General features: G+C 70.4%; 54 protein-coding genes, 1 tRNA gene and 2 pseudogenes (1 of these 57 running past the window's edge). 25 read left to right on the top strand and 32 right to left on the bottom strand.

The features are described from left to right. On the top strand, positions 1–455 hold the 3' portion of the coding sequence (gene selD / locus AW274_RS24830) for a selenide, water dikinase SelD (protein ID WP_062436758.1). The gene continues 607 nt to the left of window position 1, outside the view; only the last 455 of its 1,062 coding nucleotides appear in the window; its start codon lies off the left edge, out of view; it ends in the stop codon at positions 453–455. Between the two features lie 9 nt (positions 456–464). Next, entirely contained in the window at positions 465–1,862 is a 1,398-nt protein-coding gene (gene selA / locus AW274_RS24825) for an L-seryl-tRNA(Sec) selenium transferase (RefSeq protein WP_063813589.1), read from the top strand. A gap of 305 nt (positions 1,863–2,167) precedes the next feature. Here selA and sigJ read toward each other — a convergent pair whose 3' ends face one another. The 4 genes from sigJ to AW274_RS40565 form a co-directional block, all read right to left on the bottom strand. Next, positions 2,168–3,103, bottom strand: coding sequence for an RNA polymerase sigma factor SigJ (gene sigJ, locus AW274_RS24820; protein ID WP_062436755.1), 936 nt, complete (start codon positions 3,101–3,103; stop codon positions 2,168–2,170). Positions 3,104–3,161: 58 nt separating this feature from the next. Next, positions 3,162–3,935 carry an SDR family oxidoreductase gene (locus AW274_RS24815; RefSeq protein ID WP_198169387.1) on the bottom strand — a complete coding sequence of 258 codons (774 nt, stop codon included), beginning with the start codon at positions 3,933–3,935 and terminating at the stop codon, positions 3,162–3,164. 53 nt (positions 3,936–3,988) lie between these two features. Continuing rightward, positions 3,989–5,746, bottom strand: a complete 1,758-nt coding sequence (gene selB / locus AW274_RS24810; RefSeq protein WP_062436751.1) for a selenocysteine-specific translation elongation factor — start codon at positions 5,744–5,746, stop codon at positions 3,989–3,991. A 44-nt stretch (positions 5,747–5,790) separates the two neighbouring features. Further along, positions 5,791–5,884: transfer RNA gene (locus AW274_RS40565), tRNA-OTHER, on the bottom strand. A 201-nt stretch (positions 5,885–6,085) separates the two neighbouring features. Between AW274_RS40565 and AW274_RS24805 the strand changes: the two genes are divergently transcribed. From AW274_RS24805 to AW274_RS24760, 10 genes are all read left to right on the top strand, one after another. Continuing rightward, positions 6,086–6,529: a hypothetical protein gene (locus AW274_RS24805; protein ID WP_157520702.1), complete on the top strand. Its 444-nt coding sequence runs from the start codon at positions 6,086–6,088 to the stop codon at positions 6,527–6,529. Between the two features lie 52 nt (positions 6,530–6,581). Next, complete coding sequence (locus AW274_RS24800) at positions 6,582–7,313, top strand: DUF6073 family protein (protein WP_062436747.1); 732 nt, start codon at positions 6,582–6,584, stop codon at positions 7,311–7,313. A 12-nt stretch (positions 7,314–7,325) separates the two neighbouring features. After that, entirely contained in the window at positions 7,326–8,042 is a 717-nt protein-coding gene (locus tag AW274_RS24795) for a hypothetical protein (protein ID WP_062436745.1), read from the top strand. Continuing rightward, entirely contained in the window at positions 8,039–9,289 is a 1,251-nt protein-coding gene (locus AW274_RS24790) for an ABC1 kinase family protein (protein ID WP_062436743.1), read from the top strand. The genes AW274_RS24795 and AW274_RS24790 overlap by 4 nt, the downstream gene beginning before the upstream one ends. A gap of 45 nt (positions 9,290–9,334) precedes the next feature. Continuing rightward, positions 9,335–10,648 (top strand): MFS transporter, encoded by a 1,314-nt coding sequence (locus tag AW274_RS24785; RefSeq protein WP_062436742.1) that lies wholly within the window; start codon positions 9,335–9,337, stop codon positions 10,646–10,648. A gap of 65 nt (positions 10,649–10,713) precedes the next feature. Next, positions 10,714–11,925: an acyl-CoA dehydrogenase family protein gene (locus tag AW274_RS24780; protein WP_062436740.1), complete on the top strand. Its 1,212-nt coding sequence runs from the start codon at positions 10,714–10,716 to the stop codon at positions 11,923–11,925. Then, a complete protein-coding gene (phnD, locus tag AW274_RS24775) occupies positions 11,922–12,827 on the top strand; it encodes a phosphate/phosphite/phosphonate ABC transporter substrate-binding protein (protein WP_062436738.1) in 906 nt (301 codons plus the stop codon). Before AW274_RS24780 ends, phnD begins: the two co-directional genes overlap by 4 nt. 11 nt (positions 12,828–12,838) lie before the next feature. After that, positions 12,839–13,576, top strand: a complete 738-nt coding sequence (locus tag AW274_RS24770; protein WP_062436736.1) for an ATP-binding cassette domain-containing protein — start codon at positions 12,839–12,841, stop codon at positions 13,574–13,576. After that, complete coding sequence (phnE, locus tag AW274_RS24765) at positions 13,573–14,448, top strand: phosphonate ABC transporter, permease protein PhnE (protein WP_062436734.1); 876 nt, start codon at positions 13,573–13,575, stop codon at positions 14,446–14,448. Before AW274_RS24770 ends, phnE begins: the two co-directional genes overlap by 4 nt. Continuing rightward, positions 14,445–14,795, top strand: a complete 351-nt coding sequence (locus AW274_RS24760) for a DsrE/DsrF/TusD sulfur relay family protein (RefSeq protein WP_062436733.1) — start codon at positions 14,445–14,447, stop codon at positions 14,793–14,795. The genes phnE and AW274_RS24760 overlap by 4 nt, the downstream gene beginning before the upstream one ends. A gap of 58 nt (positions 14,796–14,853) precedes the next feature. Here AW274_RS24760 and AW274_RS24755 read toward each other — a convergent pair whose 3' ends face one another. From AW274_RS24755 to AW274_RS24745, 3 genes are all read right to left on the bottom strand, one after another. Continuing rightward, complete coding sequence (locus AW274_RS24755) at positions 14,854–16,209, bottom strand: aminotransferase class V-fold PLP-dependent enzyme (protein WP_062436731.1); 1,356 nt, start codon at positions 16,207–16,209, stop codon at positions 14,854–14,856. A gap of 65 nt (positions 16,210–16,274) precedes the next feature. Further along, on the bottom strand, positions 16,275–17,513 hold the full coding sequence (locus AW274_RS24750) for an MFS transporter (RefSeq protein ID WP_062436729.1): 1,239 nt from the start codon (positions 17,511–17,513) through the stop codon (positions 16,275–16,277). Next, the gene (locus AW274_RS24745) at positions 17,510–18,826 is read right to left on the bottom strand and encodes an MBL fold metallo-hydrolase (RefSeq protein WP_232320351.1); all 1,317 of its coding nucleotides are present in this window, start codon (positions 18,824–18,826) and stop codon (positions 17,510–17,512) included. Before AW274_RS24745 ends, AW274_RS24750 begins: the two co-directional genes overlap by 4 nt. Positions 18,827–18,882: 56 nt before the next feature. On the opposite strand from AW274_RS24745, the gene AW274_RS24740 reads away from it, so the two are divergent. The 3 genes from AW274_RS24740 (at position 18,883) to AW274_RS24730 (ending at position 21,059) form a co-directional block, all read left to right on the top strand. Beyond that, positions 18,883–19,542: an ArsR/SmtB family transcription factor gene (locus tag AW274_RS24740; RefSeq protein WP_062436725.1), complete on the top strand. Its 660-nt coding sequence runs from the start codon at positions 18,883–18,885 to the stop codon at positions 19,540–19,542. Further along, positions 19,539–20,654 carry a cysteine desulfurase family protein gene (locus tag AW274_RS24735; protein ID WP_062436723.1) on the top strand — a complete coding sequence of 372 codons (1,116 nt, stop codon included), beginning with the start codon at positions 19,539–19,541 and terminating at the stop codon, positions 20,652–20,654. The genes AW274_RS24740 and AW274_RS24735 overlap by 4 nt, the downstream gene beginning before the upstream one ends. Before the next feature lie 78 nt (positions 20,655–20,732). After that, complete coding sequence (locus tag AW274_RS24730; protein ID WP_062436722.1) at positions 20,733–21,059, top strand: YciI family protein; 327 nt, start codon at positions 20,733–20,735, stop codon at positions 21,057–21,059. Positions 21,060–21,064: 5 nt separating this feature from the next. Here AW274_RS24730 and AW274_RS24725 read toward each other — a convergent pair whose 3' ends face one another. The 8 genes and pseudogenes from AW274_RS24725 to AW274_RS24695 all read right to left on the bottom strand — a co-directional run bounded on the left by AW274_RS24725 (position 21,065) and on the right by AW274_RS24695 (position 26,055). Next, positions 21,065–22,261 (bottom strand): RNA polymerase sigma factor, encoded by a 1,197-nt coding sequence (locus AW274_RS24725; protein WP_062436721.1) that lies wholly within the window; start codon positions 22,259–22,261, stop codon positions 21,065–21,067. Next, entirely contained in the window at positions 22,258–22,599 is a 342-nt protein-coding gene (locus AW274_RS24720) for a YciI family protein (RefSeq protein WP_062436720.1), read from the bottom strand. The genes AW274_RS24725 and AW274_RS24720 overlap by 4 nt, the downstream gene beginning before the upstream one ends. A gap of 31 nt (positions 22,600–22,630) precedes the next feature. Next, a complete protein-coding gene (locus tag AW274_RS24715; protein ID WP_232320349.1) occupies positions 22,631–23,017 on the bottom strand; it encodes a VOC family protein in 387 nt (128 codons plus the stop codon). A gap of 106 nt (positions 23,018–23,123) precedes the next feature. Beyond that, positions 23,124–23,705 (bottom strand): carboxymuconolactone decarboxylase family protein, encoded by a 582-nt coding sequence (locus AW274_RS24710; RefSeq protein WP_062436718.1) that lies wholly within the window; start codon positions 23,703–23,705, stop codon positions 23,124–23,126. Further along, positions 23,695–24,048, bottom strand: coding sequence for a hypothetical protein (locus tag AW274_RS24705; RefSeq protein WP_063813587.1), 354 nt, complete (start codon positions 24,046–24,048; stop codon positions 23,695–23,697). Before AW274_RS24705 ends, AW274_RS24710 begins: the two co-directional genes overlap by 11 nt. 508 nt (positions 24,049–24,556) lie before the next feature. Next, positions 24,557–25,030 (bottom strand): GNAT family N-acetyltransferase, encoded by a 474-nt coding sequence (locus tag AW274_RS41475; protein WP_062437930.1) that lies wholly within the window; start codon positions 25,028–25,030, stop codon positions 24,557–24,559. 21 nt (positions 25,031–25,051) lie between these two features. Next, a pseudogene (locus AW274_RS41470) lies at positions 25,052–25,453 on the bottom strand (arsenate reductase ArsC); the annotation flags it as partial. After that, entirely contained in the window at positions 25,450–26,055 is a 606-nt protein-coding gene (locus AW274_RS24695; protein ID WP_232320347.1) for an aquaporin, read from the bottom strand. The pseudogene AW274_RS41470 and the gene AW274_RS24695, both read right to left, overlap by 4 nt. A gap of 25 nt (positions 26,056–26,080) precedes the next feature. On the opposite strand from AW274_RS24695, the pseudogene AW274_RS24690 reads away from it, so the two are divergent. Beyond that, a pseudogene (locus AW274_RS24690) lies at positions 26,081–26,555 on the top strand (ArsI/CadI family heavy metal resistance metalloenzyme). Here AW274_RS24690 and AW274_RS24685 read toward each other — a convergent pair. After that, complete coding sequence (locus tag AW274_RS24685) at positions 26,545–27,720, bottom strand: cytochrome P450 (protein ID WP_062436715.1); 1,176 nt, start codon at positions 27,718–27,720, stop codon at positions 26,545–26,547. The pseudogene AW274_RS24690 and the gene AW274_RS24685 sit on opposite strands and share 11 nt — an antisense overlap. A 92-nt stretch (positions 27,721–27,812) precedes the next feature. Between AW274_RS24685 and AW274_RS24680 the strand changes: the two genes are divergently transcribed. Then, the gene (locus tag AW274_RS24680) at positions 27,813–28,406 is read left to right on the top strand and encodes a TetR/AcrR family transcriptional regulator (protein WP_062436713.1); all 594 of its coding nucleotides are present in this window, start codon (positions 27,813–27,815) and stop codon (positions 28,404–28,406) included. A gap of 189 nt (positions 28,407–28,595) precedes the next feature. Here AW274_RS24680 and AW274_RS24675 read toward each other — a convergent pair whose 3' ends face one another. The 3 genes from AW274_RS24675 to AW274_RS24665 all read right to left on the bottom strand — a co-directional run bounded on the left by AW274_RS24675 (position 28,596) and on the right by AW274_RS24665 (position 30,850). After that, positions 28,596–29,048, bottom strand: a complete 453-nt coding sequence (locus tag AW274_RS24675; protein ID WP_062436712.1) for a GNAT family N-acetyltransferase — start codon at positions 29,046–29,048, stop codon at positions 28,596–28,598. Beyond that, a complete protein-coding gene (locus tag AW274_RS24670) occupies positions 29,048–29,317 on the bottom strand; it encodes a hypothetical protein (RefSeq protein WP_062436710.1) in 270 nt (89 codons plus the stop codon). The genes AW274_RS24675 and AW274_RS24670 overlap by 1 nt, the downstream gene beginning before the upstream one ends. 177 nt (positions 29,318–29,494) lie before the next feature. Next, a complete protein-coding gene (locus AW274_RS24665) occupies positions 29,495–30,850 on the bottom strand; it encodes an MFS transporter (RefSeq protein ID WP_232320345.1) in 1,356 nt (451 codons plus the stop codon). 92 nt (positions 30,851–30,942) lie between these two features. On the opposite strand from AW274_RS24665, the gene AW274_RS24660 reads away from it, so the two are divergent. Further along, positions 30,943–31,506, top strand: a complete 564-nt coding sequence (locus AW274_RS24660) for a TetR/AcrR family transcriptional regulator (RefSeq protein ID WP_232320343.1) — start codon at positions 30,943–30,945, stop codon at positions 31,504–31,506. A 133-nt stretch (positions 31,507–31,639) separates the two neighbouring features. Here AW274_RS24660 and AW274_RS24655 read toward each other — a convergent pair whose 3' ends face one another. Both AW274_RS24655 and AW274_RS24650 read right to left on the bottom strand, forming a co-directional pair. Then, the gene (locus tag AW274_RS24655; protein ID WP_062436704.1) at positions 31,640–32,065 is read right to left on the bottom strand and encodes a pyridoxamine 5'-phosphate oxidase family protein; all 426 of its coding nucleotides are present in this window, start codon (positions 32,063–32,065) and stop codon (positions 31,640–31,642) included. A gap of 104 nt (positions 32,066–32,169) precedes the next feature. Then, complete coding sequence (locus AW274_RS24650) at positions 32,170–32,658, bottom strand: CBS domain-containing protein (protein WP_062436703.1); 489 nt, start codon at positions 32,656–32,658, stop codon at positions 32,170–32,172. A 521-nt stretch (positions 32,659–33,179) separates the two neighbouring features. Between AW274_RS24650 and AW274_RS40560 the strand changes: the two genes are divergently transcribed. Next, a complete protein-coding gene (locus tag AW274_RS40560; protein WP_157520701.1) occupies positions 33,180–33,788 on the top strand; it encodes a hypothetical protein in 609 nt (202 codons plus the stop codon). A 19-nt stretch (positions 33,789–33,807) separates the two neighbouring features. On the opposite strand, the gene AW274_RS24640 is transcribed toward AW274_RS40560, so the two are convergent. The 7 genes from AW274_RS24640 to AW274_RS24610 all read right to left on the bottom strand — a co-directional run bounded on the left by AW274_RS24640 (position 33,808) and on the right by AW274_RS24610 (position 43,737). Continuing rightward, positions 33,808–34,782: an Acg family FMN-binding oxidoreductase gene (locus tag AW274_RS24640; protein WP_062436700.1), complete on the bottom strand. Its 975-nt coding sequence runs from the start codon at positions 34,780–34,782 to the stop codon at positions 33,808–33,810. Between the two features lie 50 nt (positions 34,783–34,832). Beyond that, the gene (locus tag AW274_RS24635; RefSeq protein WP_062436698.1) at positions 34,833–37,370 is read right to left on the bottom strand and encodes a cation-translocating P-type ATPase; all 2,538 of its coding nucleotides are present in this window, start codon (positions 37,368–37,370) and stop codon (positions 34,833–34,835) included. Positions 37,371–37,395: 25 nt separating this feature from the next. Next, positions 37,396–38,226, bottom strand: coding sequence for a universal stress protein (locus tag AW274_RS24630; RefSeq protein ID WP_062436696.1), 831 nt, complete (start codon positions 38,224–38,226; stop codon positions 37,396–37,398). Between the two features lie 39 nt (positions 38,227–38,265). Then, entirely contained in the window at positions 38,266–40,599 is a 2,334-nt protein-coding gene (locus AW274_RS24625; RefSeq protein ID WP_062436695.1) for a phosphoketolase family protein, read from the bottom strand. A gap of 87 nt (positions 40,600–40,686) precedes the next feature. Then, entirely contained in the window at positions 40,687–41,244 is a 558-nt protein-coding gene (locus AW274_RS24620) for a DoxX family membrane protein (RefSeq protein ID WP_062436693.1), read from the bottom strand. Positions 41,245–41,343: 99 nt separating this feature from the next. After that, positions 41,344–42,342, bottom strand: coding sequence for a cytochrome d ubiquinol oxidase subunit II (cydB, locus tag AW274_RS24615; protein WP_062436691.1), 999 nt, complete (start codon positions 42,340–42,342; stop codon positions 41,344–41,346). Positions 42,343–42,351: 9 nt separating this feature from the next. Then, positions 42,352–43,737 (bottom strand): cytochrome ubiquinol oxidase subunit I, encoded by a 1,386-nt coding sequence (locus tag AW274_RS24610; RefSeq protein ID WP_062436689.1) that lies wholly within the window; start codon positions 43,735–43,737, stop codon positions 42,352–42,354. 107 nt (positions 43,738–43,844) lie between these two features. On the opposite strand from AW274_RS24610, the gene AW274_RS24605 reads away from it, so the two are divergent. Then, complete coding sequence (locus AW274_RS24605) at positions 43,845–44,486, top strand: response regulator transcription factor (RefSeq protein WP_062436687.1); 642 nt, start codon at positions 43,845–43,847, stop codon at positions 44,484–44,486. A gap of 6 nt (positions 44,487–44,492) precedes the next feature. Here the strand turns inward: AW274_RS24605 and AW274_RS24600 are convergent, their stop codons facing one another. Further along, on the bottom strand, positions 44,493–46,145 hold the full coding sequence (locus AW274_RS24600; RefSeq protein ID WP_232320341.1) for a sensor histidine kinase: 1,653 nt from the start codon (positions 46,143–46,145) through the stop codon (positions 44,493–44,495). 180 nt (positions 46,146–46,325) lie between these two features. Between AW274_RS24600 and AW274_RS24595 the strand changes: the two genes are divergently transcribed. Genes AW274_RS24595 through AW274_RS24585 form a run of 3 tightly spaced genes read left to right on the top strand, consistent with a single transcriptional unit; the run spans position 46,326 to position 50,131 of the window. Next, on the top strand, positions 46,326–47,249 hold the full coding sequence (locus tag AW274_RS24595) for an Acg family FMN-binding oxidoreductase (RefSeq protein WP_062436683.1): 924 nt from the start codon (positions 46,326–46,328) through the stop codon (positions 47,247–47,249). Then, positions 47,242–49,839 (top strand): bifunctional acetate--CoA ligase family protein/GNAT family N-acetyltransferase, encoded by a 2,598-nt coding sequence (locus AW274_RS24590; protein WP_062437927.1) that lies wholly within the window; start codon positions 47,242–47,244, stop codon positions 49,837–49,839. The genes AW274_RS24595 and AW274_RS24590 overlap by 8 nt, the downstream gene beginning before the upstream one ends. 25 nt (positions 49,840–49,864) lie before the next feature. Next, complete coding sequence (locus AW274_RS24585) at positions 49,865–50,131, top strand: CBS domain-containing protein (RefSeq protein WP_062436681.1); 267 nt, start codon at positions 49,865–49,867, stop codon at positions 50,129–50,131. Between the two features lie 98 nt (positions 50,132–50,229). Here AW274_RS24585 and AW274_RS24580 read toward each other — a convergent pair whose 3' ends face one another. The 3 genes from AW274_RS24580 to gap form a co-directional block, all read right to left on the bottom strand. Next, complete coding sequence (locus AW274_RS24580) at positions 50,230–50,895, bottom strand: CBS domain-containing protein (protein WP_083974759.1); 666 nt, start codon at positions 50,893–50,895, stop codon at positions 50,230–50,232. Further along, on the bottom strand, positions 50,885–51,772 hold the full coding sequence (locus AW274_RS24575) for a universal stress protein (protein WP_062436679.1): 888 nt from the start codon (positions 51,770–51,772) through the stop codon (positions 50,885–50,887). Before AW274_RS24575 ends, AW274_RS24580 begins: the two co-directional genes overlap by 11 nt. 105 nt (positions 51,773–51,877) lie before the next feature. Further along, positions 51,878–52,873, bottom strand: coding sequence for a type I glyceraldehyde-3-phosphate dehydrogenase (gene gap / locus AW274_RS24570; protein WP_198169447.1), 996 nt, complete (start codon positions 52,871–52,873; stop codon positions 51,878–51,880). Positions 52,874–53,051: 178 nt separating this feature from the next. Between gap and pflB the strand changes: the two genes are divergently transcribed. Beyond that, entirely contained in the window at positions 53,052–55,286 is a 2,235-nt protein-coding gene (gene pflB / locus AW274_RS24565) for a formate C-acetyltransferase (protein WP_062436675.1), read from the top strand. Further along, complete coding sequence (gene pflA / locus AW274_RS24560; protein WP_062436673.1) at positions 55,286–56,017, top strand: pyruvate formate-lyase-activating protein; 732 nt, start codon at positions 55,286–55,288, stop codon at positions 56,015–56,017. Before pflB ends, pflA begins: the two co-directional genes overlap by 1 nt. The last annotated feature ends 30 nt before the right edge of the window (positions 56,018–56,047 follow it).

Below are 56,047 nucleotides of genomic sequence, written 5' to 3'. Positions count from 1 at the left end.
CCGAGGCCGTCGCCTCGATGACGACGCTCAACGCGAACGCCGCCCGCGCCGCGGTGGCCGCCAGAGTGCGGGCCGCGACCGACGTGACCGGGTTCGGGCTGCTCGGGCACCTGCGGCGCATGCTCAGCGCCAGCGGCCTGGCCGCGACGGTCGACGCCGACCGCGTGCCGCTGCTGCCCGACGCGCGTGAGCTGGCGGCCAAGGGTTTCGTGCCCGGCGGGACCAAGGCGAACATGAGTTTCCTGGCCGACTGGGTGGACGTCGCGGTGTCGGTCGACGAGGAGGTCGCGATCCTGCTGCACGACGCGCAGACCTCAGGCGGCCTGCTGCTCGCTGTGCCGCCGTCGGCGGCCGGGCTGGTCGACCGCCTGCGTGAACACGACCGGTCCACGGCCGTCATCGGCCAGGCGGTCGCGGGACGGCCCGGTCACATCTCCGTCCATGCAGGCGCTTGAGGGGTCACGATGATCATGGATTCCGGCCCGGCCGCACCTGTTGAAGTGCCACGCGCTACTCCTCCCGCCGATCCCCGCCGCGCGCTGCCGAAGATTGACGCCGTCCTCTCGCTCCCGCTGATGGGCGAGCTGGCAGCCACATGGGGCCGCCCGCTGGTGACCGAGAAGGTCCGCCTGGTGATCGACGAGGCCCGCTGTGCGGTGGGCGGAGGCGGGACCGTGCCGTCCCCCGACGAGATCGCCGGCAAGGTGGCCGACGCGCTGGCCACGCTGGACGCGGGCCGGGTCAGGGCCGTCATCAACGCCACCGGCGTCGTGCTGCACACCAACCTCGGCCGGGCCCCCTTGTCGGAGGCGGCCCGGGCCGCCGTCAACGCCGCCGCCGGCTACTCCACGGTCGAGTTCGACCTGGCCACCGGCGGCCGAGGCAAACGCGGCGCAACCGTGAACACCCTGCTGCGCGAGCTGAGCGGCGCACCCGGCGCCCTGGCGGTCAACAACGCCGCCGCGGCGCTCTTCCTGGCGCTCGGCGCCTTCGCCCGCGACCGGGAGGTCATCGTCTCGCGCGGCGAACTGGTGGAGATCGGCGGCGAGTTCCGCATCCCGTCCATCATGGAGGCCGCCGGAGCGCGGCTCGTCGAGGTCGGCTCGACCAACCGCACCCACCTGGCCGACTACGTCGACGCCATCACCGACCGCACCGCGATGATCCTCGTGGTGCACCCGTCGAACTACCGCATCGAAGGCTTCACGGCCGCGCCGCCGCTGCCCGCCCTGGTCGCCGCCGCTCACGAGTCGGGCCTCCCGCTCCTGCACGATTTGGGATCGGGCCTGCTCACCGGCGATTTGGGCGACGAGCCGACGCTGCGGGAGAGCATGGCGGCCGGGGCCGACCTGACGGTCTTCTCCGGCGACAAGCTGTTCGGCGGCCCCCAGGCCGGAATCGTCGTCGGCGACGAAACGATGGTGCAGCGGCTGTCCCGGCATCCGATCGCCCGTGCCGTGCGCATCGACAAGCTCACCCTGGCCGCTCTGGAAGCCACGTTGTTGTCCCATCTGGGCGGACGCCGAGGCGAGCTGCCGGTCTGGCGCATGCTCGACGCGCCGATCGAGGAGCTCACCCGCCGGGCCGACCGGCTGGCGCGCTCGATCGGGCGGCGGGCCCGGGTCCGGGACGGCGCGGGCATGGTGGGCGGCGGCAGCCTGCCCGTCGAGCGGCTTCCGTCGGTGCTGGTCGAGCTCAGCTGCGGGCCGTCGGGCGAGACGGCCGTCATGGGGGCGCTGCGCGCCGGAGAGACGCCGGTGATCGTGCGGGCCGAACGGGGACGGGTGCTGGTCGACCTGCGTACGGTGGCGCCCGAGGAGGACGACGTTCTGGAGAAGGCGCTACTGGCGGCGCTGCCGTAACCGAACGGGTTGGTTGGAGATTCGAACGCGCCCGTCCCCCTACCTTCCCGAGCTTCGTGAACGTGCGGTGCGCCTGGTCCCGGAAGTCCGGCCGACCTACCCCACCGAGTAAACCGTGATGAAAGCTATCGCGGCGGGGCTGGGCGTCAGTGTGTCGCCTTCGGGGTCGATATGTGCTCGCGCGCGATCGAACTGATCAAACCGTCCTGGAAAGGCTCGCCGATGGCGCAGCTATCAGCGCTCGCACACCGCCTGCCGAGCATGAAGCCCTCTATTACGCTCAACTCCACTTATCCCAAAGGGGTTCAGAGTGACCAATTCGTCAGCTTTATTGGATTCAGCATCAGCCACACATTCGTGACGCCTTCATCGCTGACGTCAAAGGTAAGTACTCCGTATCGAAGCCCCTCATTTCGAAGAATGTAACCGAGACCGTCAGCCGTGTCGCGTCGCTCGAGACGGAGGGCGGGCTGCTTGCGCATCACTCCCATGAACCACCGGGCCACATGATCCGACCCGCGGATGACCCTGGGTGCGGCGTTGACGAAGCCGCCGCCGTCTACTCGTAGTTCGACGTCTGGAGCCAACACGCGGAGCAGGTCCTCGATGTCCCCTCTGGCGGTCGCGCCGCGGAATGCCCGCACGACCTCATCGTGCTGGCGGGGAGAAACCCGTGCGCGTCTTCCTCGTCGGACGTGGCGGCGTGCGGACGTCGCCAGTTGCCTCGTCGCCGCTGCCGAACGACCTACGACGCCGGCGATCTCGTCGAACGGGACGCCGAACACATCATGCAGGACGAACGTCACTCGCTCTGCCGGGGTCATGGCTTCGAGGACCGTCAGCAATGCCATGCTGACGGCATCGTCGAGGGTGACACGATCGAGCGGATCGGCAGCGAGATCACTGGAGTTCAGCGGCGCGATGGCCGTGCCTGCGAAGAGATCGGCGGGAACCGGCTCCGGCAGCCACTGTCCGACGTACGTCTCCCGTCGCGCCCGCGCGGAACCCAGCAGGTCGAGTGAGATGCGGCTCGCGACTCGAATCAGCCATGCTGCCGGCGTGGCGATTTCGTCGCGTTCCCTGGGCTCAAGGCGGTACCACCTCACATATGTCTCTTGAACGACGTCCTCGGCGTCGGCCAAGGTGCCCATCATGCGAAAGGCCAACGACAGCAGACGATGCCGCTCCGCCATGACCGGATCGAGAGCCGGTGATTTTTCGGCAGGAAGATCTTCCGGCATGGAGCCCTTTCCCGTTGGAGCGCGGCACGCACCTTGCCGCCTTTCTCCACTATCGCATTCAGGCGGTGGGGATCCCCGTAATCGGGTACCGCACGGTGCCCGTCCGGAACGCGCCGCGCGGAACCATGGCGTCGAGGGGCTCCTGCCCGTCCACGGTCACCACCTCACGATCGTCTCCGCGATCGGCCAGGGTGGCGCGGAAGAGGTCGTCGTGGAAGAACCGGTCGGGGCCGGCGATCTCGACCGCGCTTCCCGGTTCCAGCGTCGTGACGGCCTCGGCGAGCAGTTCGACGACTTCCTCCAGCTCGACCGGCTGGATGAACGACCTCGGAGCGAGAACCTTTCCGTCCACGGTGTGCTGGTCGATGAGGACCGGAATGTAGCTCTGGAACTGGGTGGCCCGAATGATGGTGGCGGGGATCGACGCGGATCGCACGGCCTTCTCCTGCGCCACCTTGCCGAGGTAGTAGCCGATCTCAGATGCGTCCCCTTCCCCGACGCCGACGATGGAGAGCACGACGTGGTGACGCACACCTGCCCGCTCGCCCTCCGCGGTCAGGTTGTCGATCGCTCCCTCGAAGAACGAGATCGCCCCCTCCGCGTCGAAGCGGGGGGTGTTGAGGACGTTCACGATGGTGTCGGCTCCGACGAGAGCCTCGGCGAGCCCCTTGCCCGAGATCACGTCGACCCCGTCCTCCAGCCCTCCCGAGACCACCTCGATGCCCTTGGCCTCCAGGTTGTCAGCAAGGCGGGACCCGACACGGCCGCGCCCACCAGCGATGAAAACCTTCATTTCCGCACTCCGTTCCGGGCCGCCGGTCGCTGCCCTCACCAACAGGACGACGCAGGCCGGAAAAGTGTGAGGCGGCGAGTCCGAGAAAACGATCAGTTGGGGCGCATCCGCCGGCTCGTGTTGTCGACCCGCATCGTGTGGCCCCGCTCGTCCAGATACTCCAGCAAGGGGATCACCACGCGGCGGCTGGTGCCCAGGGCGCTGCGGGCCTCGCTCGCGGTGAACGGCTGCGGCAGGTCGCCGAGGATCTCCACCGCTCGCGGCTCGGCCGTCAGGGGGAGGACGACGCCTTCGGCCAGCCGCAGGACGGCCCCGACCTTGTGCGCGGCGATGGCGGCCCGGGAGTCGAGCCCGAGCTGGGCGAGCCGGCCCGCCTCCGGCGCCTGGAACGGCGTCGACTCCAGCTCCCGCTCCAGACGACGCACGGCGGCGGCGATCGCCTCGGGGAGCTTGGGCCGGTCGGCGGGCCGGTGGATCCGCCCTCCCTCGACCCGCAGCGGCGGCCGGACCAGCGCCTCCACGAGCCGCCGGTCGGGGAGCCCGAGCAGCTGCCGGGCCACCTCGACGGGAAGAGTCGGAGCGAGGGGGTTGGCCAGGGCGTGGTCCTTCGTGAGGGCGCTGAGGCGCTGAGACTGGCTGACCCGCCAGCCGAGGTCCACCCGCCAGTCGCCGTCGGCCGTCCGGCCGACCGGGGGGAGGCCCATGAGACCGAAGTCGGCCACCTTCAGATAATGGTGGCGGGCCAGCAGGTGGTGGGCGGTCGGCGGGTCGGGCCACTCGGCCAGTTCGTCGGCCGCCCGCGCCGCCGCGCCCCGGCCGTGGAAAGGCGGCGGCCGAACATCGAGCACGGTCAAGCCGGTCACCCGGCGCGAGCCCGGGTCGCGGAGGATCACCCGGTCGCCGACGTGCATCGGCAACGGATGTTCGAGGGTGAGCCGCGCGGTCGTCTCGCCCAGGCGGCGGATCCGGACGCTCACCGACGCCGAGCCGACGTGCAGCAGCGACTCGCGCGGTAGCAGGTCGGAGGTCCCGGCCCGCAGCCGCACGTCGAGGGTGTCGGTGTCGCTCCACCGGCCGGGGGTGATCAGGGCCATCCCGCGCCGGCACTCGTCCAGGTCGACGCCTTTGAGGTTGAGGGCGACCCGGGCCACGCCGGTCACCGTCTCGACCTTCCGCTTCAGCGACTCCATGCCGCGGATCTTCACGATCCGTCCTGACGGGCTGAGCTGGAGTTCGTCTCCGGCGTTCACGGTCCCGGCCGGCAGGGTGCCGGTGACGACGGTGCCCATGCCCTTGATGGTGAACGCGCGGTCGATCCACAACCGGACCGGCGCCGCGTCGTCGGGGGCGGGCAGCGATGCCACCAGCGAGTCGAGAGCGGTCACCAGGTCGTCGATACCTTCGCCGGTGATGCTGCTGACGGCCACGGCGGGCACGTCGGCCAAGGAGGAGTCGGCCAGCTCCAGCCGTGCCTCCTCGATGGCCAGTTCGGCGTCGCCTCGGTCCGACCGGGTCACCACCAGCAGTCCGTGGTGTACGCCGAGCGCGTCGATCACGGCCAGGTGCTCGGCCGACTGCGGCATCCACCCCTCGTCGGCGGCGACCACGATGAGTACGGCGGGCACCGGGCCGATGCCGGCCATCATGTTGGTCACGAACCGCTCGTGGCCGGGAACGTCGACGAAGGCGAGCGAGCGTCCCGAGGGCATGGTGCGCCAGGCGAACCCCAGGTCGATCGTCAGGCCCCGCCGGCGTTCCTCGGCCCAGCGGTCGGGCTCCATTCCGGTGAGAGCGCGGACGAGGGTCGACTTGCCGTGGTCGACGTGACCGGCGGTCGCCACTACGTGCATGCGCGCCACTCCTCACCCTGAAGAATCCCGCGGTGGTGCGAAAAGCGGAGGCGAACGGGAATCGAACCCGCCGGCGACGCCGAACGCCGCCCCATCGGTTTTGTAGACCGGGAGGGCCACCAGGCACCCAACGCCTCCATGAAGTAACTAACGATATTGGAGCGCGTGCCGTCAACCGCGTCCTCAAAGGTTTCCGCTGGTAGGCGCGCTGAACAGGCTATTCAAAGGGTGGTTTGTTCTTTGGAACGCTCGGACATATCCGGAGCTTGACTATATGAATTTAAAGTAATCAACTGAGGATCGACGTTCAGACCTACCGAGCCCTGGTTGGGAGACGACATGACCATCGCTGACAGTCCGCTGCCGACGACTTCGCCGGACGTCGGTCCTCTGCTCAAGGAGTACCGCGAGGTGTTCGTCCCCGCCGCGGTGGACTACCTCGAGCGGCGCATCAGCGCCAACGAGCTCCGCGAACTCTGGAAGCCGCACTACTACGGGACCTTCCACCAGTACGACGTGACGGTGGAGCGCGCCTGGCGGGAGCAGAGCGGATCGACCGGACTGCTGGAGTCCGGCGGCCCGCCCGCCGACCCCCGGCACGAGACGCCGCTGGCCCACTTCCCGGTGAGCGTCGCCTACAACAACCTCGATCGGCTGATCGAGGTGCTCGCGGTCGAGCTTGGCGACCAGACGGTCGACAAGTCCCGCCTCCGCGAGCGGACCGTGGACTTCGCGCATGTCATCGATTCGCTCGACGCCCTGATGGCGTCCCTCGACAACTGACGAGGGGCGGCACGGGGCCACCCATCATCGCTCTCACTCGAAAGGTTGAACTGTGAGCGAACCACAGGGAATCCTCAGACAACTCCTGGAGAGGGGCGTCGCGGCGGACATCGACCCCGCGACCCTCTCTCCGGCGGAGGTCGTCCGGGGCCACGACTCCGCGTGGGGAGGGCCGGGGAACCTCTACCCCATCCGCCCTTACACGCTGACGCCGTCGGCTCTGGAGACGTTCATCGTCCGCGAGCGCATCCACGTGCGCATCGACGGTCTCGGTGAGGACATCGTCGACCTCCACGGCATGGCGATCTACCGTCGCCACGACCCGCACGCCGCCGGCGAGCTGAACTGGGCCAGCGCCACGATCACGGCCCAGTTCCTGTCGCTTCAGGTGACGGGGCACAGCGAGCTCTTCGGCCAGGTCAAGGTGTCGAACACGCCTGGCAAGTCGGAAGGGGCGCGGGTCAAGCCGAGTCCGACCCCGGACGATGGGACACCGATGCCCATCAAGGACTGTATCACCATGATCTATCCTCGGTTCGAGGTAGAGCAGCTCGGCACGACCGTCGACACGGGCGACCAGGTGGTCCGTCTGGAGTCGCGGGTCGCGATGGTCCCCCCGATCGGGGACGTGTCGCGAACGAACAAGCACTACGCGCTGTACGACAGCGAAGGCCGTCAGGTCGGTGAGCTTCTGGCCGCCGACATCGAGATCGGGAACCTCCTGCACCACGTCCCGATCGCCAGCGCGGTGATCCCCGCCGAGCTGGCACGACTGCTGGCGTAGGCACTCTCAGCGATGGATGACGTGCGTGTTGCCGGGCCGGCTCGGGCGAATTTCCGCGCGGGCCGGCTCGCGTCCTATGCCTTCGGTGTCGAGGCCGCCATCGGCAACAACCCGATGCGGTACCTGTTCGCGCGCCGCTTCTCCGCCCTGCCGGAACGCGCGGTGACCGCGATCTTCGTGATCAAACCCGATGTGCTGTTCGGCACCTACGTCTGGATGGAGGAGGAGCGCGACGCCGGTGAGTGCCGGATCAGCACCTACCTGCCGACCATGCGCAGGCCCATCCAGGTCGTCGACCGGCTGGCCTTCGACTGCCTGCCCCTCACCGACATCGGCTACGTCGACCTGATGGCGTGGCCTCATCCCGTGCTTCAGCTCTCCGGCTCCGGAGCGCCGGGCACGGGCACCCGCGTCTACCGAGGTCCGGCCCGACTGGACGCCCTGGTGGTGCGGGAGTGCTTCGTGCCCGGGACCGGCGTGGTCGTCGACCGGGTCGTGGAGCAGCGCGGGGAAGCGATCCGCCGGTGGGAGGCCCTGGAGCTGGGCGGCCCGGCCGAGGACTGGCTGCCCCGTCGGGTGCGGGTGTCGCGGCTCGACAGCGGCCACCGGACCGACTTCACCCGCAGCGGCCCGGCCGTGCCGCTGGCCTGCGAGGACTTCGACGACAGCCCCGAAACACTGCGTGAGGCGGTCGAGAACGCCCTGGCCGGGGCGGAGGCGCGGCGATGACGGTCGCCATCCGCCTCGTCCAGGTGGGTTTCCACGTGCTGATCGGGCTGGCCCTGGTCGCCTGGCGGCGGCCGACCAGGGCCGCCGAGGTCGCCCGGCTGCTCGAACGGCTCGGCGGCGCCTTCCTCAAGGCGGGCCAGCTGCTGGCGACCCGGGTCGACGTCGTGGGGGAGACCCTGGCCGCCGAGCTCGGCCGCCTGCACGACAAGGTCGAGCCGATGCCGTCGAGGCACGCCCTGCTCGCCGCCCGGCAGGCCTTCGCGGATCCGCCGTCGGAGATGCTCGCGGCCCTGGCCCGGCCGCCCATCGCCAGCGGGTCGATCGCGTGCGTCTACCGGATGACGTGGCAGGGCCGTGACCTCGCGGTCAAGGTCAGGCGGCCGGACGTGATCCGCCGCTTCGCCGCCGACACCGCGATCGTCTCGGGCTTCGCCCGGCTCGCCGCGCGTGTTCCCCGCCTGGCCCGGCTGCCGATGACCGACATCGTCGGCCAGTTGGGTGAGGCACTGCGAGGTCAGCTCGACTTCGCGCAGGAGACGCGGTACCTCCATCGGCTGCGCGCCGACCTCGCGGACGTGGACGGCGTGGTCGTCCCCGAGCCCGTCGACGAACTGACCGCCGGCGGCGTCATCACGATGACGTTCGCCGAAGGGCTGACCAAGGAGCCCGGCGACCCCGAATCGACGGAACGCGGCGTGACCACGCTGGTTCGCGCTGTTTATCACATGCTGTTCGTGCGCGGATTCATTCACGTCGACCTGCACCAGGGAAACGCCTACATCCGTCCCGGCGGCGAGGTCGTCATCCTCGACGCCGGATTCATGTTCCCGCTCAGCGAAATGGCGCGGACCAGCTTCACGCGATTCTTCGGCGGCATGATCAAGGGCGACGGTGAGTTCTGCGCGCGCATTCTGCTGGCCAGCGCGCGCGGCGTGGCCGAGGGCGCCGACGTGGCCGGGTTCCAGCGTGAGGTCGCCGACCTGGTGAATCGCAGTTCCGGGGCGGTCGCGCAGGACTTCGAGCTGGGGCCGTTCGCGGTCCGGCTCTTCGACCTGCAGCGCGGCCACGCCGTTTTCGCCGAACCCGAATTCGTGTTCCCGCTGCTGTGCCTGCTGGCCCTGGAGGGAACGGTGCGGCGGCTTCATCCGCTGATGGATTTCCAGATCGAGGCGGCTCCCTACGTGATGCAAGGCCTCCTTACGGGGGCCTTGACAGCGTCGGAAGCCCCGGAGAATATGACTATATAATTCTAAAGTATTCAAAGAATGTTTTGAATGCTTCCGGGAGTGCGCATGTTCAGTGCGGTCGCCGTTCTCTGTCTCTCCGCGTTCGTCGTGATGATCGACTCCACCGTCGTCCAGGTGATGGTCCCCGCTCTGACCGTCTCCTTCGGCGCCGGGCTCGACGACGTGCTGTGGGTCTTCAACGGGTTCGTCATCGCCTACGCCGCCCTCCTCATCACCGCCGGACGGCTCGGCGGGACGCACGGTCCGCGCCGCCTGCTGATCGCGGGCCTGGTCGTGTTCGCCCTGGCGTCTCTCGCCGGCGGGCTGGCGACGGCGCTGCCGCAACTGGTCGCCGCCCGGGTGGCGCAGGGCGTCGGCGGGGCGATGATCGTGCCGCAGACGCTCACCCTGATCGCCGCCGTCTTCCCTGCGGAAAGACGTGGCGCCGCGCTCGGCCTGGTCAGCGCGACGATGGCCCTGGCCGCCGTGCTCGGGCCGGTCGGCGGCGGCCTGATCGTCACGACCTGGGGCTGGCGGTGGGTCTTCCTGATCAACGTGCCTCTCTGCCTGGCCGCCCTGGTGCTGGCCCTGCGCCGGCTGCCCACGGGTGCCACAACCGCCCGGAGTGAGCTGGACTGGGGCGGCGTCGTCCTCATCGGCACCGGACTGGCCGTCGCCTCCTACGCGCTGCTCACCCCCGGGCGGCTGCTCTGGCTCGTGCCCGCCGCCGTGCTCGTCACCGCCTTCGCCCTGCGGCAGCGGGGTCACCGGGCGCCGCTGATGCCGCCCCAGGTGTTCCACGACCGCGCTTTCCTGGTCGCCGGATGGGTGGGCGCCGCCCAGTTCGGCGTGCTCGCGGGCCTGATGCTCCTGGTCTCCGTACGCGTCCAGGGAGAACTCGGCGGCGATGCGATCGACACCGGGCTGGCGCTGCTGCCCATGGCGGTGGCGGCGGGGTTCGCCTCTCCGGTCGCCGGGTGGCTCAGCGACCGGATCGGCGGCGGGCCGATCATGGCCGCCGGAATGTTCGCGCTCGGCGCCGGCGCGATCGGGTTCGCGCTGTCCACGTCGGGCTTGGCCGTGGCGGCGCTGGCGGTGGCCGGTCTGGGCGTGGGGCTGGTCATGGCGCCGGCCAGCACTGAGGCCATTCGGTGGCTCGCCCCCGACCTGGTGCCCGCCGCATCGGGGGTGCTCAACACCGCCCGCCAGGCCGCCTCCCTGCTCGGTGTCGCCGTGATCGGCGGCATCGCGCAGCGGGGGGCCGGCGCCCTCACCATCGCGGCCGCCGCGCTCACCGCGGTGGCCGTCCTGTCCGGCTTCATCGCTCTGTTCCTGCTGTCCCGGCACGTCAGTGACGACGCGCTCACGAACCGTCCATGACTCCGGGCGACGGCACCCCGCCGCCGCATCCGGCCATCTCATCGAGTCTCGAGGAGATATCACCCATGCGTCAGCTCCTGACGGAACGCGAACAGTCGTTCCTCGCCCTCGCCGACAAGGTCCTCCCGGCCCTCAGCGAGCGCGCGGCGCGCCACGACCGGGACAACACCTTCCCCGCCGACAACTACGACGACCTGCGTGCGGGCGGCCTGCTCCGGCTCACCGTGCCCGAGGAACTCGGCGGCCTCGGCGCCGGTCAGGGCGAACTGCTGCGCGTCCTGGAACGTTTGGCCACCGCCGACGGGGCCACCGCCCTGTCGTACGCCATGCACGCCGCCCCCCTCGGATCGTGGGCACACACCTGGCGGCGCACCGGCGCGCCCCCGCTGGAGCAGGTCCTGCGGATCGCGGGCCAGGACGGCCTGGTGCTGGCCGCGATCGCCAGCGAACCCGGCATCCCGGCCCTGTTCATGGACGCCAAGACCCGTGCCACCAAGGTCGACGGCGGCTTCCAACTGCACGGCCGCAAGATCTTCGGCACCAACAGCGCCATCGCCACAATGTGGGCCGCCACCGCCCGCTGGGACGAGGCCCCCGGCGGGCCGCAGGTGCTGATCGTGATGATCGACCCGAGCATGCCCGGCGTGACGATCGAGCAGACCTGGGACACGCTCGGCATGCGGGCCACCCGCAGCGACGACATCGTGTTCGACGGCATGTTCGTGCCCGACATGGCCGTGCTCCAGTCGATCCCGGTCGGCCACTTCGACGTGCAGGTGCTCGACATGATCCTGTCGTGGACCACGCCCAGCTTCGGCGCGGTCTACACCGGCCTGGCCGTCGCCGCCCTCGACTTCGCAGTCGACCTGGCCCGCCGCAACGGCCTGGAGCGTGACACCCGCGTCCAAGATGCCGTCGCCGACGCCGAGATCGCCATCGAGACCAGCAGGGCCCTGCTCCAGCGGCACGCCGCAGACGTCATGAGCGGCGCGCTGGTCTCCCAGTTGCCCGTACAGGAAGGGCTGGCCCGCTGCGCGCTGGTCAAGAACGTGTGCACCAACAACGCGGCGGCCGTTCTGACCCGGCTGATCGACGTCGTCGGCGGCGCCGCCTACCGGCGCGGTTCGGCTTATGAGCGCATCTGGCGGGACGTGCAGGCGGGCCTGTTCATGCCCATCAACAACCGCACCGGCCGTGAGCTGATCGGCGCCAGCACCCTCGGCGTCGAACTCGCCCCGGTCGCGCCGTTCGTGATCCCCGGTGGTGAGGGGCGATGACCCGGAGACTCATCGCCGCGTTCGCCGTCCTCTTGCTGACCGCCGTCGGATGCGGATCCGGCGGCCACGCGGGCCACGGCCAGGGCACGCTGCGGGTCGGCGTGGTGCCGAACATCTCCCCGGAGAAGCAGCGCGCCCAGTACGAACCGCTGCGTGCCTACCTGGCCGGGAAGCTCGGCACCGAGGTCGAGCTGTTCGTGGCCACCAACTACGCCGGAGTGGTCGCCGCGCTCACGGCCGGCCGCCTCGACGTCGCCTACCTCGGCGGGCTGACCTACGTCCAGGCCGAGGCGCAGACGAAGATCGTGCCGCTGGTCACCGAGGTCGATCAGGAGACCGGCACGCCCGAATACCTCTCGGCCATCGTGGTGAAGGCCGACTCGGCGTACCAGACGACCAAGGAGGTCGTCGACGCCGGCGGCGCGTTCGCGTTCGGCGACATCAGCTCGACATCGGGCAGCCTCTACCCCCGCATCATGATCACCGCGGCGGGCGCCCGGTGCGAGACCGGCGACCTGATGGCCTGCCCGCCGCTCAAGGCGGTCACCTTCACCGGCGGGCACGACGCCACCGCGCAGGCGGTCGCCAAGGGCGACGTCGAGGCCGGAGGCATCGAACTGCGCATCCTGCACCGCCTGGAGAAACAGGGGAGCGTCCCGACTGGCGCCCTGCGGGTCGTCGAGACCCGCAACGTCATGGGTTACCCCTGGGTGGCCCACCCCGACCTGCCGGAGGCGACCCGCACCGCCGTCACCGACGCCTTCCTCGCGATCGACCAGCCCCAACTGCTCGACCTGATGCGGGCCAAGAAGTTCGCGCCCGTGACCGCGGCGGACTACGACGAGGTGCGCACGCAGGCCGCGACCCTCGGGCTGCTGACCCCCAAGCAAGGCCAGCCATGACGGGACAGCCCATGGAAGTGCACGTCGGCGGGGTCACAGTGGCGTTCGCCGGCCGCACCGTCCTGTCCGGTGTGCATCTCAAGGTCGGGCCAGGGGAGCGGGTCGCGCTGCTCGGTCCATCGGGAGCGGGCAAGACCACGCTGCTCCGTGTCATCATCGGCGCGGTCCGCCCCGCCGAAGGCGAGGTCTCCATCGATGGCGCCGACCCCTTCGGGCGTCGCGCCGACGTCACCCGGCTCCGACGCGGGATCGGGTGTGTACGCCAGCGCGACGACCTGATCGTCGGGCTCACCGCCCGTACCAACATCCTCGCGGGGGTCGCCCATGCCTGGCGGCCCACCGACTGGGCCGTGGTGCTGGCCGGCGGAGTGCCTTCGCGGTTCGCCGCGCGGCTTTCGGAACTGGCCGCCATCCACGACATCACCGCTCTGCTGCGCACCCGCGTCGAGCGCCTCTCCGGCGGGGAGAGGCAGCGCGTCGCGCTGGCCCGCGCCCTGTTCACCGCCCCCGGCCTGCTGCTCGCCGACGAGTGCACCTCGGGGCTCGACCCGGTCCGTGCGGCCGTCGCCCTCGACCACCTGACCGGCAGCGGCGCCACCCTGATCGCCACCACCCACGACCTGGATGTGGCCCGCCGCTTCGACCGCGTCGTCGCGTTGCGCGACGGGCAGGTCGTGCACGACGGCGACCCGCCCGACGCCGGTCGGCTGGAGCGGATCTACGGCGCGCCCGCGGAGCTGATGTCATGACCCTCCAGCAGGAACGCGTGCGCACCACTCCACCGCCGCCCGAGCCCCGCCGCGGTCCCCGCGTCGTGGTCACGCTGCTCGCTCTGGGCGTCATCGGCTGGTCGGTCGCCGGGACCGGGATCGGTCTCGCCTCCCTGATCGAGGGCCGCGAGGGCGCCGCGCAGATCGTCAGCGGGCTGTTCCCGCCCGACCTGGACGCCGACCTGCTCGGCCGGGTCGTGACGGCGGCCGTGGAGACCGTGCAGATCTCGGTCGCGGCGCTGGTGATCGGCGTGCTCATCGGCCTGCCGCTGGCGGTGCTGATGGCCGGGAACGTGCAGGCGCCGCGCTGGTTGTCCGCCGGCGCCCGGACCGTCGCGACCACCCTGCGCAGCGTGCACGAACTGCTCTGGGCGCTGCTGTTCGTCGCCACGGTCGGGCTCGGCCCGGCGGCCGGGGTGTACGCCATCGCCCTGCACTCGGCGGGGGTGCTGGCCAAACTCTGCTCCGAGCAGTTGGAGGCCGTCGACCCCGGCCCGGTCGAGGCGATGCGGCTGACCGGCGGCTCCCGGACCACGACGGCGCTGCTCGGCATAGTGCCGCAGGCCCGTGCGGTGATCGCCTCCCAGATCCTCTACCAGTGGGAGTGCAACATCCGCAGCTCGGTGGTCATCGGTTTCGTCGGCGCGGGCGGCATCGGGCAGGCCCTCGGCATCGCCCTGCACCTGTTCCGCTACCAGGAACTGGCCACGCTCATGGCCTCGGTGGTGATCCTCGTCATCGCCGTGGACCGGATCTCGAAGATTTTCCGGGGGCGCCTCGGGGCGGCCTCCGAACGTACGGGCGGCGGCCTGCCGTCCGCGATTCGATCCCTCTGGAGGAGCCCGCGATGAAGCTTCTTTTCGTCCTGCACGACGCCCCCTACGGCAGTGAGCGCACCTACAACGGCATCCGCTGGGCCCGGCAGATGCTGGAGGACGACGGCAACGAGGTCAAGGTCTTCATGTTCGGTGACGCCGTCTCGGCGGTGATGTCCGGGCAGAAGACCCCCGACGGCTACTACAACGTGGGCAACATGATCCGCGGCCTGGTGTCCAAGAACGCCGAGGTCGGCTCGTGCGGCACCTGCCTGGACGCCCGCGGCATCAACGAGGACAGCGTCGCGCGCGGCACCCACCGCTCCTCGATGAAGGAACTGGCCACCTGGACGATGTGGGCCGACCGCACGATCAACGTCTGACCTCCCCGGAAAGACGGAACCGGCCGGGCGCCCAGGGCCCGGCCGGTTCCTTTCGTCCTCAGGCCAGCGCCGCCATCGCGGAGATCGCCTGGTCGACCTCCTGCGCCGTGGTCACCATGCTCGGCCCGAACCGCACATAGCTCTCCCGGTACGGCGTCGCCGCCGCCGCGACCTGATGCTCCTTGACCAGGCGTTCCACCACGGCCTCCGGGTGCATCCCCTGGACAGCGCAGCAGATCACCCCCGACGACACCTCGGCCGACCGGGGCGTGACCAGCCGGACGTGCCGCAGCCCGGCGAGCCCGGCCTTGAGCTGATCGGCCTGGGTCCTGATCTGCTCGGCCACCCGGGCGGGGCCGATGGCCTGGTGGAACTCCACGGCCGCCGGCAGCGCCCACCGGTGCTCGAAGGTGTGATAGCCGCCGGGCGTGGCCAGGTCGCCGGGCGCGCCACCGGGCGGCTGGCCGGTGAACCAGCCCTGGAAGGCCGGCATCGAGAAGCTCGGGATGATCTGCCGGTGCCGCCGCCACGCCGCCGGGGTGCCCCACACGAACCCGGTGCCGCGCGGCCCGAACAGCCACTTGTGGGTGGAGGTGACGAAGAAGTCGGCGCCGACGTCCTTCACGGTGGCGGCCTCGGCGGCGAAACCGTGCACCCCGTCGACGCACAGCAGGACTCGCTCGGGCTCCCGCCGGCCGGCGTTGATCGTCGCGAGCATGTCGGCGACCTGCCTGATCGGGACCTTGACGCCGGTGATCGAGTGCACCCAGGTCATCGCGAGCACCCGCGTCCTGGGGGTGATCACGGCCTTCAGCTTGGCCACCATCTGGTCGGCCCGCGCCTGGGCGGGGTCGTCGTAGAGGCGGATGGTGCGGACCTTGGCGCCGGTCGCGGTGGCGCGTAAGCGCACCGCCTCGTAGGTGGAGTAGAACTCGTGGGCGGTGGTCACGATCTCGTCGCCCTCCTTGAGCACCAGACCCCCGTACATGAGGCCGATGCCCATGGTCGCGCTGTCGGTGAGGGCGATCTCGTCGGGGCGGGTGCCGATGTACGTGGCCAGGGCCTGGCGGGCCCGGGAGCTGAACTCGAAGTCGGCCATGCCCATGCCGAACTCGATCGGGTTGCTGTCGAGTCCCTGCCGGAACCCGGTGATCGCGGCGGTCACCGGGGCCGGATGGGAGGACAGCATGAAGGCCGAGAAGTGCGCCAGGCTCGGCGTCAGCGGGAACTGCGCCCGGACGGACTTCCAGTCGCGTGGGTCGAACTTCGGAGCCGGAGGGGGCGACGGGGCTCCTCCGGCTCCGGCCGCGCCGGCGTTCGCGGTCGTGCACGCGCCGGTCAGCAGCCCGCCACCCGCCAGGGCGGCGCCCAGGAGGAGGGAGCGGCGGTGAACGGTCTTCGCGGGGTCGGTCATGACGCCTCCTGCACAGGGCAGAGCGAGCTATAGATTTCTCAAGCGTAACACCGTGCTATATGAATCTAAAGCAACGTTCTATCCGGCGTTTGACCAGGTCGCGTCTCCTTCATCCGCACCGCCACGACCAGGCCGGACAGGGCTGTCACCACGGCCGTGGCGGCCACCGCGGCGTGCACGCCGAAGCGGTCGGCGACGACCCCGGCGAGCACCGCGCCCACGGCGAACCCGAAGTCGCGCCACCACCGGTAGACCCCCACCGCGCGCGCCCGCCACGAGGGATGGGCGACGTCGGCGACGGCCGCCAGCAACGTCGGGTAGACCATCGCGGTGCCCGCGCCGATGAGAGCGGCACCGATCGCCCACGGGACGAAGCCGTCCGCGGCGGCGACCCACGCCAGCGCGGCGCCCTGAAGCAGCATCCCTCCGGTGATGAGGCGTTTGCGGCCCCACCGGTCAGAAAGCGCGCCCGCCGCGATCTGGCCCAGCCCCCACACGGCCGGGAGCACGGCCGTCAGGATCCCGATCTCGGCCAGAGTCAGCCCCTCGACCGCGAACAGCACCGGGAACAGGCCCCACGCCACGCCGTCGTTGAGGTTGTTCACCAGGCCGGCCTGGCTGACCGCCGACAACGAGCGATCGCGGAAACTCGTCGTCACGAAGATCTCGCGGGCCGAACGCCGATCGTGACCGCGCGTCTCCAGGGACACGAATCCGCGCGTCTCCCTGACCAAGACCACGGAGAGCCCGAGCCCGATCACCGCGTAGGCCAGGCCGAGCAGGAAGGGCGCGGGCCGCAGCCCGTACGCCTCCGCCAGATAGCCGGTGACCAGGGCCGTGACCGCCACGGCGAGATAGCCGGCCGACTCGTTGAAGCCCATCGCCAGGCCGCGACGCTCCGGCCCGACCAGGTCGATCTTCATGATGACCGTGGTCGACCACGTCAGCCCCTGGTTGACCCCGAGCAGCACGTTCGCCGCGATGACCCAGCCCCATTCCGGCGCCCAGATGATCAGAAGCGGCACCGGGAGCCCGACCAGCCAGCCCGCGACCAGAACCGGCCTGCGGCCGTAGCGGTCGCAGAGGGAGCCCGCGAAGAGGTTGGCGGCCGCTTTGGACAGGCCGAAGGCCAGGATGTACGTCAGCACGGCCGTGTAGGCGCTCAGGGAGAACACCTGCTCGGCCAGCAACGGGAGAACGGTGCGCTCCTGGCCGAGCATGCCGCCGACCAGCGCGTTGACGACGACGAGCAGAGTGAACTGAGGGAGGTTCGCGCGCAGGCCGAGGCGAGGCCCACCTGTCATCGGCCGCGCTCCAGGGTCAGACCGGTCAGCCGCGACCAGTCACCCGGCCCACCCGACAGGATGCGCACGTTCCGGTGGCCACCCCGCATCAGCAGGCTGGCGGCCGTCGCGGCACGCTCACCGTGGCCGCACATCACCACGAGGGGTTCACCGCCCGGCGGCAGCGACTCGATCCGGCCGAGTTCCACGTTGCGCGCCCCCGGCAGGTGACCGGTCTCGAACTCCGACTCCTGCCGCACGTCGATCACCTGGTCGCCGCCCACTTCGGCGGGCCCGATCACGTCGACCGTCGCCTGCCGCTCTCCGGCCACCTCGCCCAGAATGGTGTCGTATCCGACCTTGAGCGCCTGCCACACGATCTCGTCGGCGTCCTGCGCCGCGTCGCGCACGAACGCCACCGGGGTTCCGGCGGGCACCGTCCAGCCCAGCCAGGTCGCGAACTGACCGCGCAGCGGGATGGAGACCGATCCCGGCACGTGCCCGCGCGCGAAGTCGAGCACCGGTCGCACGTCGACCACGACCCCGCCCGCACGGGCCACGGTCGCGAGGTCGACGAGGCCCAGCGACGGCCGTCCGGCCACCACGGCCGGGCCCGTCCGATTCACCTCGGGCAGGTCGGCGAAGTAGGAGGGATGTGAGCCCAGCCCGGCGAGCAGGCGTTCGGTGAAGGCGGCTGGATCGGGTGAGCGGAGTAAGGCGTTGGCCTGCTTCTCGGCTCCGATCGTGGAGGTGCGCTCGGCTCCGGGAGGCGCCGAGCAGAAGGAGCCCGCCCCGTGGGTGGGCCAGACGTGGGTCTCGTCGGGCAGTGTGGTGAGGCGGCGCAACGAGGCGTACTGGGCGTGCGCGAGTTCGATCGTCCGGTCGGGATCGACGAGGTCGGTCCGTGCGGCAGAGCCGACGATCAGGGAACCTCCGGTGAAGACGCCGAGTGGCCGGTCGCCGTCGAGGAGCACGTACACGATGTGTTCCAGCGTGTGCCCCGGCGTGGTCAGAACCCGGAGCGTCAGCCCGCCGAGGTCGACCTCCTCCTCGTCGTGCAGACCCACATGGGGAAACTCGCGTCCCCCCTCGGCCGAGGCGAGGATCGTCGCCCCGTCGTCGGCGGCGAGCTGGCGGGCTCCCGACAGGAAGTCGGCGTGCAGGTGGGTCTCCGCCGCGTAGGCGATCTTCAGCCCCCGGCGTTCGGCGGCGGCCCTGAGCCGCCGAAGGTCACGTGAGGCGTCGACGGCCAGAGCGCGGCCGTCGCCCAGGTCGGTGAGGTAGGCGGTGTTGCCGAGCCCTTCGTCCACGAGCGGGATGATGTTCGTGTCCACTGTGCTACCTCCCAGACGGCTGTTACGATATTCCATAAGTATTTGGAGGATTATAGATGAGCGATCGCGAACGCAAGCTGCTGCTGTACGAACAGTTCGCGCGTATGGGCAAGGCCCTGGCCAACCCTCTGCGACTGGAACTGATCGACGTGCTGGCCCAGGGGGAGCGCAGCGTCGACGATTTGGCCACCTCCTGCGGGTGGAAGCTCAGCAACACCTCTGCCCAGCTCAAGGTGTTGCAGCACGCCGGGTTGCTGAAGACGAGACGGTCCGGAGTCAAGATCTTCTATCGGCTGGCCGACCCGTCGGTGCACGACTTCGTCGAGACCCTGAAGGCCCTGGCGACCGAGACCTTGCCTGACGCCGAGAAGGCGGCCCGCGACTACCTGGGCGACGTCTCCGTCCTGGAGCCGGTCGGGCGCGGCGAACTGACCGAGCTGATCGCCCGGGGCGAGGTGGTCGTGGTCGACGTGCGCCCCGCCGAGGAGTACGCCGCCGGTCACATCGCGGGCGCGCTGTCCATCCCGCACGACCAGGTCGCCGCCCGCCTGGCCGAACTTCCGAAGACCAGTCTCATCGTGGCCTACTGCCGCGGCCGGTTCTGCGTGATGGCGCCGGAGGCCGTGCGCCTGCTGCGGGCCGCGGGATTCGACGCGCGCCTCCTGGTCGACGGCTGGCCGCAGTGGCACGCCGAGGGACTGCCGATCGCCTCATGAGACCGCCGGGCCTCCGCGACGACGTCGTCTACCTCGACCACAACGCCACCACCCCGGTCGACCCCCGGGTGGTGGAAGCGGCCCGGCCGTACCTCGAGACGCACTTCGGCAACCCCTCGACCACGGGCGCCTACGCCGAGGAGCCCCGCCGCGCCCTCCATGAGGCCCGCGTCCACGTGGCGGAGCTGGTCGATGCCGACCCCAGCGAGATCGTCTTCACCAGCGGCGGCTCGGAATCCGACGCGCTCGCGCTGCGCGGCCCGGCCCTCGCGCCGGGCGATCACCTGGTCACCCAGGTCACCGAGCACCCGGCGGTACTGCGCACCTGCGCCGCCCTCGAACGCGCCGGCGTCCGGATCACCCTGCTGTCCGTCGACGGCTTCGGGCGGGTCGATCCGGCCGAGTTGCGCCGGGCCCTCACCCCGCGGACCCGCCTGGTGTCGGTCATGCTCGCCAACGGCGAGACCGGCACCGTCCAGCCGGTCGCCGAACTGGCCGCGATCGCCCGCGAGCACGGCGCCCTGTTCCACACCGACGCCGCCCAGGCCGTCGGCAAGATTCCCGTGTCGGTCACCGACCTGGGCGTCGACCTGCTCACGATCGCCGGCCACAAGCTCTACGCCCCGAAAGGCATCGGTGCCCTGTACGTCCGCCACGGCGTCCCCCTCGAACCATTGATCCCGGGCGGCGGACAGGAGGACGGCCGCCGGTCGGGGACCGAGAACGTCGCCTTCGCCGTGGCCCTCGGCGAAGCCGCCCGCCTGGCGGACGAGAGTCTCGGCGTCGAAGCCGCCCGGATCACCGAACTCCGCGACCGCCTGCACGACCGGCTCGGCGAGGTCCGGCTGAACGGCCATCCCGACCACCGCCTGCCCGGCACCCTCAACGTCAGCCTGCCGGGTGTCATCGGCCGCGACCTGCTCGCCGGTCTGCCCGGTCTGGTGGCGGCGACCGGATCGGCCTGCCACACCGGAGATCCGGAGCCGTCCGGAGTGCTCACCGCGATGGGTCTCGACCGCGCCCGTGCGCTGGCCGCGATCCGGCTGTCACTCGGCCGCTGGACGACCGAAGCGGACGTCGACCGCGCCGCCGCCCTGCTCACCCAGCGATGAAGAGAATTCTCCGCCGATGTCGTATCTGATCGGTTCCCGATCGTCTTCCCCATGAAGGCCGACAGAGGAGGACATGTCATGAAGTACGTCCTGATGTTCTTCGAAACCGAGTCCTACGTCAGAGAGATGCGGGAGAAGGGCGCCACGGAGCAGGATGTGGCCTACGAGGCGGTCGGACGCTGGTTAGCCGAGCACGCCGAAAAGGTCACCCATCAGACCCATCTGAAGCACCCCGACACCGCCACCACCATCCGGCTCGACGCGATCGTCGACGGCGCGGTCGGCGACGGCCCAGAGACGTTCAGCGGCTACATCGAGGTGGAGGTCGCCGACCTCGACGAGGCCCTGCGGCTGGCCAGATCCTGGCCTGCCTGCCCGATCGTGGAGATCCGTCCGGCCGCGTGAGCCCGTCAGTTCCAGCTCAACCGCTCTTCCAGAAGCGCCTGCTGGGCGGGGTTGGCGGTCAGCGCCAGCGCCCGCTCGTCGCACTCCCTGGCTTCCGCGTCGCGGCCCAGCGCCCGCAGCAGGTCGGCGCGGGTGGCGTGCAGGAGCGCGTGGTTCTCCAGGTCGAGCCCCTTGAGCTCGTCCAGTGCGGCCTCGGGGCTCACGGCATATCGCACGGCGATGGCCCGATGGAGGCGGGTGATCGGCGAGGGCGCCAGGTGCAGCAGCATGTCGTACAGGACCACGATCTGCACCCAGTCGGTGCTCTCGAAGCTCGCGGCCTCGGCATGGCAGGCCGCGATCGCCGCCTGGAGTTGGTAAGGGCCAGGTCGCCGGTGCGCGCGGGCGGCGCGCACCAGCAGGGTGGTGGCCGCGCCGATCGCCTCGTGGTCCCACAGGCCACGATCCTGGTCGGCCAGCAGCACGAGCTGCTCCCGGTCGTCGAACCGGGCGGCGCCACGCGCCCGGTGCAGCCGGATGAGCGCCAGCAATCCCGCCACCTCGGGCTCGTCGGGCATGAGCCCGGCCAGCAGGCTGGCCAGCCACTCGGCGTCGTCGACGAGATCGCGGGCGTGCGCGCGGGCCCCGCCGCTGGACAGGTAGCCCTCGTTGAACAGCAGGTAGATGACCGCGAGGGCGCCGTCGAGCCGCTCGGGCAGGTCGTCGGCATCGGGGACGCGGTAGGGAATGCCCGCTTCCGTGATCTTCCGCTTGGCCCGGGTCAGCCGCTGGGCGACCGTCGTCTCCGGCAGCAGGAACGCCGCGGCGATCTGGGCGGTGCTCAGCCCGCAGACCACCCGCAGCGTCAGCGCGACCCGGGCTTCACGCGACAGCGCAGGGTGGCAGCAGGTGAAGATCAGCCGCAGCCGGTCGTCTTTCCTGGCCGGCTCGACCCAGGTGAGCTGGGCCAGCTTGGCGCGGTAGTTGGTCTCCCGCCGCATGACGTCGAGCCCGCGCCTGCGGGCGACGGTGAACAACCACGCGTCGGGCCGGTCGGGCACCCCTTCGACCGGCCAGCGCCGCAGTGCGGTCTCGACCGCGTCCTGGACGAGGTCCTCGGCGGCCGAGAAGTCGCCGAGCAGCGAGACCAGGGACGCGGCCAGCCGGCCCGCGTGGTCACGCACCACACGGGCCAGCGCCTGCTCCGAATCTGGTTCTGTCACGAGACGGGACGGATCTCCACGATCGGGCAGGCCGGCCACGACCTGGCCATCTTGAGCGCCTCGTCGAGGTCGGCCACCTCGACCTCGACGAACCCGGTGACGACCTCTTTTCCCTCCACGAACGGCCCGTCGGTCACCATCGGCTCCTCGCCGCGCCGCAGCCGCATGGTGGTCGCGGTGTGCACCGGCGCCAGATGGGTGTGGTGAGTGATCTTGCTCCCGTTTTCGGCGAACCAGCGGCCGACCGCCGCGTAGGCGTTCTCGCGGTCCAGGTCGCCCATCGCCTCCAGTTCCTTGGCGAACTCTTCGGTCTCCACGAACATCAGGACGTACTTCACCTTCGGTTCCCCCCTTACCTTGGTCGCCTGGTCAGGCCGGCAGCGTCGCGTAGAGATCGACGCCGTTGCCGTCGGGGTCGGCGATGGTGGCGTATCGATGACCCCAGAAGGCGTCGAACGGCTCGGCCAGTCCCTTGTATCCGGCTGCGGTCAGCTCCGCGTAGGCGGCGTCGACCTCGGCCGGAGTGTCGAACTGGAAGCACAGCAGGGTGCGCGGGCCGCCTTCCGGCGCTTTCCAGCCGGGCAGGAACGGGGTGCGGAACGCCTCGGTGTCGAGCATGAGGTGCATCCCGTTGGGCAGGTCGCAGCCGGCGTGCTCGGGGGAGCCGGGGTCGAGCTTGAAGTCGAGCCCGAGCCGCGCGTAGAACGCGACGGACGCCTCCATGTCGGAGACCACGATGTCGATCGTGTTCAACATCGGTTTCATGATGTGCCCTCTTCCTCCACTGAGTGGGTCCCTTCGGGTAAGCCTCACCTGAGAGACGATCGGGCACCGTCTCACCACGACACTTGCGCCGACTGTTTTATCGGTAGCCCCGTTTGAGGAGGTATCCGGCTCCGGCGTCGAAGCCCTCCGGTGTGAGCATCTCGAAGCCGAAGGCGTCGGCGAGCCGGTTGGTGACGGTGAAGGCGGCGCAGACCGCCAGAGCATCCCTGACCTGGTCGGGTGTGGCGCCGGCGGCCAAGACGGCCCGCATGTCCGCGGAGCTGACCGTGCCCTCACGGGTCAACGTGCCGAGCATGCGCAGCGTCGCCCGCAACGGCTCCTCGATCGGGGCCGAGTCCACGTCGGCCAATGCCGCCGCGACCCGGGGTGCGTCCTGCGATGCCCGCCGGGCGGTCGCCGAGTGCGCCGCGACGCAGAACGCCGACTCGTTGACTTTCGACACATAGGCGGCCATCAGCTCCCGGTCGGCCACTGACCACGCGGAAGGTCCGCGCATCGCCTGGTGGGTGAACTCCTTGGCGCGGGCGCCGTAGAAGTCGGGCCGGTAGAAGGTCACCTTGGCGGCGTCGGGCAGCGGCCGGCCGGTCAGCAGCCGGATGAGCGCGAAGAGCAGCTTCGTGCCGGGACGGTATCCGTGGTTGAGCACATCAAGCCTCATGGTCCGGCCTCCCTCCGGCGATCGCCTCGGTCAGGGCGGTCAGCCCGGCCTCATACAACCGGGCCGACCGACCGACAGCGGCGCAGATCACCAGCTCGAAGAGCTGGTCCTCGGTGCATCCCGAGGCCTTGGCGACGGCCAGGTCCCCATCGGTCACCTCCGCCGGCCGGTCGACGACCTTGCTGATCAGCGCGTTCAGCGGCGGCGGGAGGCCGTCATCGCGGAAAGCCTGTGCCCGCTGCTGCGCGGAGGCCTCACCCGGCCCGTTCAGTACGCCGTCCACCAGCGCTCGATGCGCTGCGTGCTTGCTGTCCTCAACCGGCACGGTCGTCTCCTTGTTCATGACGGCAGGAATCTGCCCTCAGATATAGGACGATTGGCGCACCCCCGAACACGACACTTTTGGAGCATCCGCTATAAATCGGGCGGCCTGTGTTCCGTCGTGAGGAGGCAGCGGCCGGACCGGCAATCGTCTAGGGCTTGACCTGCGGATTCTCGCACTTTCACCAGCTCGGCGCGTCGAGGTCAGCGGGAGATCAGAAGCGCATAAGTCAGCGCGAGCCCCAGCAGGAAGGTCAGCGCGCGTTCGCCCGCCCGGTGTGCCAGGGCCGTCCCGAGTAACGCCGAACAGGGTGACCCCCGTGAAGGCACCCAGCGCCGCAGCCGGCACGCAGGCGGCGATGACGACGAGCAGGTCGGTGGACATCGCGCTGGATCCACGGTCCCGGGCTGCGACGGATCTCCGGAGGGCCAGCGGGGTGGAGACGGCGTTGAAGACGAGGATCGAACCGGGGCGCTCTTCGACCTCGGTCGGTTGACGCGGAGGAGCTTCTCGACGTCGTCATGCCCATTCAGGTGATGACCGGGCTGCGGCGCTCGACCAGCACGACGTCGCGCCAGACGCCGTGGTGGCGGCCGATGCGCTCACGGCGGCCGATCACGCGGAATCCCGCGCGTTCGTGCAGTGTCAGGCTGGCGATGTTCTCCGGGAAGATGCCGGATTGAATCGTCCAGATGCCCGCCGCCTCCGTGGAGGAGACGAGCGCGGACAGCAGGGCGGTACCGACGCCGCGGCCTCGGGCCCGCGGGTGCACGTACACCGAATGTTCGACGACCCCGGCGTAGGCGCACCGGTCGGATATCCCGCTTGCCGCCACCCAGCCCAGAACCTGGCCGGTCGCGTCGAGGGCGACGTGGCGATGGCCGGGCAGCTTGCCCGCGTCGAAGTCCGTCCAGGTGGGAGCGAGCGTCTCGAAGGTGGCCTGACCCTCGTCGATACCGAGCCGGTAGATCTCCAGCGCCTGTCCGGCGTGCTCGGCGGTCATGGCGGTGATCGTCACGCGCTGCGGGAGGAGCTCGCCGATCAGCACGCGGACGCGGGCCTCGATCTCGTCGCGGATGGGCCGCACAGCAGCCACGCCCTGCCCGGCGGGGTCGGCCAGCCGCCAGTCCTCGTAGCGCTTGCCCGGGAAGACCGGGCAGGCGTCCCCGCAGCCCATGGTGACGACCACGTCGCCGGCCCGGACGGCGTCGGCCGTGAGGAGCTTGGGGATCTCGGCGGAGATGTCGACGCCCGCTTCCCTCATCGCCTCGACGACGGCGGGGTTCACCTGGTCGGCGGGGGCGGATCCGGCAGAGCGGACCTCGATCCGGCCACCGGAAAGGTGCGCGAGGAAGGCGGCGGCCATCTGGGAGCGGCCCGCGTTGTGCACGCAGACGAACAACACCGACGGAACAGCAGTGTTCACGGGCTTCCTTGATTGACGAGTGCGGATGCGGTGACGGCGGCCTGGGGGAACAGGAGCGCGGCCAAGCCCATGACCTGGGCGGCGATGAACGGTGCCACCCAGCTGGGCGCGATTCCCGCGTAGGTGTCGGTGAATGTCCGGCCGATGATGACGGCCGGGTTGGCGTAGCTGGTGGAGGAGGTGAACCAGTACGCGGCGCCTATGTAGGAGGCCACCGCCGGTGCGGCCAGTCCGCTCCGGCCGGTTCGGGCCAGACCGGTGATGAGCAGAAGCAGGCCGGCGGTGGCGACCGTCTCGGCCAGCCACAGATGGACGCCTGACCGCTCTTGTGATGACCACTCCACGGGCGGCAGCCCGAACGTCGTGTTGGCCAGCATCGCGCCAGCGATCGCACCGGTGATCTGGCCGCCCATATAGCCGGCCGTCTCCGCCGGGGACCGGCGGTCATGCCACCGGGTGACCACCGGGTTGAAGGCGCCCGAGACCGGCCCGAGCAGGACGATCAGTACACCCAGTCCGAAGTCGGTAGCCAGGGAGTTGGCTGGCAGTGCCACACCGCCATCCGCGCTGAGCCGGTCGGCCTGGATGCCCGAACCCACCACGACGGCGACCAGGACCGCCGTGCCGATGGCCTCGGCGGCCAGACGCCGCCGCGTCGCCGACCTCGAGGGCTCGGTCGCCTTCTACACCCGGCTGTTCGGCGTCGAACCGGCCAAGCGCCGTCCCGGCTACGCCAACTTCGCCGTGACCGAACCCCCGCTCAAGCTGGTCCTGCTCGAAGGGGGAACCCGGCCGCGAGACCGTCATGGACCACCTCGGGGTCGAGGTCGAGACGGGAGAGGAGGTCACGGCCGCCACCGAGCGGCTGGCGACGGCCGGACTGGCCACCTTCCCCGAGAACGACACCTCCTGCTGCTACGCCGTACAGGACAAGGTGTGGGTCCGCGGCCCCGGCGCCGAGCCTTGGGAGGTGTACGTGGTCAAGGCCGACGCCGACACCCTCGACAAGTCCACCGCGTCCTCGGACGGTGCGGCATGCGTCTGCGGGCCTGCCCCCGAACAGAACGCGCCGTGCTGCGCGGAACGCGAAGTCACCAGTTGACGGGCAGCGAGGTCAGTCCGCCGGTGAGGGTCTTCGGGTCGAAGGTCATCTCCTCCAAGGGGCGGCCGAGCCGCATTGCAGGGAACCGCTTGACGAGCTGGCCGAAGACCACGCTCAGCTCGATGCGGGCCAGGGGCGCGCCGATGCAGTAGCGCGCGCCGTGGCCGAAGCTGAGGTGCGGCGCGACTGAGCCGTCGGGGTCGAAACGTTCGGGTTCGGTGTACGCGGCGGGGTCGTGGTTGGCCGCGCCCGTGTCCAGCAGGACGAGGTCACCGGTCCGTACGCGCACGCCTTCCACGTCGAGGTCGGTGCGGGCGTAGCGCACCAGGCCGCCGCCGCCCAGGCCGAAGCCGCGCAGGATCTCCTCCACGGTGGCGTCGATGCGGGCGGGGTCGGCGGCCAGCGCCTCCCATTGGCCGGGGGTGGACATCAGCCACAGAGTGCCCATGCCGATCGCGGTGACCGTGGTCTCGTGACCCGCGAACAGCAGGGACATGCCCAGCATGGCGGCCTCGTCGTCGTCGCCCCCGTCAGCGGCGGCCAGGCGGGAGATCACGTCGGCGTCCGGGTCGCCTTCGGCGCGTTTGCGGGCGACCAGGTCCCGGCCGTACCGGAACAGATCGGACAGACCCCGCTCCGAGCGGGCGCGGTCGGTGACGTCGGCGGCGGCCTGGCTCCAGGCGCGGAACCGGTCACGGTCGCCGTAGGGCACGCCGAGGAGTTCGCAGATGACGGCGATCGGCAGCGGCAGGGCCAGCGCGGTGTGCAGGTCGGCGGGGGAGCCGGCCGCCTCCATCTCGTCGAGCAGCGCCGTGGTGAGTTCCTCGATGCGGGGACGCAGGGCGCGCATGCGCTTGGGGGAGAAGTGCAGCTGCAGGAGGGCGCGCATGCGGCGGTGGTCGGCCTGCTCGGTGTCGAAGTTCCCGAACGGGCCGCCGAACAGCGCCGATTCCCCGCTGCGGGAGGCGTGTTCGGGCTGCGGATGGGCGCGGCCGAGGCGGTCGTCGGCGAGCAGGCGGCGTACCTCCTCATAACCGGTGACGAGCCAGGCCGGGTCGCCCACGGCCGTGGTCACCGGGTGGACCGGGCCCTGTTCCTGGAGTTCGCCCAGCTCAGGCGGGCGGCGGAGTGGGCCCGCCGATTTTTCGAACGGCAGCGTGGACATGTGGGCCCCCTGATAAGTAGACGATGATTTGTATACTCCAGCGTCTAATAATCTAACTTGTATACTTTGGGGGATACAAGAGGAGTGTCCGAATGGTCGACCAAGCGCCCCCGATCCGGCGGTTGCGGCGCGCGGAGCGGCGCGAGCAGATCCTCGACGCGGCCACGCGCGCATTCGCCCGCACGGGGTTCGCCGACACCGGCCTGGACGACGTCGCCGCCGAGGCGGAACTGACGCGGGCCATGCTCTACCGGCACTTCGAGTCCAAGGCCGACCTCTACCGGGCCGTGCTCGACCGGTCCTGCGCCCGCCTGATCGAGGCCACCGGCCTCGGCAACTACGACGACCGCGCGATCCCCGCCCTGGTCGAGGCCGCGAGCGCCGACCCGGACGGGTTCCGGCTGTTGTTCCGCCATGCCGCCCGCGAGCGCGAGTTCCGCGAGCTCATGGACTTCATGGCCGTCGCCTCCCGAGAAGTCGCGCATCGCAACCTTGCCCGGGTCATTCCGCCGGGCCCGTGGCTGGAGTGGGCCGCCGACCTGATTCCGTCACTCACCGTCGAGGCGGTCATCGCCTGGCTCGACGCCGGGCAGCCCGACCCCGACCAGGCGGCCGACCGCATCGCCACGGTGGTGCACGGCGTCATCGCCGCGGCGGGGGCACCCTCGCAACCGACCGCGCCCTGATCCGGCCCACCCTCCACGAACTGCCCATGGTCACCTGGGCGATCCATGTGCCGGCACATCCGATGATCGCCAAGGAGACACCAACCGCGAGGAACGGAGGCCGACCGGCCAGCCCTCGCAGACCCAGGCCACCTGAATCAACCCCACCGCCGCGGGGAGAACTCGCCGAGGCGAGGCGACATCGCTGGATCAGCGCGGCTGCCAGCGGCAGATCTGCTTGGCGACGAGTCGTGCGCCTATGCGTTCGTAGAACCGTTGCGCCGCCACGTTGGCCTCGGCCACTTCCCACCGGATGACCTTGCCCTTCGCCACGTCGGCCACGGCGTGCATCAGGCGTTCTCCGATGCCATGACCGCGTTCCGCGTCGGCGACGAACAGGTCGTCCAGCGCGAAATACTCCTCACCGGACCAGAAACTCGTGCGCTCCAGCCACGAGACATAGCCGATGGCCTGGCCCCGATGTTCGGCGATCAGGTATGCGATCTCCGGTCGGGCGAGCATCCGCTCAAGGTCGGTGACGCTGACGGTGACGGCTTCGCCTTGGTTCTGGTGTACGGCCAGAGCCACGATCAGCCCGCGCACGATGCCGGCGTCATCGACCCCCGCACGGCGAATCGTGACAGCGGTGATGTCTGCTCTCATCACGAGAGAGTGTCCTTTCTGTTGGATGTGCCGATGTGCTCGTAGCCTCGCTCGAGTTCGCGCAAGCCGGGCATCTCGCCACCGTGGATGGACGCGGGATCGCCGTAGTCGCCACCGCCGAAACGCACCGTCCCCTCGGCCAGGTGGCTGCGGATGAGACGACGGTCTGCAATCCGCCGGACGGCGACTTGGTGAACCGGTGTGGTGCTTTCCAGGTCGAATGGCATCACCTGCCGGTCGGTCGCGGTGGTCGTGACGGCGGCCACCACCCCCGAGAGGAGAAGGCGCCTACGTCTCATCGATGGCCTCCGTGACATCTCGTCCGTCGTCTGGTGCCGGGCTTCGCCGGGCCCAGCCCTCCAAACTGGTGAAGGCCAGGGAAGGTCACGATCATCAGACATGGTTCGACGTACACGCTTAGTTGCATGGAGCAACCGGCTGCGGGCTCAGGCGGCCACCGATCGCCTTGACGGAACGATGAGGAGGGCGAGCACCGCCGACACGGCGCCGGCGACCGCGGCGAACGTGAACGCCTGGGTGAAACCCACGTCGGTGCCTCCGGCGAGGCTCACGGCGGCGATGCTGGAGACCACCGCGACGCCGAGCGAGGCGCCGAACTCGTGGAAGGTGCTCAGCAGCCCGGAGGCCAGCCCCGCCTCGTGGTGGGCCACGTGCGAAAGCGCGGTCGTCGATGACGCGACGAATGCGGCGCCGATGCCCGCCGCGCCGGCGCTGACTCCCAGGACCACCGGTGCCGGCCCCGGGAGGAACGCCGGAACTGCGATTCCGGCCGCGGCGACCAGCATGCTCGCCACGGCGATCGGCCGGGCGCCGACGCTGCCGATGAGCCGTCCGGCGGCCTGGGCGCCGATGATCGTGGCCACGGCGACCGGCAGGAACAGCAGGCCGGTCTGCAGGGCGCCGTACCCTTCGTGGTGCTGCAGGTAGAACGAGCCGAGGAAGAACACCGAGATCATCAACGCGGTGGCGACCATGATGAGGAAGACGCCGGAGACGACCGGCCGCCGGGTGAGGATGCTCAGATCCATCAGAGGTGACCGGCTGGTGCGCTGGACGGCGACGAACACCGCGTACAGGATGACCGCCCCGGCCAGCAGGCCGAGCGTCCCCGCCGACATCCAGCCACGGTCACCGGCGCTGATCAGCGCATAGATCGCGATGCCCGTGCCGGCGGTGACCAGCAGTGCTCCCGGTACGTCCAGGCGCACCCCCTGACCGGCCCCCAGTCCGGCCGGCAGACTCCGGGCGAGCGCGACCAGTACGACAGCTCCGATCGGCACGTTGACGTAGAAGACCCACTGCCATCCCGGCCCGCCGGTCAGCACGCCTCCGAGCAGGACGCCGATCGCCGAACCGGCGCCGCCGAGGGCCGACCAGATGCCCAGCGCCTTGTTCAGGTCCTCACCGTGAAACGTCCGCGTCACCACCGACAGCGCGGCTGGGGACAGCAGGGCCGCGCCGAGCCCTTGGGCGATCCGGCCGCCGATGAGCATCGGCGCGTTCTGCGCCAGGCCGGTGACCAGCGAGGCGATCGTGAACAGTAACAGCCCGGCGAGCACCACCCGCCGGGCGCCGACGAGGTCGGCCAGCCTGCCTCCCAGCAGCATGAACCCGCCGAACATCAGCGTGTACGCGCTCACCACCCACGTCAGCGCGTCGCGCGCCAGCCCGAGGTCGTCGCCGATGTGCGGCAGCGCGATCGCCACCACGGTGACGTCGAGGATGAGCATGAACTGCGCGACGCCCAGCAGGGCCAGCAGGCGCCATCGTCCTTCGGACACGGCGGTACCCCCGTAAATTGAACACCAGTGTTTGAGTTGCTGCCCGGTAGGCTAACTCGTACAGTGGTGTACGACAAGGAGTGGATGTGGCCGTGAAGCGAGCGGACGCCCAGCGCAGCATCGCCGCGATCCTCCAGGCGGCGGTCGACGCGCTGAGCCGTGATCCCGACGCCAGCGTCAGCGAGATCGCGAAGGTCGCGGGGGTCGGCCGGGTCACCGTCTACGGTCACTTCCCGAACCGGGCCGACCTGGTCGACGCCGCCCTCGCCCACGCCATCGAACAAGCCCATCCCGGCCTCGACGACGTCGACCTCACCGGCGACCCCGGCGCCGCCCTCACCCGGCTGATCGAGTCGAGCTGGCAACTGGTCGACCGGTCGAGGTCGCTGCTGATCGCGGCCCAGAACGTCCTGCCGCCGAGCCGAATCCTCGACCTCCACGCGGCACCGGCTGAGCGGGTGAGGAAGCTCGTCGAACGAGGCCGCGACGAGGGCGCCTTCCGGACCGACCTGCCGACCGAGTGGCTGGTCGGCGTCCTGCACAGCGTCATGCACCACGCCGCCGACGAACTCAACGCCGGACGGCTGGAGTCGGGCCAGGCGGCGGGCTATATCGCCGTCACCGTGCTGGCAGCATTCAGCCCGATCTCCGGCTGACTTCCACCAGCCACATGGCCGATGAGGTGGCTTGCAATATCAGCGGAAGCGGTCAAGAGATCCTCGCCGAAGAGCCGGGCCCGTGAGCACGTCGGCGGGGCCGGCGACAGCAACCGGCCCCGCCGAATCATGATCAGAGCCGGCTGATCCGCCGGCCGGTGACACGTTGCGGGGCGATGCGGATGAAGTGGTCGCGGTCATCTCCCGCCCAGGAATCCACATTCGCCTCGATGTCGCGTTCCGGCACGTGGTGGGCAGGGCCCTGGATCAGAACGCTCCAGCCCTCGTGGTTGATCTCGTCGATGTGGTCGACCTGGAAGGCGATTTTGATGTCCACACCATCGATGCCGGACCGCAGGCTCTCGTCCATGGTTCCGCCCTGACGAACGCGGAAGACGATTTCACCGCTCAGCAAACGGTAATTCACCGGGAAAACGGTGGGGCCCGGCGCGCCGCCGAAGGCCACTCGGCCGATGCCGTCAGTGCCGATCAGCCGCAGGCACTCCTTTTCGCTCAACACTTCCAGCGCGTCGGCGTCCAGACTCTGCTTGCCGTTCATCGTTTACTCCTTCTCTGCGGCCAGAAAGGCGTGCAGCCTGTGGCGGTCCCTTTGGTCAGGGGTGACGGCGGTGCGTCGAGGGCGGACTTCTGCTTTCCTCGGCGTCAATGACGGGGAGCCGGGGAGAGCACGGGCTGCAGTCGAAACAGCGCCGGATGCACCTCTCCGGGCTCGTGCTGCGCCTCAGGGCTGATCCGCCCGGCGACCGCGCGCAGCACGTCGACCGCCGTGATGACGCCGACCACTCGGCCGTGCTCGTCCACCACGGGAACGGCGTCGCGGGCGGAGTCGAGCATCGTCTCCGCCACGGCACCGAGCGGTCGGTTAAGCCCGACCCGTGGTGTGCGCTCCCTTTTCACGAGATCGCCCACCTGGCGACGAGACAGGTCGGCCAGGGTGCCCGTGCAGTTGTCGGCGAGGTTCTGTGTCGACAGCAGGCCGTGCAGGTGCTGACCCTCGCTGATGACCGGGATGTGGTGGACGCCGGTCCGACGCATCAGCTCCCAGGCCATGAGCGGTGACTCGTCCGGGGCGACCGTGACGACGACCCGGGTCATGACATCCCTCGCGGTGAGAGTGCCGAGGCTGTCCATGGCTTCCTCCTCTTCGACCCGGACTGCTGCTTCTCCGTGAGAGGCACGGCGGGCACGGGCTCTGATCCGTCTCCATTTCACTGCGCGGTGGGGGAGCGGCACCTGGGCCGAAAGTCCCGAAAGCGCCGGACTTCGGTCAGCGCTCGGGATGGACACCACCGATCATCAAGCCACCCGCTGCGAGCGGATCGGGGTGACCTTGGTCCTGGCCTGGGATGACTTCCGCTTCCTTATCGATCACCTCGGCCAGGCGAGAGTGGAGGTGCCCAGCTTGTTTGTCACGCCTCTGGCGGTCGGCCACGGAAGATGATCACGTTGAACCTCACCGCGAACAAACCTGTCACTGTGGACGAGGTCGCCTCGCTCTCCGGGACAGACGTGCTGCGGCGGTTGGACGCCGGCGAAGGCGGCCTCCCAGACGCAGAGCGAGGTCCGCCTGGCCCGATACGGGCCCACCACCGTCACCTCGCACCTGGCCCGGCTGCTGCCGGTGCTGTGGCACCAGATCCGATCACCACTCCGTGCTGCTGTTGATCGCCGCCGCGGTGTCGTACTTCGTCGGAGAGCGGTCCGGCGCGGTGATCATCAGCACCATCGTGGCGGCGTCGGCCGGGCTGGGGGTTCTTCGACGAGTACCGGGCCGAGAAGTCCGCCGAGGCGCTCCATTCGCAGATCCGTCCTCAGTCGCTGGTGTTACACGACGGTCGGCCCGTGCGGGTCGAGGTGAACCGGTCCATCCTGGACGCCTGCTGTTCTCCCTGGCGATCGCGGCCAGCCTCGCCACCGGGTCACGGCGGATGGCCGCCCGCAAGGTCCTGGTCAAACGGCTCGTCTGCATCGAGGACCTCGGTGACATCGACACGCTGTTCACCGACAAGACCGGCACCCTGACCCAGGGCCGGATCGGCTTCGTGCGTGCGGTGCCCGCCGAGGGCATCGCCAGCGCACAGCTGATGAGCTGGGGGCTGCTCGCCACCGACGCCACCGCGATCGGCGCGAACGCGTCGGACCTGGCGCTGGGGAACTCCCCGGCCGCGCACGCACGGCGCGACGCCGTCACCCATTACGAGAAGGTCGCCGCGCTGATCCAAGACCCCTCCGGTGCCCGGACCCTGGTCGTCAAGGGATGAACCGGCCACGCCGATGCGATCAATCTTCGTCGAGGACGTCCTCGATCCGGCGGCGGACACCGGCGGTCTCGGTCAGCGGGTATCCCAGACGAATCATCAACTGGGGCCGCTGGCCCGCGCACAGGTGCTCGGCGATGAACGATCGCAGCGGCGCGAACTCCAGCGCCTGCGTGTGGAAAGCCGCACCCACCCCGTACGCCGAGGCGTGGAGGAGCACGTGCTGGAGGGCCTGACCGGCGGTGATCCAGTCGGCGGCCGTGTCGTTCGGGGTGGTGATCACGGCGACCTGGCCGGTCGTGGCGGCCGAGGGCTGTTCGTCGGCGTTGCCCCAGGAGTTGCCGGCGGAGTAGTCGCGCTGTTCGAAGTGAGGGTGGGTGCGGCGTGGGGCGTTCGGGTAGGCGTCAGCGGGCACACCGTCCCGGTAGCCGCTGCCGGGTGGGCGTCCCCAGCGTTTGAGTTCGAGGTTATGGGTACGGTCCTGCCCCGCCACCAGCTGCGCGGCGGTGGTGAGCGCCGCGAGCACCCGTTCGGCCGACCCGTCGACGAGGGCCAGCCGGGCGCCCTCCTCTCCCGCGTGACGGACCAGCGCGTCCAAGAGCGGCCCGGCGACCGGTAGCCCGGAGAAGCCGGCCCGGTGAGTGCGCCGGCGGGTGATCTCGGCGTGCAGCAGCAGCGTGTGCTCGTCGGGCTCTATGGGGTCGCCGGCTTTCACGATGGCGACGAGGACGGGCCGGTCGGGGTCGGGCAGGACGTGGACGATCGCCTCCCGGCCCAGGGCGCGCAGCGCGGTCCGCAGGGTGAACACGGCGGCACCGCAGCTGATGAACATCTCGCGGCCGTCGGGGTCGGAGACGCCCAACCGGCGGTCGGTGTCGGCACGGAGCCGGATCTCCTCCCCTTCGATCACGAAGGACCACGGCTGGGTGTTGTGGACCGACGGCGCCCAGACGGCCTCTTGGACCACGGCGCGCAGCGGGATCGTTTGGCTCGTCATGTCCCCAGTCCACCACTCGTGTCCTGGCTGGGTCAGGGGCGAAAGACCTCTTAAGCGCCCGCCGAGGGGAGATGCGGCTTCGGTTGGTGCCCGGGATGGACGACCCGGTCGATTCGTACGGCTGCGTAACCCAGCATCGATACCCCCAGCACGATCATCAGATCACCGGCGGTCAGTGGCTGGGTGCCCAGAAGGTCACGCAGGGGCGGGAGGTACAGCCCGGCGAGCTGGAGCGCGAACGCGCCCGCGACGGCGACCGGCAACAGTGGATTGGCGCGGGTACCGGGCCGGGTGCGTGAGCCGAGGGCGACGCCGAGTTGTGCCGTGCCCAGGGCGAGGAAGGCCATGCTCTGCCAGGGGCGGCCGGTGTGAGCGGCCCAGACCGCGACGCCGAGTGTCACGATCGTGAGCACTGCGGCGATGCGGACCACACGCTGCCACAGACCCGCCCCGAGGATGCTCTCCTGCGGAGGACGCGGCGGTACGTCCATGGATCCGGGCGTGGCGGGCTCGCCGCCCAGGGCGACGCCGGGCAGGCCGTGGGTGATCAGGTTGATCCACAGGATCTGGGCCGGCAGCAGCGGCAGCGGCAGGCCGAGGAAGGGGCCCAGCAGCATCACGGCGATCTCCGCGGCCCCGCCGGACAGGCCGTACACGAGAAAGCGGCAGATGTTGGCGTAGACGCGCCTGCCCTCCTGGACGGCGGCGACCACGGTGGTCAGGTTGTCGTCGGCGAGTACCAGATCGGCGGCCTGCCGGGCGACCTCCGTGCCCCGGCGGCCCATGGCCACCCCGATGTCGGCGTGTTTCAGGGCGGGGCCGTCGTTGACCCCGTCGCCGGTCATGGCCAGCACTTCGCCGTGGTCGCGCAGGCGCCGGATGATGTCGAGCTTCTGGGCGGGGGTGGCGCGGGCGTAGACGGTGGCGTCCTGCCGGTGGGCGTCCTTCTCGCGGCAGTCGGCGACCAGGCCGTCGTGTTCGACGATGCCCAGCTCCACGGCGACGGCGCGGGCGGTTCCCGGATGGTCGCCGGTGATCAGCAGGGGCCGGATCCCGGCCCTGCGGCAGGCGGCCACGGCGGCGGCGGCCTCCTGTCTCGGCGGGTCGAGCATCGCGACCAGGCCGATCAGACGCAGCCCGTGCTCTTGGACGTCCTCAGGTGTTCCTTCGAGGTCGGCTCGCGCGACCGCCAGCACCCGGTAGCCCGCGCGGGCGAGCCGGTCGGCCTCCGCGGTCGCGCGTTCGAGCAACTCCGGCGCGTCGCCGAGCAGCGGGGCATGGAGCAGAGCCTCGGGGGCGCCCTTGCAGATCACCCGGGTCCGCCCGGCTGGCAGCAGGTGGGCGGTGGTCATGCGCTTGCGGTCGCTGTCGAAGGGGAGTTCGCCGATCCTCGGGAACCGGTGCCGGAGTTCGGCGTGGTCGAGGCTCAGCTTGGCGGCGGCGGCCAGCAGGGCGGCCTCGGTCGGGTCGCCCAGCGCCTCCCACCTACCCTCGGCGTCGCGGACGAGCGTGGCGTCGTTGCACAGGGCCGCCGCGGTCGCCAGGCCGGCGAAGTCGCCGGCGGTCGTGCCGGGGGAGAAGCGGATTTCGCCTTCGGGCGCGTAGCCGGAGCCGGTGAGCAGTGCCCGTCCGGTGGGGATCCACATCTCGCGGACGACCATCCGGCCTTCGGTGAGGGTGCCGGTCTTGTCCGTGGCCAGCATGGTCACCGAGCCGAGGGTCTCCACCGCGTGCAGGCGGCGCACCAGGGCTGACCGGGCGGTCATTCGCCGGGCGCCCAGCGCGAGGCTCAGTGTCACCACGGCCGGCAGGGATTCGGGTACGGCGGCGACGACGAGGCTGATCGCGGTCACCACCATCAGCTCCACAGGTTGCCCCCGGAGCAGGCCCAGCGCCAGCACGAGAGCGCACAGCGCCACCGCGACCGCGGCGAGTACACGTCCGACCCCTGCCAGCCGACGTTGGAGCGGTGTCAGCGCCGCCTTCTCGCCCATCATCGAGGCGATGCGGCCGACGGCGCTCGCAGCCCCGACCGCTGTCACCTCGGCCTGGCCCCGCCCCCGCACCACCATGGTCCCGGCGGACAGGCGATCGCCGTCGCCCTTGTCGATCGACACGGACTCCCCGGTCAGCGCCGACTCGTCCACCAGCAGCCCGGCCGACTCCACCACCACGGCGTCGGCGGGGATCACGTCCCCCTCGCCCAGCACCAGCAGGTCCCCCCGTACCACCTCGGCCGCCGGAACCGGGGTCTGGGCGCCGTCCCTGATCACCCGGGCGGACGGGGCGGTGAGGCGTGAGAGGGCGGTGATGGCATGGTCGGCGCGTACCTCCTGTACGACCCCGACTGCGGTGTTGACCAAGACCACCAGCAGGATCACCGCCATATCGGCCCAGTCGCCGGTGACAGCGGTCAGGGTGGCGGCCACCAGCAGGACGACGATCAGCGGATCCTTCACCTGTCCCGCGATCCGTCGCCACAACGGCGTCGGAGGCCGTTGCGGCGGCAGATTGGGACCGTCCCGTTCCAGCAGGGCCGCCGCCCCAGCGGTGGAGAGCCCTTGGCGTTCGGAACTTCGCGTAGTCATCCTCGGGCTCCAGAATTCGAAGGCTTCAGCGTCCCGTGCGTACGACGGCGACGGGGCAGGGGGCGACGTGCAGCAGGGCCTGGCTGACCGACCCCAGGACCATTCCGGCCAGGGCGCCGTGTCCGCGTGATCCGACCACCAGGAGTCCGGCCCGGTCGGCGGCGTGGCGAAGGACGTCGACGGGATGCCCCTCCACGACCTCCGTCGACACCTGGACGTCCGGGAAGAGCTCCCGCCGACCGGCCAGGGCCTCCGCCAGGGCTCGCCTGCCGTCCTCCTCCGGTTCGCCGGTGCCGACGACGTCGCGCCAGTTCCAGGCGAGGACGGCGCGCAGGCCGGCGTTTCGCGCAGCCGCCTCCCGGAAGGCGAAGTCGAGCACTGCGCTCTGGGCCGCCGATCCGTCGACGCCCACGACCATCTCAGGCAGCGGTGTGGTCGCCGAGGCGCGGACCACGACCACGTCACAGCCGGCGTGACCGGCCACGCCCAAGGCGACGGAGCCGATCAGGATGCCCCGAAGGGCGCCCATGCCGGAGTCGCCGACGACGAGGAGGTCGGCCTCGCCCGAGATCTCGATGAGCTTCTGCCGGGGATCGCCGCCCAGCAGTGAGGTCTCGACGGTGACCTTCTCCGCCACGCGACGGGCGGCGGTCGCCGCCTCGGTCAGGGCGGCCTCCCCGCCCATACTCATCCATGCGCCCACCTGGGCGATCGCGCCGGTCAGGTCGCTCCGCAGGCACCACGCGGGGACCACGCTCACGATCTGGAGCGGGATCCCGCGGATGACGGCCTCCTCAGCCGCCCACTCCACCGCCAGCACACCGGGGCGCAGTCCGTCGACTCCAACGACGATCATGATGTTCTCCTTCCACCGTTGTCGCGGCTTCTGCTCACGTCAGCGCGGCCAGGTCCAGGTCTGGATCTCGGGGAGGTCCTCGCCGTGTTCGCGGGTGTACGCGCGGGCGCGCAGCCGGGCGTCGCTCATGCGCTGGCGCAGGTGGGCGGCCGTGGTGCCCAGGCCGGGGACGCGGTCGATGACGTCCATGACCAGGTGGTAGCGGTCGATGTCGTTGAGCATGGCCATGTCGAAGGGGGTGGTCGTGGTCCCCTCCTCCTTGTAGCCGCGCACGTGGATGTTGGGGTGCCCGGCCCGGCGGTAGGTGAGGCGGTGGATCAGCCACGGGTAGCCGTGGAAGTTGAAGATGACCGGCCTGTCGGTGGTGAACAGGGCGTCGAACTCCGCGTCGGGCAGGCCGTGGGGGTGTTCGGTCGTCGGCTGGAGTCGCATCAGGTCGACCACGTTGACGACGCGGACCCGCAGGCTCGGCAGGTGTTCGCGCAGCAGCGCGGCGGCGGCGAGGGTCTCCAGCGTCGGGACGTCACCCGCGCAGGCCAGCACCACGTCGGGTTCCTCGCCGGCGTCGGTGGAGGCCCAGTCGATGATGCCGAGGCCCCGGGTGCTGTGGGTGATCGCCTCGTCGGACCCGAACAGGTCGAGGACGGGCTGCTTGCCGGCCACGATCACGTTGACGTAGTCGCGGGAGCGGAGGCAGTGGTCGGCGACCGACAGCAGGGTGTTGGCGTCCGGGGGCAGGTACACGCGTACGACTTCGGCTTTCTTGTTGACGACGACGTCGAGGAATCCGGGGTCCTGGTGGCTGAAGCCGTTGTGGTCCTGCCGCCAGACGTGGGAGGACAGCAGGTAGTTGAGCGAGGCGACGGGGCGGCGCCAGGGGATCTTCCGGGTGGTCGACAGCCACTTGGCGTGCTGGTTGAACATGGCGTCGATGATGTGGATGAACGCCTCGTAGCAGTTGAAGAGGCCGTGCCGGCCGGTGAGGAGGTAACCCTCCAGCCAGCCCTGGCACAGGTGCTCCGACAGCACCTCCATGACCCGGCCGCCGTGCGCCAGGTGCTGGTCGGTGGGAAGGATCTGCGCGTTCCACGCCCGGTCGGTGACGTCGAATACGGCCGACAGCCGGTTGGAGTCGGTCTCGTCGGGTCCCATGATCCGGAAGTTGGCCTCGTTGGCGGCCATCACGTCACGGAGGAAACGGCCCAGGACGCGGGTCGGTTCGGTGGTCGCCGTTCCGGGGGCGGGCACGTCCACCGTGTAGTCGCGGAAGTCGGGCAGGACGAGCGGGCGGAGCAGCTTCCCGCCGTTGGCGTGCGGGCTGGCGCTCATGCGCCGGTCGCCGGCGGGCACGGTGGCGAGGATGTCCGCGACCGGGCGGCCGTCGGCGCCGAACAGCTCCTCGGGGCGGTAGGAGCGCATCCACTCCTCCAGCATCGCCAGGTGGACGGGGTTCTCCCGGACGGAGGCCAGCGGCACCTGATGGGAGCGCCAGGTCCCTTCGACGGGGAGGCCGTCGACTTCCTTGGGGCCGGTCCAGCCCTTGGGGGTGCGCAGGATGATCATCGGCTGGAGGCCGGCCGCGATGTCGTCGAAGACGGCGTCCAGGGTGTCGGCCATCAGCTTGTGCATGGCCGCCGGGTCCTCGCCCTCGACGGTGTACGGGCGGTAGCCGTAGCCCTCCATGAGCTTGGTCAGCTCTTCGGCGGGGATCCGGGACAACACGGTCGGGTTGGCGATCTTGTAGCCGTTCAGGTGCAGGATCGGCAGGACGGAGCCGTCGCGCTCGGGGTCGGTGAACTTGTTCGAGTGCCAGCTCGCCGCCAGCGGCCCGGTCTCCGCCTCGCCGTCGCCGATCACGCAGGCGACCACGAGACCGGGGTTGTCGAAGGCGGCGCCGTAGGCGTGGGCGAGCGAGTAGCCGAGTTCGCCGCCCTCGTGGATGGAGCCGGGGGTCTCGGGTGCCACGTGGCTGGGGATGCCGCCGGGGAAGGAGAACTGGCGGAACAGGCGGCGCATCCCGGCGGCGTCCTGGGAGACGTCCGGGTAGGTCTCGCTGTAGGAGCCCTCGAGCCAGGCGTGCGCGACGGCGGCGGGCCCGCCGTGACCCGGTCCGGCGATGTAGATCAGGTCCTGGCCGCGTTCGGTGATGACGCGGTTCAGGTGGGCGAAGACGAAGTTGAGGCCCGGAGTGGTGCCCCAGTGCCCGAGCAGGCGCGGCTTGATGTGCCCGGCCGCGAGGGGCTCGGTCAGCAGGGGATTGTCCAGCAGGTAGATCTGGCCGACCGAGAGGTAGTTGGCGGCCCGCCAGTAGGCGTCGACTTTCTCCAGCATGTCCATACTCCGATCGTCGTCTGCACGCCGGGACCGTCCCAGGGACCTAGGTCCCGAGCGGAAGGGCCGTTGGAAACGCGACGACGCCCCTCCGGAGAACCGGGGGGCGTCGTCGCGATGAGTGTGCTGCTACTTGAGGATCGGGTACTTCTGGACGATGGGGAGGCGGGCCCACCAGCGGCCCAGGCCCCACGTGTTGCCGGCTGCGGCCGCGGCCAGGCCGATGAGGACGATGGCGTAGACGATGTGGTCGTCCATGAAGGGGTTGGTGGTGAGCGGCAGTTCCGCGCCCCACATCAAGACCATCATCAGGGTGCCCGCCCCGGCGGCGACCCGCAGGCCGATGCCGGCGATCAGGGCGGCGCCGATGCCGAGGAGGCCGAGCATGAACAGCCAGTCGACCAGGGTGTGGCCGGCCAGCGCGTTGTAGAACCCGCCGAGAGGGCCTTCTGCGGCGCCCTTCAGGAAGCCGGTGGTCGGGGTGCCTCCGTTGACCCACGCCTTGGCGGCGGGGGTGGCGAAGCCGAAGCCGAAGAGCTTGTCGGCGAAGGCCCAGAGGAAGATCCAGCCGAGGGCGATGCGGGCGACGGCCCAGACCTGGTCCACGAGGCGCGTGGCAGGGGTGGCCGCCTCGGGGGTGACGAGGGGGGTCGTGTTGAAGATGCGGCGTCCGTGCGTGGTGGCCATCGTGAGCCCCTTTCAGAGGATTTCTCTCGTTTGTCGCACTTCAATGACACCGTTTTCGGGGGACCGCGCTCAGTGCTGGAAGGCACTCGGCCGTGGTCCTCAAGACCCTTCGCGGACGGGACTTTGGTCCTGCGGGGCGGTCAGCCTCCGACGGAAGACCCAGTAGGTCCACGCCTGGTAGGCCAGCACGACAGGGGTGAAGATCGCCGCCACCCAGGTCATCACGCCCAGGGTGTACGGGGTGGAGCTCGCGTTCGCCACGGTCAGGCTGTTGGCCGGGTCGAGCGCGGGCATGACGTCGGGCCACAGCCCGCCGAACAAGGTGGCGGTGATCGCGATGACGGCGACGGTGTTCGCGGTGAACGCCCAGCCGTCACGCCGCCCGATGAGGGCCAGCGCGGCGGCGATGCCGGCTGCGGCAACGAGGGCGGTGGCCCAGGTGGCCGGCTTCGGGTCGTGCAGCTGGGTGAGCAGCAGGAACAGACCTCCGGCCAGGAAGGCGGCCAATCCGGCCTGCCGTCCGATGCGGGCGGAGGTCTGGCGCAGTTCCCCGTCGGTGCGCAGGGCGAGGAACAGGGCGCCGTGGAAGGTGAACAGCGCCAGTGTGGTGAGGCCGCCGAGCAGGGCGTACGGGTTCAGGAGGGTGAGCAGGTTCCCGGTGAATTCGTGGTCGGCGTCGAGCGGGACCCCGCGCACGATGTTGGCGAACGCGACACCCCAGAGGAACGCGGGCGCGAGGGAGCCCCAGAAGAACGTGCGGTCCCAGCCCTGTGTGGAGTCGCTCTTGTTGCGGTACTCCAGGGCGATACCGCGCGCGATCAGCGCCAGCAGGATGAGGAACAGCGGCAGGTAGAAACCGCTGAAGAGGGTGGCGTACCACTCGGGGAAGGCCGCGAAGGTCGCGCCTCCCGCGACCAGCAGCCACACCTCGTTGCCGTCCCAGACGGGGCCGATGGAGGCGACGACCAGTTTGCGGTCGGCCTCGTCCCGGGACACGTACGGCAGCAGCACGCCGACCCCGAAGTCGAAGCCCTCCAGCACGAAGTAGCCGGTCCACAGGACCGCGATCAGGATGAACCAGATGGTGGTGAGTTCCATGGCGGCCTTCTAGTAGGACAGGGCGGCGGCGGCCGGGGCGGGTTCCGGGCCGGATTCGTGGTCGGGACCGAGCCGGACGAACTTGGCCAGCAGCCGTATCTCGACGGCCGCGAGGACGGCGTACACGAGAGTGAATCCCACGAGCGTGAGGGCGACCGACGGCACGTCGGCGCCCGGGGAGACCGCGGCGGCGGTGCGCATCACGCCGAAGACGGTCCACGGCTGGCGGCCCATCTCGGTGAAGATCCAGCCGAGGGAGTTGGCCAGGAACGGCAGCCCGATGCCGAGCAGGGCGATCCGGGTGAACCAGGGACCGCCGGGGAAACGGCCACGGCGTGTCAGCCAGAGTCCGGCCAGGGCCAGCAGCGCGGCCAGCGCGCCGAAGCCGATCATCAGTCGGAACGACCAGTAGGCGATGCCGACGACCGGCTTGTAGTCGCCCGGGCCGTAGGCGGCCTCGTAGCGTTTCTGCACGTCGTTGATGCCTTCGACCGCGCCGTCGAGGCTGTTGGTGGCCAGCAGGCTGAGCCCGTTGGGGACCTGGACGTTGACGGAGTTGCGGCCGTTCTCGACGTCGCCGATCGCGAACAGGGAGAAACCGGCCGAGGTCTCGTCCTCCCACAGAGCTTCGGCGGCGGCCATCTTCATCGGCTGCTGCTCGGTCATGATCTGAGCCTGGACGTGGCCCGACACGGCCACCCCGAGCGCGGCGACCAGGCTCACCGACATGGCCAGCCTGGCGGAGGTGCGGAAGATCGCCGCGTCCCGGTCACGGGCGATCTGCCAGACGCTGATCCCGGCCATGAACGCCCCTGCCGTGGCGAACGCTCCGAAAATCACATGCGGGAAGGTGACCAGGGTCGTGGAGTTGGTGAGCACCGCCACGATGTCGGTGAGTTCGGCCCGGCCGCTGACGGGATTGAGCCGGTATCCCACGGGGTGCTGCATCCAGGAGTTGGCGGCGAGGATGAAGTAGGCCGAGATCACCGTGCCGATCGAGGCGAGCCAGATCGCGGCCAGATGAGCCCGGCGCGGCAACCGGTCCCAGCCGAAGATCCACAGGCCGAGGAAGGTGGACTCCATGAAGAAGGCGATCAGCCCCTCCATGGCCAGCGGCGCGCCGAACACGTCACCGACGAACCGTGAGTAGGCGCTCCAGTTCATGCCGAACTGGAACTCCTGCACGATGCCGGTCACCACGCCCATCGCGAAGTTGATCAGAAAGAGCTTCCCCCAGAAGTGGGTCAGGCGCAGGTATTGCGTTTTCCCGGTTCGGTGCCAGGCGGTCTGCAGACTCGCGACCAGCACCGACAGGCCGATCGTGAGCGGGACGAAGAGGAAGTGGTAGACGGTCGTGATGCCGAACTGCCATCGGGAGAGGTCGAGGACGTCCATGGTGGGAGCGTGGAGGGCCCGGCATGACCGCCCCCAGGGCACTCGGTCACCGCACGACGGGACCTTGGTCCCTGTCGCGTTATGTCCGGCAAACGTAAATTGACGGCATGATTCGGGTGTTTCTTGTCGACGATCACGAGGTTGTCCGGCGTGGTGTCGCCGCGCTCCTGGGCAGCGAGGACGACATCGAGGTGATCGGCGAGGCCGGCACCGCGGAGTCGGCGATCGCGCGCATCCCCGCGCTGCGCCCCGACGTCGCGGTGCTCGACGTGCGGTTGCCCGACGGCTCCGGCGTGGAGGTCTGCCGGGAGGTGCGCAACCGGGTGCCCGGTCTGGCCTGTCTCATGCTGACCTCCTACGCCGACGACGAGGCGCTGTTCCAAGCGGTCATGGCGGGCGCGGCCGGTTATGTCCTCAAGCAGATCCACGGCTCCGACCTGGTGGGCGCCGTGCGCACGGTGGCGGGCGGCCAGTCACTGATGGATCCACAGACCACCGCGGCGATGCTGCACCGCCTGCGTGACGACGCGGCGCGCAAGGATCCCCTGGCCGCGCTGACCGACCAGGAGCGCCGCATCCTGGAGTACATCGGCGACGGGCTGACCAACCGCCAGATCGGCGAGCGCATGTTCCTGGCCGAGAAGACGGTGAAGAACTACGTGTCCGTACTGCTCACCAAGCTCAGCATGCAGCGCCGCACCCAGGTGGCGGCCCTCGCGGCGCGCCTTCAGGCCGACCGGCACGGTTGACGGCCGTCAGCCGGTTGGGACGCTCCAGCGCAGCAGGGTGCCTCCGAGTGCGCCCGAACCCGCCTCGAAGGTGCCGCCCAGCTGGCCGGCGCGGTCGTCCAGGTTGCGCAGCCCGCTCCGGCGGCCGTCCGGAGACAGGCCGACGCCGTTGTCCTCCACCGTCAGCGTGACGTTCCCTCCGCCGACCTCCGCCGTGACCTCGGCCCGGGTCGCCTTGGCATGTCGCACGAGGTTCGACAACGCCTCCCTGAGCACGGCGAGCAGCTGCTCGGCCACGGGTTCGGGCACGGCGTTGTCGAGCGGTCCTTCGAGCCGCAGCGCCGGGATGAACCCCAGATGCCCGCGGGCCCCCTCGACGAGCTCCACGATCTGGGCCCGCAGGCCCGATCCGCCGGGCCCGAGCGGACCCTGGAGCGCGAAGATCGTGGCCCTGATCTGGCGGATCGTCGCGTCGAGTTCGTCGATGGCGTGCTGGACGCGGGAGGCGCCTTCGGGCCGGTCGACCAGCCGGACCGTGCTCATCAGGGTCATCGCCACCGCGAACAGCCGCTGGATCACCACGTCGTGCAGATCCTTGGCGATGCGGTCGCGGTCCTCCAGCAGTCCCAGACGCTCGGCGTCCCTTCTCGCCTCGGCCAGCTCCAGCGCGATGGCGGCCTGGCCGGCGAAGGAGTGCAGCATGCGCACGGTCGAGGGGGCGAACGGGACGCGGCCCGGTCGCTTTCCGAACGTCAGCACGCCCCTGATCGATCCGGCCGCGCCCAGCGGGACGGCGGTGGCGGGACCGATCGGCAGGCTGTCGATGGTCTCGTAGTCTGTCGCGGTTAGGTCGCGGACCGTGACCGGCTCGCCGGTCAGGTAGGCCTGGCCGGACAGGGACCCGTCGACGCCGATCTCGGTGCCGAGCAGGCTTTCGGCGCCTTCGGAGATCAACACGCGGAGCGCCCGGCCGTCGTCGACGGGGAAGAGGATCGAGGCGACGTCGGCGTCCGCCATGTCCCGGACGTTCCGGGCCACCTGGCTGAGGACATCGCCCACGTCCGCGCCGGACAGCAGGCTCGTGGTCACCTCGGAGCTGGCCTGCAACCAGATCTCGCGGCGGTGGGTCTCGCCGTACAGGCGGGCGTTCTCGATGGCCACGCCGGCGGCGGTGGCCAGCGCGATGACGACCGCCTCGTCCTCCTCGTCGAATTCGGCGCCGCCGCGTTTCTCCGTGAGATAGAGGTTGCCGAAGACCTCCTCCCGGAGCCGCAGGGGGACACCGAGGAAGGAGCCCATCGGCGGGTGACCGGGGGGAAAGCCGTACGACTCGGGATGGTCGGAGATCCGGGACATCCGAAGCGGGCGAGGTTCCTTGATGAGCAGCCCGAGCAGGCCGAGACCATGAGGCCAGTGCTCGATGCGGGCGATCTCCTCCTCGCTGAGCCCGACGGGGATGAACTCCAGGAGGGTGTTCTCCTCGCCGATCACACCGAGGGCGCCATAGCTCGCGTCGACCAGCCGGGTGGCGGTCTCCACGATGCGCCGCAGCACCGTCTCGAGCTGGAGGTCGCTGCCGACCAGGACCACCGCTTCCAGGAGCGTGTGGACCCTGTCGCGGGTGGCGAGCACCGCTTCCAGGCGTGATTGCAGCTCGGAGAGCAGCTCATCCAGGCGCATGCTCGGAATCAGAGGGGGCGTCCCGTCCGCCGTCATGTCCTGAATTGAACCACCAACAGGTATCGAAATCCCCAAGGGGGTTGATGGACCAAAGTCCCCGGTCGGCGAGCCGTCCGGCCCTGCACCCTCGGGGGTCGTGGGCGGAAGTCTGGAGGCAGGGCCCGTTAAGGAGGCTTTGCCATGATCACTCCGCTGGCCACCGACCTCGGGGCACGACGACTGCTGATCGCGGCCGGTGAGGCTCCGTCAGTGCAGAACACCCAGCCGTGGCGCTTCCGGATCGTGCGCCGTGAATACCTCGAACTGTCCGCCGATCCCGAACGCCGACTGACGGTGGTCGACCCGCGTGCCAGGTCGCTGCACGTGAGTTGCGGCGCCGCCCTGCTCAATCTGCGGCTGGCCGTCCGGCAGACGGGCCATCATCCGCTGGTGTGGCTGATGCCCGAACCGGGTTTGCTGGCCGCCGTACGGCTCAAGGAGACCGAGCCGCCCCTCCCCGCCGAACGCGGCCTGTACGCCGCCATCCCCGTCCGCAGGACCAACCGCGAGCCCTACGACGACCGGGCCGTGCCCGCCGGGATCATCGGCGACATGAAGATCGCCGCCAGCCGGGAGGGCGCCTGCCTGGTCGTACTGGACTCCACCGGGGTTCGTGAGCTGCTCGAATACGTGGCCCTCGCGGAGGACGAGCTGGGACGCGACATCGACTATCAGGCGGAGCTCACGCGCTGGGCGGTGCCCGACTACGTACGCGGCCCCAGCCCGGCCGGGGATCCGCCGGTGACCCGGAACCTCGGTCGGCGGTATCGGTCGGCCGCGTTCGAGGCGCGGCCGCGGATCGCCGTCCTCACCACGCCCGGTGACCGCCCGGTCGACTGGCTGCGCGCCGGACAGGCGCTCGAACGGGTGCTCCTGGTCGCCACCGCCGCCGGGCTGTCCACGTCCTTCCTGAACCAGCCGCTCGACCTGCGCGACATGCGCGGTCACACCGGCCCCCGCCACAAGCGCGGGTATCCGCAAATGATCATCAGGTTCGGCTATGGCCCGCCCGTACCCCGCGCGCCTCGCCGTCCCGGGACCGAACTGGAGATCCACCATGTCTGAGGAATGCGACGTCCTGCTGCGCGACGGCGGCATCGCCCACATCCGCCGGCTTGATCCCGCCGACGCGCCGGACCTGCACCATCTGGTCGACCGCGTCTCCGAGACCTCCGCCTACCTGCGGTTCTTCACCGGGGGACGAGCGACCGCGCACACGTACATCGATCGCATCACCCGGCCCGGCCATGACGGTCATGTGCTGGTCGCCCTGGTGGAGGGACGGCTCGCCGCCGTGGCCGAGTACATCCCGGCCGGGCACGGCGCCGCCGACGTCGGCATTCTCGTGGACGACGCCCTGCACGGCACCGGCCTGGGCACGCTGCTCATCGAGCACCTGGCCCTCGCCGCCGCGGCCGAGGGGGTGACCCGCTTCGTCGCCGACGTCCTGACCGAGAACAAGGTCATGCTCGACGTGCTCTCCAACGTCGGCCTGCCGGTCGAGATCACCCGTAGTGGCCCTGACACCCGCGTGATCGTGGCACTCACCGCCGGAAGCCGCCTGGCCGGGACCATCGCGGCCCGCGACCACCAAGCCGAACGCGCCTCGTTGCGGCGGGTGCTGGAACCGCGTGCCGTGGCCGTCGTCGGCGCCGGCCGCGATCCCGGCTCGGTCGGGCACAAGGTGCTGCGCAACCTGATCGACGGGGGATTCCCGGGCACGATCTACCCCGTCAACCCGCACGCCGACGTGATCGCCGGATGGCCGGCCTATCACTCGCTGGCCATGCTGCCCGAGCAGGTCGACGTCGTCGTGGTGGCGGTCCCCGCCAAGGCCGTCCTGGACGTGGCCCGTGACTGCGCGGCGACGGGGGTGCGCGGCCTGGTGATCCTGTCCGCGGGCTTCGCCGAGCAGGGCGGCAAGGACGCGGAACGCGAACTCCTGACGATCTGCCGCACGGCGGGGATGCGCCTGATCGGCCCCAACTGCCTGGGCATCGTCAACACCGCCGCGCACCTGAACGCCAGCTTCCTGCGGGGCGCACCGGAACGGGGCGGTGTCGCGGTGATGTCCCAGTCGGGCGCGGTCGGCGCGGTGCTGCTCGACCGTCTGCCGATCTCCTCGTTCGTCTCGGTCGGCAACAAGGCCGACGTCAGCGGCAACGACCTGCTGGAGTACTGGGAGGACGACGAGGCCACCCGGGTCATCGCGCTCTACCTGGAGTCGTTCGGTAACCCCCGCAGGTTCGCCCGGATCGCCGCCCGGGTGGGCCGACGCAAGCCGGTCCTGCTGGTCAAGAGCGGCCGGTCGGACGCGGGCGAGCGGGCCGTGCGCTCCCACACCGCCGCCGCCGCGACCTCGGACATCGCCGTCGACGCGCTGGTCCGCGCCGCCGGGGTGATCCGCCTCGACAGCATCCGCGACCTGTACGACACCGCCCGTCTCCTGGAGACGCAGCCGCTGCCCGCCGGGCGGCGCGTCGCCATCGTCGGCAACTCGGGCGGTCCCGAGGCGATGACGGCCGACGTGTGTGAACGCGCGGGGCTGGCCGTCCCGGCCCTCACCCCCGGCGCCGAACTGCGGCGCAGGTTCCCGACGGCAGCGCTCGGCAACCCGGTCGACCTGGGCGCGGAGGCGTCCGCGGAGGACATCGGCCGGGGGATCGAAAGCGCTCTGACCGACCCCGAGGTGGACGTGGTCCTGGTCGTCTACACCCCGCCCTTCGGTTCCGGCGGGCCTGCCACCAAGGACGCGATAGCCAAGGTCACCCGTGATGCCCGCAAGCCGGTCATCGCCTGCATCCTCGGGGAAGACGGTCTCATCGACGGCCGGGTGCCGAGCTACGCGTACCCGGAACAGGCCGTGCAGGCACTGGCCCGTGTCGTCGACTACGCCGAGTGGCGGACCTCGCCCGTAGAGGAGGTGGAGACCAGCGGCTTCGACGACCTCACCGCGCGGGCACTGCTGTCGGGCCAGGCCCCCGAAGGATGGCTCGACCCCAGCGCGCTCGACGGACTGTTGCGGCACTTCGGCATCCCGCTCGTCCAGACGATCAGTGTGTCGGACGCCGACGCGGCGGCTGAGGCGTGCGCGGCCCTGGGCGGTCCGGTGGTGCTGAAGGCGGTCGGCCCCGTCCACAAGAGCGACGTCGGCGGTGTACGGGTCGGCCTTACCACCCCGGAGGAGACCAAGGCCGCGTTCACCGCGATGCGGGAGTCGATCGGCGCCGAGATGACCGCTGCCGTCGTCCAGCCGATGGTCGAGCAGGGTACCGAGATCATCGTGGGCGGCGTCAACTATCCGGCCTTCGGCCCGCTGGTCATGGTCGGCATGGGCGGCGTCACCGCCGACCTGCTCGCCGACCGCGCCTTCCGGGTGCCGCCCTTCTCGGCCGTGACCGCCGAGGCGATGATCCGCGAGCTCCGCTCGCATCCTCTTCTGTACGGCTACCGCGGCAGACCCCCGGCCGACGCGCGGGCGCTGGCAGACGTGATCGAGCGAGTCGGCCGGCTCATGGACGCCCTCCCCGAGGTCGCCGAACTCGACCTCAACCCGGTGATCGTCACCCCCGGCGGCGCCGTCGCCGTCGACGCCCGAATCCGTCTTGCCCCGGCCGGAAGCTCGCCGTCGCCCTACATCCGCAGACTCCGCTGACAGGAGGAGACATGAGCCCGAGGTCGTGACGGTGCACGCGAACGCGAGCTTCAAGGAGGTGGCCGAGACACTCATCGACAACGAGGTCAGCGCAGTTCCGGTCGTCGGCGACGACGGCCGGGTGCTCGGCGTCATCTCCGAACAGGACCTGCTGCGCAAGGAGCAGTTCCGCGAGCAGTACCACCGCGAGGGCTACCAGCCCCCGCTGCGCGCCCGCCTGCGTCACCGGCTGACCCAGACGTCCTCGGAGGGCGCCTCGGCATCGACACCGCCGACGTCGTCAACGCGATGACGTGGACGCAGGACGACGGGCCCACCTGGTCGGAGGCCTGAACAACGCGAAGAGCCGGCCCGGCGACTGACCGCCGGGCCGGCTCTTTCGTGCCGCGTTCACAGCAGCGGCGGGAAGACGGCCTCCGGAGTGGTGGCCGTCACAGTGATCTCGCCCACCGCGACGTCGATCACGCCGTCGATCTCCCGGATCTCCCGGAGAAGCCTGCGGAGCTCCACGTCGGCGATCTCTCCGGCGACGGTGACCATCCCCCGGTCGACGTCACAGGTGACCGCCTCGGGATTCGCGGCGACCGCGTGGACGGCCGCCGTGACATCTGCCGCCAGATCGGCCGCCGGACGGATGAACACCCGCAGCAGGTCGGACTGGTGGACGGTGCCGCAGACCCGACCCGTGACCGGGTCGATCACCGGCAGTTGCTTGACGCGGTGCTCGTGCATCAGCCGTGCGGCGGACTTCACCGACGTTCCCGGCGTCACGACGATCGCGGGCGAGGTCATCAGGTCGGCCGCCCGCACCGCCCGCTCCTTGCGGCGGCGCGCCCGGTTGCCCGGCCCGAACGAGGCGAACGTCCTGCGGGGGACGACCTCCCGCAGCAGCAGGTCGTCCTCCGACACCACCCCCACGGGCCGGCGGTCGGCGTCGACGACGGCGACCGCACCCACCTTGAACCGCTGCATGGCGGCCACGATCTCGGCGAACTCCGCCTCCATCTCCACGGCGATCGCCACGCGGCCCATCACGTCTTTGACCTCAACGGACATGGTCTCCTGCCTCCTCCACGGGCGTGCCGGGCCGGACGACCGCGACCGCGCACTCGGCGTGGTGCAGGACGGCCCGGCTGACCGAACCCATCAGCGCCGAGGCGAAGGCGCCCCGGCCGTGCGAGCCCACGACGAGCAGGTCCGCACCCGCGGAGGCGTCGACGAGGGCCGCGACCGGATGTCCCAGGCGAACGTCCTCGATGACCTTGATCTCCGGGTACCGCTCCCGCCACGGGTCGAGCACCCCCGCGACCACGGCATGCTGCGCGGTGCTGATCTCCTCCAGGTCGTAGACGACGCCGGGGGCGTACGCGTGCACCGGCTCCAGCCAGGCGCGCACCGCCCGAACCGCGCAGTGGCGCGAGCGGGCCTGCTCGAACGCGTAGGCCAGCGCGGGCTGAGCGGCGGGGGAGTCGTCCACACCGACGACGATCTCGCCGGTGCGCGGCCCCGGAAGGTGCCGCACCACCACCACGGGGCCCGGCACGTGGCCGGCGACGTGGGAGCTCACCGACCCGACGACCGCGCCCGCGAAGCCGCCCATGCCGCGGGTGCCGACCACCAGTTCCGCCGCGTCGGCGGCGGCGTGGCGCAGCACGTCCGCCGGCCGGCCCTCGATCTGCTTGGTGACGACGGTGATCGCGGGCTGTCTGGCCGTGGCGGCCTTCTCGGCCTCTTCGAGGACGCGGACGGCGCCACGCGACAGCGCGTCCTCCAGGATCGGGTTGGGAAACCTGGGGATCTCGTGCGGGGACCGGTCGACGGCGAAGACGACGTGCAGCGGCAGACCGGTCCGGGCCGCATCGTCCGCGGCCCACTCGATGGCGGCGACGGTGGACGGGGAACCGTCCACACCGACGACGATGGCTTCTTTCATGGCTCCTCCTGGGGTCACCTCCATGACACTCCGCGCGGCCTTCCGTCCCCAGGGACGAAGGTCCCCGCCGAGGGAGGCGAAAGCACCGGACCTGGTCGTCGGGCGTCATTCGGCGGCGATCCGACCGGCCGTCTCGACGAGCCGGCTGGCGTAGCCCCACTCGTTGTCGTACCAGCCGAACACCTTCACCAGGTCGCCGTCGACCTGGGTGAGCGGGGCGTCGAAGACGCAGGACGCCGGGTCGCCGATGACGTCGCCGGAGACCAGGGGAGCGGTGCTGTAGCGGAGCACACCCGCCAGAGCGTCCTCTCCGGCCTGGGCGAAGGCGTGGTTGACCTCCTCCACGGTCGTCCGGCGGGACACGACGGCCGACAGGTCGGTGAGCGAGCCGTCGGTGACGGGGACCCGCAGGGCGATGCCGTCGAGGCGCCCGGACAGGGCGGGCAGGACCTCGCCGACCATGCGGGCCGCGCCGGTCGTGGTGGGGATGATGTTCACGGCGGCCGAACGGGCGCGGCGCGGGTCCTTGTGGGGCGCGTCCAGCAGGCGCTGATCGCCGGTGTACGCGTGCACGGTGGTCATGAAGCCCTTGATCAGCCCGAACGCGTCGTCGAGCACCTTCACCATCGGCGCCACGCAGTTGGTGGTGCAGGACGCCATGGAGATGATCCGGTGGGCTGCCGGGTCGTAGGCGGCGTCGTTGACGCCGGGCACGATCGTCACGTCCATGCCCTTGCCGGGCGCGCTGACCAGCACCTTCCGCGCGCCGTTCTTCAGGTGCGTCTCCACGTCCTCGCGGGAACGGAACCGGCCGGTCGCCTCGATGACCAGGTCCACGCCGTAGGCCCGCCAGTCGATGCCGGAGGGGTGATGGTGGCCGGTCACCGGTATCCGCACGCCGCCGACCAGCAGACCGCCGGGGGTGGCCGCCACCGCCCTGTCGTAGGTGCCGTGCGTGGAGTCGTGCTTGAGCAGGTGGGCCAGCGATTCGGGGCCGGCGAGGTCGTTGACCGCCACGATGTCCAGGCCCCGGTCCAGGCCCGCCCGGAGCACGGCCCGGCCGATGCGCCCGAATCCGTTGATGCCGATCCTCGTCATGATCTTCTCCTTCGTTCCGTCGGGTCGAGCCGATCGTCCGGCCGGATTCCCGGCTGCCGTAGAGGCGAAGACCGTGGGATCGAGATGACTTTGGTCCTGGTCAGAGGTGACCTCCGTTTCGTGATCGGCGGCCGGCCGCGCGTGAGAGTGGGGGGTGCCGATCGATCCGAGGAGGTACGTGATGACGCTCACCGAAGCCTGGAGAGGGTTCCGCGGCCAGGCGTGGCGCACGGTCATCGACGTCCGCGCGTTCATCCAGGACAACTACACGCCGTACACGGGGGACGAGGGATTCCTCGCCGGGGCCACGCCCCGGACGAAGGCCCTGTGGGACAGGATCGCCGGGATGCTTCCCGAGGAGCGGCGGCGGGGCGTCTACGACGTCGACGTCGCCACGCCTGCGTCGATCACCGCGCACGGTCCCGGCTACATCGACCGGGAAACCGAGCTGATCGTGGGGCTGCAGACCGACGCACCGCTCAAACGGGCGATCATGCCCCAGGGCGGACTGCGCATGGTGGAGAACGGCCTGGCCGCCTACGGCCACGAACTCGACCCGAAGGTGAAGGAGATCTTCACCGAGTACCGCAAGACCCACAACGACGGCGTCTTCGACGCCTACACCCCGGAGATCCGGGCCGCCCGCCGGGCCGGGATCATCACCGGCCTGCCCGATGCCTACGGCCGGGGCCGCATCATCGGTGACTACCGCCGCGTCGCCCTGTACGGGGTGGACCGTCTCGTCGAGGCCAAGAAGGCCGAGCTCGGCGCCCTGGACGACGCGTTCTCCGCCGACACGGTGATCCGCGACCGGGAGGAGCTGAACGAGCAGATCCGCGCCCTGGGGGAGCTGCGCGCGATGGCCGCCTCCTACGGCCACGACGTCTCCGGCCCGGCCACGACCGCGCACGAGGCCGTGCAGTGGCTCTACTTCGCCTACCTGGCGGCGGTCAAGGAGCAGAACGGCGCCGCGATGTCGCTCGGCCGCACCTCGACGTTCCTGGACGTCTACCTCGAACGGGACCTGGCCGAAGGCCGGATCACCGAGGAACGCGCCCAGGAGCTGGTCGACGACTTCGTGATCAAACTGCGGATCGTCCGGTTCCTGCGCACCCCCGAATACGACCAGCTCTTCTCCGGCGACCCGACCTGGGTGACCGAGTCGATCGGCGGCATCGGCGACGACGGCCGCCCCCTGGTGACCCGCACGAGCTTCCGCTACCTGCAGACGCTGCGCAACCTCGGCCCCGCCCCGGAGCCCAACCTGACCGTGTTCTGGTCGCCGCGCCTGCCGGAGCCGTTCAAGCGCTTCTGCGCGGCGCTGTCGATCGAGACGAGTTCGATCCAGTACGAGAGCGACGAGCTGATGCGCCCGGTCTTCGGCGACGACACGGCCATCGCCTGCTGCGTCTCGGCGGCGCCCGTGGGACACCAGATGCAGTTCTTCGGCGCCCGGGTCAACCTCGCCAAGACCCTCCTGTACGCGATAAACGGTGGCCGCGACGAGATGACCGGCGACCAGATCGCCCCGCCGACGCCTCCGCTGACCGGGGAGTACCTGTCCTACGACGAACTCGCCCCGGCCTTCGACCGCATGATGGACTGGCTGGCCCGCACGTACGTGAACGCCCTCAACGTCATCCACTACATGCACGACAAGTACGCCTACGAGCGCATCGAGATGGCCCTGCACGACCACCCGGTCAAGCGCACCCTGGCGTGCGGCATCGCCGGTCTGTCTGTCGCCGCCGACAGCCTCTCGGCCGTCAGGCACGCCCGCGTCCGGGTGATCCGCGACGCGTCGGGCCTGGCCGTCGACTACGAGGTCGAGGGCGACTACCCGGCCTTCGGCAACAACGACGACCGGGTGGACGCCATCGCCGTCGACCTGGTCCGCTCGTTCATGGAGAAGGTCCGCAGGCACCCGGCGTACCGGGGAGCGGAACACACCCAGTCGGTGCTGACCATCACCTCGAACGTCGTGTACGGGAAGCACACGGGCAACACCCCCGACGGCCGCCGCTCGGGCCTGCCGTTCGCGCCCGGCGCCAACCCGATGAACGGCCGCGACCGGCACGGCATGATCGCCTCGGCCCTGTCGGTGGCCAAACTGCCCTACCGCGACGCGCAGGACGGCATCTCGCTGACCAACACCGTGACGCCCGACGGCCTGGGCCGGACCGAGGAGGAGCGCGTCACCAACCTGGCCGGCGTGCTGGACGGATACATGGACGCCGGCGGCTTCCACATGAACGTCAACGTGCTCACCCGCGCCGTGCTGCTCGACGCGATGGACCACCCCGAGCAGTACCCGCAGCTCACCATCCGCGTGAGCGGCTACGCCGTGAACTTCGTCCGGCTGACCAGGGAGCAGCAACAGGACGTGGTCGACCGCACCTTCCACGGGACGTTGTGATGGACGGGGCCGGGGTCATCAGCTCCTGGGACCTGTCGGTCGGCGTCGACGGCCCCGGCACCCGGTTCGTGGTCTTCACCTGCGGCTGCCCGCTGCGCTGCCTCTACTGCCAGAACCCCGAGACATGGCGCATGCGCGACGGCCGCCGCGTGACCGTCGACGAGGTGATGGCCGAGATCGCGAAGTACCGCCGCTTCATCCACGTCGCGGGCGGCGGCGTCACGATCAGCGGCGGGGAGCCGCTGCTCCAGCCGGAATTCACCGGCGAAATCCTGCGCCAGAGCCGCGCCCTGGGCCTGCACACCGCCCTGGACACCTCCGGCTATCTCGGCGACCGGGCGACCGACGAACTGCTGGCCGACACCGACCTGGTCCTGCTCGACATCAAGTCGGCTGACCCGGTGGCCTACCGGGCCCTCACGGGCGTGGACCTCGCCCCGACGCTGCGCTTCGCCCGCCGCCTCGCGGATCTGGGCCGGCCGACGTGGATCCGCTTCGTCCTGGTCCCCGGCCTGACCGACGCTGTGCGCGAGGTGGACGTCCTGGCGGCCTTCGTGTCGACGCTCCGGAACGTGGAGCGGGTGGACGTCCTGCCCTTCCACCGCATGGCCATCGGCAAGTACCGCGAGCTGGGCCTGGAGTTCCCCCTCGCGGACGTACGCCCCCCGGCTCCGGAACTGCTCGACCGGGTCCGTGAGCAGTTCCGGAACCTGGGCATCACGTGTTCTTGAGCTCCGCGGAGGGCTCAACGTCACCGCCGC

Source organism: Herbidospora daliensis (assembly GCF_001570585.1).
GTDB classification, from domain to species: domain Bacteria; phylum Actinomycetota; class Actinomycetes; order Streptosporangiales; family Streptosporangiaceae; genus Herbidospora; species Herbidospora daliensis.
This window is presented reverse-complemented; position numbering and strand designations above follow the sequence as displayed.

Bases quoted from the DNA above. Each gene is read 5' to 3' on its own strand.
- selA (WP_063813589.1), top strand. From the start codon at position 465: ATGATCATGGATTCCGGCCCGGCCGCACCTGTTGAAGTGCCACGCGCT.
- sigJ (WP_062436755.1), bottom strand. From the start codon at position 3,103: ATGCCGGAAGATCTTCCTGCCGAAAAATCACCGGCTCTCGATCCGGTC.
- selB (WP_062436751.1), bottom strand. From the start codon at position 5,746: ATGCACGTAGTGGCGACCGCCGGTCACGTCGACCACGGCAAGTCGACC.
- AW274_RS24805 (WP_157520702.1), top strand. From the start codon at position 6,086: ATGACCATCGCTGACAGTCCGCTGCCGACGACTTCGCCGGACGTCGGT.
- AW274_RS24795 (WP_062436745.1), top strand. From the start codon at position 7,326: ATGGATGACGTGCGTGTTGCCGGGCCGGCTCGGGCGAATTTCCGCGCG.
- AW274_RS24790 (WP_062436743.1), top strand. From the start codon at position 8,039: ATGACGGTCGCCATCCGCCTCGTCCAGGTGGGTTTCCACGTGCTGATC.
- AW274_RS24785 (WP_062436742.1), top strand. From the start codon at position 9,335: ATGTTCAGTGCGGTCGCCGTTCTCTGTCTCTCCGCGTTCGTCGTGATG.
- AW274_RS24780 (WP_062436740.1), top strand. From the start codon at position 10,714: ATGCGTCAGCTCCTGACGGAACGCGAACAGTCGTTCCTCGCCCTCGCC.
- phnD (WP_062436738.1), top strand. From the start codon at position 11,922: ATGACCCGGAGACTCATCGCCGCGTTCGCCGTCCTCTTGCTGACCGCC.
- AW274_RS24770 (WP_062436736.1), top strand. From the start codon at position 12,839: ATGGAAGTGCACGTCGGCGGGGTCACAGTGGCGTTCGCCGGCCGCACC.
- phnE (WP_062436734.1), top strand. From the start codon at position 13,573: ATGACCCTCCAGCAGGAACGCGTGCGCACCACTCCACCGCCGCCCGAG.
- AW274_RS24760 (WP_062436733.1), top strand. From the start codon at position 14,445: ATGAAGCTTCTTTTCGTCCTGCACGACGCCCCCTACGGCAGTGAGCGC.
- AW274_RS24755 (WP_062436731.1), bottom strand. From the start codon at position 16,209: ATGACCGACCCCGCGAAGACCGTTCACCGCCGCTCCCTCCTCCTGGGC.
- AW274_RS24750 (WP_062436729.1), bottom strand. From the start codon at position 17,513: ATGACAGGTGGGCCTCGCCTCGGCCTGCGCGCGAACCTCCCTCAGTTC.
- AW274_RS24740 (WP_062436725.1), top strand. From the start codon at position 18,883: ATGAGCGATCGCGAACGCAAGCTGCTGCTGTACGAACAGTTCGCGCGT.
- AW274_RS24735 (WP_062436723.1), top strand. From the start codon at position 19,539: ATGAGACCGCCGGGCCTCCGCGACGACGTCGTCTACCTCGACCACAAC.
- AW274_RS24730 (WP_062436722.1), top strand. From the start codon at position 20,733: ATGAAGTACGTCCTGATGTTCTTCGAAACCGAGTCCTACGTCAGAGAG.
- AW274_RS24715 (WP_232320349.1), bottom strand. From the start codon at position 23,017: ATGTTGAACACGATCGACATCGTGGTCTCCGACATGGAGGCGTCCGTC.
- AW274_RS24710 (WP_062436718.1), bottom strand. From the start codon at position 23,705: ATGAGGCTTGATGTGCTCAACCACGGATACCGTCCCGGCACGAAGCTG.
- AW274_RS24705 (WP_063813587.1), bottom strand. From the start codon at position 24,048: ATGAACAAGGAGACGACCGTGCCGGTTGAGGACAGCAAGCACGCAGCG.
- AW274_RS41475 (WP_062437930.1), bottom strand. From the start codon at position 25,030: ATGACCGCCGAGCACGCCGGACAGGCGCTGGAGATCTACCGGCTCGGT.
- AW274_RS24685 (WP_062436715.1), bottom strand. From the start codon at position 27,720: ATGTCCACGCTGCCGTTCGAAAAATCGGCGGGCCCACTCCGCCGCCCG.
- AW274_RS24680 (WP_062436713.1), top strand. From the start codon at position 27,813: ATGGTCGACCAAGCGCCCCCGATCCGGCGGTTGCGGCGCGCGGAGCGG.
- AW274_RS24675 (WP_062436712.1), bottom strand. From the start codon at position 29,048: ATGAGAGCAGACATCACCGCTGTCACGATTCGCCGTGCGGGGGTCGAT.
- AW274_RS24655 (WP_062436704.1), bottom strand. From the start codon at position 32,065: ATGAACGGCAAGCAGAGTCTGGACGCCGACGCGCTGGAAGTGTTGAGC.
- AW274_RS24650 (WP_062436703.1), bottom strand. From the start codon at position 32,658: ATGGACAGCCTCGGCACTCTCACCGCGAGGGATGTCATGACCCGGGTC.
- AW274_RS24640 (WP_062436700.1), bottom strand. From the start codon at position 34,782: ATGACGAGCCAAACGATCCCGCTGCGCGCCGTGGTCCAAGAGGCCGTC.
- AW274_RS24635 (WP_062436698.1), bottom strand. From the start codon at position 37,370: ATGACTACGCGAAGTTCCGAACGCCAAGGGCTCTCCACCGCTGGGGCG.
- AW274_RS24630 (WP_062436696.1), bottom strand. From the start codon at position 38,226: ATGATCGTCGTTGGAGTCGACGGACTGCGCCCCGGTGTGCTGGCGGTG.
- AW274_RS24620 (WP_062436693.1), bottom strand. From the start codon at position 41,244: ATGGCCACCACGCACGGACGCCGCATCTTCAACACGACCCCCCTCGTC.
- cydB (WP_062436691.1), bottom strand. From the start codon at position 42,342: ATGGAACTCACCACCATCTGGTTCATCCTGATCGCGGTCCTGTGGACC.
- AW274_RS24610 (WP_062436689.1), bottom strand. From the start codon at position 43,737: ATGGACGTCCTCGACCTCTCCCGATGGCAGTTCGGCATCACGACCGTC.
- AW274_RS24605 (WP_062436687.1), top strand. From the start codon at position 43,845: ATGATTCGGGTGTTTCTTGTCGACGATCACGAGGTTGTCCGGCGTGGT.
- AW274_RS24600 (WP_232320341.1), bottom strand. From the start codon at position 46,145: ATGCGCCTGGATGAGCTGCTCTCCGAGCTGCAATCACGCCTGGAAGCG.
- AW274_RS24595 (WP_062436683.1), top strand. From the start codon at position 46,326: ATGATCACTCCGCTGGCCACCGACCTCGGGGCACGACGACTGCTGATC.
- AW274_RS24590 (WP_062437927.1), top strand. From the start codon at position 47,242: ATGTCTGAGGAATGCGACGTCCTGCTGCGCGACGGCGGCATCGCCCAC.
- AW274_RS24580 (WP_083974759.1), bottom strand. From the start codon at position 50,895: ATGTCCGTTGAGGTCAAAGACGTGATGGGCCGCGTGGCGATCGCCGTG.
- AW274_RS24575 (WP_062436679.1), bottom strand. From the start codon at position 51,772: ATGAAAGAAGCCATCGTCGTCGGTGTGGACGGTTCCCCGTCCACCGTC.
- pflB (WP_062436675.1), top strand. From the start codon at position 53,052: ATGACGCTCACCGAAGCCTGGAGAGGGTTCCGCGGCCAGGCGTGGCGC.
- pflA (WP_062436673.1), top strand. From the start codon at position 55,286: ATGGACGGGGCCGGGGTCATCAGCTCCTGGGACCTGTCGGTCGGCGTC.